At 50.8% G+C, this 57,671-nt stretch carries 38 protein-coding genes; 24 read left to right on the top strand and 14 right to left on the bottom strand.

Annotation, left to right across the window (positions count from 1 at the left end; all coding sequences use genetic code 11):
• Window positions 1-649: 649 nt before the first annotated feature.
• The gene (locus H6G21_RS21145) at window positions 650-2,062 is read right to left on the bottom strand and encodes an amidase (protein ID WP_190575664.1); all 1,413 of its coding nucleotides are present in this window, start codon (window positions 2,060-2,062) and stop codon (window positions 650-652) included.
• A gap of 124 nt (window positions 2,063-2,186) precedes the next feature.
• On the opposite strand from H6G21_RS21145, the gene moaA reads away from it, so the two are divergent.
• From moaA to H6G21_RS21075, 14 genes are all read left to right on the top strand, one after another.
• Window positions 2,187-3,173 (top strand): GTP 3',8-cyclase MoaA, encoded by a 987-nt coding sequence (gene moaA, locus H6G21_RS21140; RefSeq protein ID WP_190575661.1) that lies wholly within the window; start codon window positions 2,187-2,189, stop codon window positions 3,171-3,173.
• Between the two features lie 905 nt (window positions 3,174-4,078).
• Window positions 4,079-4,771, top strand: a complete 693-nt coding sequence (gene bchM, locus H6G21_RS21135; RefSeq protein WP_190575659.1) for a magnesium protoporphyrin IX methyltransferase — start codon at window positions 4,079-4,081, stop codon at window positions 4,769-4,771.
• Window positions 4,772-4,869: 98 nt separating this feature from the next.
• Entirely contained in the window at window positions 4,870-5,913 is a 1,044-nt protein-coding gene (locus tag H6G21_RS21130) for an ABC transporter substrate-binding protein (protein WP_242041986.1), read from the top strand.
• 28 nt (window positions 5,914-5,941) lie between these two features.
• Window positions 5,942-6,889: an ABC transporter permease gene (locus H6G21_RS21125; protein WP_190575657.1), complete on the top strand. Its 948-nt coding sequence runs from the start codon at window positions 5,942-5,944 to the stop codon at window positions 6,887-6,889.
• Between the two features lie 133 nt (window positions 6,890-7,022).
• Window positions 7,023-7,817 (top strand): ABC transporter ATP-binding protein, encoded by a 795-nt coding sequence (locus tag H6G21_RS21120; RefSeq protein ID WP_190575654.1) that lies wholly within the window; start codon window positions 7,023-7,025, stop codon window positions 7,815-7,817.
• A gap of 367 nt (window positions 7,818-8,184) precedes the next feature.
• Window positions 8,185-9,315, top strand: a complete 1,131-nt coding sequence (locus tag H6G21_RS26360; RefSeq protein WP_199307359.1) for an adenylate/guanylate cyclase domain-containing protein — start codon at window positions 8,185-8,187, stop codon at window positions 9,313-9,315.
• A gap of 219 nt (window positions 9,316-9,534) precedes the next feature.
• Entirely contained in the window at window positions 9,535-12,708 is a 3,174-nt protein-coding gene (locus tag H6G21_RS21110) for a PAS domain-containing protein (RefSeq protein WP_190575650.1), read from the top strand.
• A gap of 1,015 nt (window positions 12,709-13,723) precedes the next feature.
• Window positions 13,724-16,231 carry a hypothetical protein gene (locus H6G21_RS21105; protein WP_190575642.1) on the top strand — a complete coding sequence of 836 codons (2,508 nt, stop codon included), beginning with the start codon at window positions 13,724-13,726 and terminating at the stop codon, window positions 16,229-16,231.
• A gap of 197 nt (window positions 16,232-16,428) precedes the next feature.
• Complete coding sequence (locus tag H6G21_RS21100) at window positions 16,429-16,989, top strand: DUF11 domain-containing protein (RefSeq protein WP_190575640.1); 561 nt, start codon at window positions 16,429-16,431, stop codon at window positions 16,987-16,989.
• Between the two features lie 295 nt (window positions 16,990-17,284).
• Complete coding sequence (locus H6G21_RS21095) at window positions 17,285-18,859, top strand: DUF11 domain-containing protein (protein ID WP_190575638.1); 1,575 nt, start codon at window positions 17,285-17,287, stop codon at window positions 18,857-18,859.
• On the top strand, window positions 18,856-22,530 hold the full coding sequence (locus H6G21_RS21090) for a TonB-dependent receptor (protein ID WP_190575636.1): 3,675 nt from the start codon (window positions 18,856-18,858) through the stop codon (window positions 22,528-22,530). The genes H6G21_RS21095 and H6G21_RS21090 overlap by 4 nt, the downstream gene beginning before the upstream one ends.
• Window positions 22,531-22,630: 100 nt before the next feature.
• Window positions 22,631-24,190, top strand: coding sequence for a right-handed parallel beta-helix repeat-containing protein (locus H6G21_RS21085; RefSeq protein WP_190575634.1), 1,560 nt, complete (start codon window positions 22,631-22,633; stop codon window positions 24,188-24,190).
• A 102-nt stretch (window positions 24,191-24,292) separates the two neighbouring features.
• Window positions 24,293-27,670 carry a DUF11 domain-containing protein gene (locus H6G21_RS21080; protein WP_190575632.1) on the top strand — a complete coding sequence of 1,126 codons (3,378 nt, stop codon included), beginning with the start codon at window positions 24,293-24,295 and terminating at the stop codon, window positions 27,668-27,670.
• 570 nt (window positions 27,671-28,240) lie between these two features.
• Window positions 28,241-32,026: a hypothetical protein gene (locus H6G21_RS21075; protein WP_190575630.1), complete on the top strand. Its 3,786-nt coding sequence runs from the start codon at window positions 28,241-28,243 to the stop codon at window positions 32,024-32,026.
• A 23-nt stretch (window positions 32,027-32,049) separates the two neighbouring features.
• On the opposite strand, the gene H6G21_RS21070 is transcribed toward H6G21_RS21075, so the two are convergent.
• Window positions 32,050-32,685 carry a Uma2 family endonuclease gene (locus H6G21_RS21070; protein WP_190575675.1) on the bottom strand — a complete coding sequence of 212 codons (636 nt, stop codon included), beginning with the start codon at window positions 32,683-32,685 and terminating at the stop codon, window positions 32,050-32,052.
• A gap of 61 nt (window positions 32,686-32,746) precedes the next feature.
• A protein-coding gene (gene prfB / locus H6G21_RS21065; protein ID WP_190575628.1) for a peptide chain release factor 2 occupies window positions 32,747-33,860 on the bottom strand; the annotation gives its coding sequence in 2 pieces (ribosomal slippage) (window positions 32,747-33,787 and window positions 33,789-33,860; 1,113 coding nt in all).
• 616 nt (window positions 33,861-34,476) lie between these two features.
• Between prfB and H6G21_RS21060 the strand changes: the two genes are divergently transcribed.
• The gene (locus H6G21_RS21060; RefSeq protein ID WP_190575673.1) at window positions 34,477-35,259 is read left to right on the top strand and encodes an RNA polymerase sigma factor SigF; all 783 of its coding nucleotides are present in this window, start codon (window positions 34,477-34,479) and stop codon (window positions 35,257-35,259) included.
• Between the two features lie 378 nt (window positions 35,260-35,637).
• Here the strand turns inward: H6G21_RS21060 and H6G21_RS21055 are convergent, their stop codons facing one another.
• The gene (locus H6G21_RS21055) at window positions 35,638-36,939 is read right to left on the bottom strand and encodes a glycosyltransferase (protein ID WP_190575626.1); all 1,302 of its coding nucleotides are present in this window, start codon (window positions 36,937-36,939) and stop codon (window positions 35,638-35,640) included.
• Window positions 36,940-37,083: 144 nt separating this feature from the next.
• Window positions 37,084-37,785, bottom strand: a complete 702-nt coding sequence (locus H6G21_RS21050; RefSeq protein WP_190575624.1) for a beta-carotene isomerase domain-containing protein — start codon at window positions 37,783-37,785, stop codon at window positions 37,084-37,086.
• Window positions 37,786-37,985: 200 nt separating this feature from the next.
• Between H6G21_RS21050 and H6G21_RS21045 the strand changes: the two genes are divergently transcribed.
• Both H6G21_RS21045 and H6G21_RS21040 read left to right on the top strand, forming a co-directional pair.
• A complete protein-coding gene (locus H6G21_RS21045) occupies window positions 37,986-38,186 on the top strand; it encodes a hypothetical protein (RefSeq protein ID WP_190575622.1) in 201 nt (66 codons plus the stop codon).
• 108 nt (window positions 38,187-38,294) lie between these two features.
• Window positions 38,295-39,161 carry a GNAT family N-acetyltransferase gene (locus H6G21_RS21040; protein WP_190575620.1) on the top strand — a complete coding sequence of 289 codons (867 nt, stop codon included), beginning with the start codon at window positions 38,295-38,297 and terminating at the stop codon, window positions 39,159-39,161.
• A 192-nt stretch (window positions 39,162-39,353) separates the two neighbouring features.
• Here the strand turns inward: H6G21_RS21040 and bchD are convergent, their stop codons facing one another.
• The 3 genes from bchD to dnaB form a co-directional block, all read right to left on the bottom strand.
• The gene (gene bchD / locus H6G21_RS21035) at window positions 39,354-41,402 is read right to left on the bottom strand and encodes a magnesium chelatase ATPase subunit D (RefSeq protein WP_190575618.1); all 2,049 of its coding nucleotides are present in this window, start codon (window positions 41,400-41,402) and stop codon (window positions 39,354-39,356) included.
• A gap of 125 nt (window positions 41,403-41,527) precedes the next feature.
• A complete protein-coding gene (locus H6G21_RS21030; RefSeq protein WP_190575616.1) occupies window positions 41,528-42,262 on the bottom strand; it encodes a SprT family zinc-dependent metalloprotease in 735 nt (244 codons plus the stop codon).
• An 87-nt stretch (window positions 42,263-42,349) separates the two neighbouring features.
• Window positions 42,350-43,720 (bottom strand): replicative DNA helicase, encoded by a 1,371-nt coding sequence (gene dnaB, locus H6G21_RS21025; protein ID WP_190575614.1) that lies wholly within the window; start codon window positions 43,718-43,720, stop codon window positions 42,350-42,352.
• 619 nt (window positions 43,721-44,339) lie between these two features.
• Here dnaB and lepB point away from each other — a divergent pair.
• A complete protein-coding gene (lepB, locus tag H6G21_RS21020) occupies window positions 44,340-44,912 on the top strand; it encodes a signal peptidase I (protein ID WP_190575612.1) in 573 nt (190 codons plus the stop codon).
• 148 nt (window positions 44,913-45,060) lie between these two features.
• Here the strand turns inward: lepB and H6G21_RS21015 are convergent, their stop codons facing one another.
• From H6G21_RS21015 to H6G21_RS21000, 4 genes are all read right to left on the bottom strand, one after another.
• The gene (locus H6G21_RS21015; RefSeq protein ID WP_190575610.1) at window positions 45,061-46,332 is read right to left on the bottom strand and encodes a dihydroorotase; all 1,272 of its coding nucleotides are present in this window, start codon (window positions 46,330-46,332) and stop codon (window positions 45,061-45,063) included.
• Window positions 46,333-46,445: 113 nt separating this feature from the next.
• Window positions 46,446-47,765 (bottom strand): histidine phosphatase family protein, encoded by a 1,320-nt coding sequence (locus H6G21_RS21010; RefSeq protein ID WP_190575608.1) that lies wholly within the window; start codon window positions 47,763-47,765, stop codon window positions 46,446-46,448.
• Between the two features lie 113 nt (window positions 47,766-47,878).
• Window positions 47,879-48,847, bottom strand: a complete 969-nt coding sequence (locus tag H6G21_RS21005; RefSeq protein ID WP_190575605.1) for a class I SAM-dependent methyltransferase — start codon at window positions 48,845-48,847, stop codon at window positions 47,879-47,881.
• A gap of 82 nt (window positions 48,848-48,929) precedes the next feature.
• Complete coding sequence (locus tag H6G21_RS21000; protein WP_190575603.1) at window positions 48,930-49,364, bottom strand: hypothetical protein; 435 nt, start codon at window positions 49,362-49,364, stop codon at window positions 48,930-48,932.
• Between the two features lie 459 nt (window positions 49,365-49,823).
• Between H6G21_RS21000 and H6G21_RS20995 the strand changes: the two genes are divergently transcribed.
• The 5 genes from H6G21_RS20995 (at window position 49,824) to H6G21_RS20975 (ending at window position 54,303) form a co-directional block, all read left to right on the top strand.
• Entirely contained in the window at window positions 49,824-49,982 is a 159-nt protein-coding gene (locus tag H6G21_RS20995) for a hypothetical protein (RefSeq protein ID WP_190575601.1), read from the top strand.
• A gap of 97 nt (window positions 49,983-50,079) precedes the next feature.
• Window positions 50,080-50,442 (top strand): Hpt domain-containing protein, encoded by a 363-nt coding sequence (locus H6G21_RS20990; protein WP_190575599.1) that lies wholly within the window; start codon window positions 50,080-50,082, stop codon window positions 50,440-50,442.
• A 305-nt stretch (window positions 50,443-50,747) separates the two neighbouring features.
• The gene (mrdA, locus tag H6G21_RS20985) at window positions 50,748-52,562 is read left to right on the top strand and encodes a penicillin-binding protein 2 (protein ID WP_190575597.1); all 1,815 of its coding nucleotides are present in this window, start codon (window positions 50,748-50,750) and stop codon (window positions 52,560-52,562) included.
• A 167-nt stretch (window positions 52,563-52,729) separates the two neighbouring features.
• A complete protein-coding gene (locus tag H6G21_RS20980) occupies window positions 52,730-53,521 on the top strand; it encodes a glycosyltransferase family 2 protein (RefSeq protein ID WP_190575595.1) in 792 nt (263 codons plus the stop codon).
• A 5-nt stretch (window positions 53,522-53,526) separates the two neighbouring features.
• Window positions 53,527-54,303, top strand: a complete 777-nt coding sequence (locus H6G21_RS20975) for a WecB/TagA/CpsF family glycosyltransferase (RefSeq protein WP_190575671.1) — start codon at window positions 53,527-53,529, stop codon at window positions 54,301-54,303.
• A 51-nt stretch (window positions 54,304-54,354) separates the two neighbouring features.
• On the opposite strand, the gene H6G21_RS20970 is transcribed toward H6G21_RS20975, so the two are convergent.
• On the bottom strand, window positions 54,355-55,848 hold the full coding sequence (locus tag H6G21_RS20970) for a DEAD/DEAH box helicase family protein (RefSeq protein WP_190575593.1): 1,494 nt from the start codon (window positions 55,846-55,848) through the stop codon (window positions 54,355-54,357).
• Between H6G21_RS20970 and H6G21_RS20965 the strand changes: the two genes are divergently transcribed.
• Window positions 55,847-56,527, top strand: a complete 681-nt coding sequence (locus tag H6G21_RS20965; RefSeq protein WP_190575591.1) for a DUF4870 domain-containing protein — start codon at window positions 55,847-55,849, stop codon at window positions 56,525-56,527. The genes H6G21_RS20970 and H6G21_RS20965 overlap by 2 nt on opposite strands.
• 91 nt (window positions 56,528-56,618) lie before the next feature.
• Here the strand turns inward: H6G21_RS20965 and H6G21_RS20960 are convergent, their stop codons facing one another.
• A complete protein-coding gene (locus H6G21_RS20960; protein WP_190575589.1) occupies window positions 56,619-57,422 on the bottom strand; it encodes an Rpn family recombination-promoting nuclease/putative transposase in 804 nt (267 codons plus the stop codon).
• Window positions 57,423-57,671 lie beyond the last annotated feature (249 nt).

The following is a 57,671-nucleotide window of genomic DNA, read 5'->3' as shown; positions in this document are numbered from 1 at the left end:
TCAATACCCTAGCCTATCACGAAGCAACTGATCACCAGTTGATTGCTGGTTAATCTGTTTGCCTAGTATAAAAGCCCCTATCGCTTCTACACTATAACCCTAGGCAAATTCATCACTAACGACTGCTAATTGGTGGAATTCTTTCTGTCTTCGGAGAGATGTTTGGGGCTTCTGTGGATTGAATTTTGGGTGTATTGAAGCTTTTGATACGGACAGTTTTATCGATCGTTAATTACCATTTAGTTCTTTAATTCCTCCTTCATTCAGGTGGTGTTGAATTCAAGTTTTCTTATCTATGGTTCATTCGTGAATCTTTGGGGTCAGTGTGGCAATCCATGCTTTATGTTGCTGGATTCCTCATTGGCCGTTTCCACTGGATGAATTGAGACACGCTTGGAGTTGAGTCTGATGATCAAGTCCCTGTGCTTCTACAGAATTAATTGCTCTCATGCGATCGTAGATGCGTCCTTCAAAAGGAAGTAGATGCGTTTTTAAAAATATAACGGACATCCTTGAATCGACTTCAGTTCTAAAAATAAGCAATCTTAAGATTCTGAGTCATCCACTGTTGCGATCTCGTATTCATAGAACCTTTTTCAAATGGGTCTAGGTCCTATTGACTGGAACCTTTAGAGTTTGACTGGAACCTTTAGAGTGCGATCGTTGGACGCTGTTGTTGCCAATCTACGATCGCTTCTAGTTGTCTTGCTACGGCAATTAAGCTAGATTCAGCCGCTGGGCGACCGACGAGTTGTACACTCACCGGAATTCCCGCTGGAGTAAATCCCATGGGTAGCGCGATCGCGGGTTGCCCACTGACATTAAAGGCTGGACAAGGGGCAATCCAATGGATCACCTTTTGCAGGATTTGCTGGGCACTCAGTCGTTTCCAAGCCCCTACCTGTAAGTCGGGATACATCAATGTTGGTAACACCACCAGATCATAGGGTTGACAGACCTGGACGACTCGCCGTGCAAACGCATACAACCGTTGCCGCACTTGAATATACTTGCCTGCCCGGAAGAATTGAGCTTTGAACCAAAGATCTCGGTTCACCTTTTCCAGAAAAATGCCTGGAATGCCCACATCGCTATGGATTTGCCACACCAAACGAAAGGGCTCAATCATCTCACCAAATTCAAACGCTCCGAACTCCATCGGTTCGACAGTATGGCCGATCGACTCCAACAGATGGGCAGTTTTTAACACCGCCTCTCGGCAATCCGCTGAGGCGTCTCCCAGGGGGGGGATCTGGGTGGCAAAGCCAATGCGCAGTTTTCCGGGGTCGTGCTGGGTCGCTTCCAGAAAACTGGTGTTGGGATTGGGCAACCAATAGGGATCGCCGACTTCATAGCCTGCCAACACGTCTAGTAATGCGGCTGCATCCGCCACCGATCGGGCCAGGGTGCCACTGACCACGCAACCACTAAAATACTCATCCACCGGCGCACAGGAGACGCGCCCCCGCGACGGCTTGAGGCCCACTAATCCGCAACAGGCCGCTGGAATTCGCACTGATCCCCCGCCATCGGTTCCCGGTGCCACGGCACAGAGCCCCGCTGCTACGGCTGCCCCCGCGCCCCCACTCGATCCCCCGGCGGAGTAAGCCAAATTCCAGGGGGTACGGGTGGGTGCGAAACCCGGCGGTTCCACGTAGGGCAGTGCACCCAGTTGGGATGTGGAGGTTTTCCCCAGAATCACAAACCCGGCTTGCTTCATCTTGGTCGTCACCAAATCATCCTGGGCGGCGATGCGGTTGCGCAACAGTCTGACGCCGTAGCAACAGGGCATATCTTTCACGGAATTGAGATCCTTAATGCCGGTGGGGACGCCGAAAAAGGGCGGTAAATCGGCGCTGCACTGGGTGATCTGTTCGGTTTTGGCCTGGGCATCCTGCAAGGCTTGTTCCGCCGCTACATGGAAAAAAGCCCCCAGTTGGGGATCTAACCGTTCAATGCGATCGAGATAGAGTTGGGTCAGTTCCAGGGGGGAGATGACCTTTTCTCGAATTAACCGAGCTTGTTCCAGCGCAGAAGTGAAGGCTAAGTCAGTAGGATTCATAGACGCGATCGAGCAGCCAAGGGAGAACGAGGTTGATGTTTAATCTAAGCAAGATGCCACAGCTTAGCGTTAAGGTGAGATCAAGTTTAACAATTGGCACAGAGTCGCTTGGCCTGGGATGGTTATGAATCGGATCGATTATCTGCGGATTAGTCTTGTCGATCGGTGCAACTTTCGCTGTACCTACTGTATGCCAGAGGACGCAGATATTCAGTACGCGCCCTCACCTCAGCTCCTCACTCCAGCGGAATTGCTCATCCTGTTGCGCGGGGTTTTTCTCCCCCTAGGGTTTACGCGGTTTCGCTTGACGGGGGGTGAGCCGCTGATTCATCCACAGGTCGTGGAGCTAGTCCGATCGATCGCCCAATGGCCGGAAACCCAGGACTTGTCCATGACCACCAATGGGTTTCTCCTGGCGGCAAAAGCCCAGGATTTATATGATGCTGGATTGCGACGGCTCAATATCAGTCTGGATTCCTTGGAGCCGGACATTTTCGATCGCATTATTGGCAACCGGGGGCCATCGCGCTGGTCTGCGGTCTGGGATGGCATCCAAGCCGCCTATCGTGTGGGCTTTAATCCCCTCAAGCTCAATGTGGTGGTGATACCCGGTGTGAATGATCACGAAATTCTAGATTTGGCCGCCTTAACGATCGATCGGGACTGGCATGTGCGGTTTATTGAATTTATGCCGATCGGTAACCATGATTTGTTCCACGATCGGGGCTGGATCAACTCTGAGGACTTGCGGCAACGGATTCGCGATCGTTGGGGATTAGCCACGGGCCAGGTGCGCGGTAATGGCCCCGCCGACATCTTCCAAATTCCCGGAGCCAAGGGAACTGTAGGTTTTATCAGTCAGATGTCCGAATGCTTTTGCGATCGGTGTAACCGGATGCGCCTCTCGGCGGATGGGTGGCTGCGTCCTTGCTTGCTGAATGAAATGGGGCAGATTGATTTGCGGAGTCAACTGCGCCAAGGGATTGAAATCGAGCACCTGCGAGAACAGGTTAAAGCCTTGCTTGATCTCAAGCCAGAAATTAACTACAAGCTACGGGAATCGGGAACGACAGGACTGTATACCCGAACCATGTCCCAAATTGGAGGGTGATTTTCTACAGAAAATATAAAATTGTATCACTGGACTCTACAGCATGGGGGAAAGAGAGGCAAAATAAAAAGGGCACCCACTCAGTGCCCCACAGATACTCAGATCAGTTTGTCACAGCAAAAAAACACCATAAATGACTTATGGCAACACTAAACATTTATGTTGCCTCAAGTTTTACCTGGGGAAATTCTTGCTTATTCTTCAAGATAGATGAAAAAACGGGATCAATACAATCTCTATATGAAAACTTAACCTGTTTAAAGGAGTATTTATACCGATCGTGTTACCAATTTCCACTGAATAATTGGTATTTTCAGAACATATAAGGCTCTTTCCACCAAATTGCGGGGATTTTTCTAGGAAATAGCAGTTTTTTCACCTTTGGATTTTTTTCTGACTTTTCCTAATCCCTTTGATGACTGGGTTTTCAGTGGATGGAAGAGGATGAAAATTATTCGAATAGTTTGAGTCCGTAGTCTATTTGTTTTTAAAGTTTGTATGAGAGGGGTGTGATAGTCTTGACATTGAGTAATGTCTATGGGTATCCATCGCTGGGCATTCATGGGTATACAGTACTCTGCCTGAAATTAGCTGTGACGATCGGGCGACCAGTTTGCTCAAAAGCTAGGGCATCAGTGTGCTCAAAAAAATTTCTCAAAAAAATTTCTCAAAAAATGGGTCTGGTAATGGGGCGGTACCCTTACGTCTGGGATGTGGGGCGGCGTAAGTTGTGGTGTAAGTTTATGTGCGGCTGTATAAGTTGCGGATCAATTTAAGGTTGGTCAGCGATGGCCAGAAGAGAGCGGCGGAGAAGAGAGCGGTGGAGAAGAGATTTATGGCGGTTGGGCTGGTCGGTTCCTGATAGGATTTATCTGATTGAGAGGATCAGACCACAAGCAGGATATATGAACGTAGCTGACGATAAAACCGTTGTTCGAGACTATTTCAACTCTAAAGGGTTCGATCGCTGGCGACGAATCTATGGCGAAACCGACGAAGTCAACAAAGTCCAACGGGACATTCGCGAAGGTCACCAGCAAACGATCGACCATGTACTGCGTTGGATTGAAGAAGATGGCAATGTGAGCGATCTCACCATTTGTGATGCAGGATGTGGCGTGGGAAGCCTCAGCATTCCCCTGGCCAAGGCCGGCGCAAAGGTGTTTGCTAGCGACATTTCCGAAAAAATGGTCGGTGAGGCCCAGGAACGGGCTGCCCAAGAACTGGGGGAAGCCCAATCCAATGTCAGCTTCCATGCCCAGGATTTGGAAACCCTAGACGGCAAATACCACACGGTGATTTGTCTAGATGTGCTGATCCACTATCCACCGGACAAGGCGGGGGAAATGATTGCCCACCTCAGTTCCTTAGCAGAATCGCGCTTAATTCTCAGCTTTGCGCCCAAGACGCTCTGTTATTCGCTGCTAAAACGGATTGGTGACTTTTTCCCAGGGCCCAGCAAAGCCACCCGCGCTTACCTCCATCCGGAATCCTATGTGGTTAAGATTTTGGAAGAGCAGGGCTGGAAGATTGATCGCAATGAGATGACCAAAACTCGGTTCTACTTCTCCCGTTTGTTGGAAGCTGTGCGAGCCTAGGAACCGAATCTTCAGGTGATCTGTGAATACCTAGATCTGTGAACACCTAGTTGCCAAACCCGCCTCCCCGATCGACCCCTACGCCATTGAGAGGAAGGATGATGAAACCATTGGGATTGATCCAGCCGCAGTCCGATCGCCCCGTTAGATGGCCCTTATTCCTGGGGCGATCGACGATCGCAGCAACAACGCTCACCGGACTGTTCACCTACGGCTGTGGCCAAACTGCGACAACGCCGGGACAAGCGAAGGCCCCTGCGATCGCCGTCACCCAAATTGTGGAACATCCCTCCCTCAATGCCGTGCGCGATGGCCTCAAGGCAGAACTGATCCAGGCGGGTTATCAGCCCGATCAAACCCTGAAATGGCAGTGGGAAAGCGCCCAGGGCAACCCGAGTTTGGCGGCCCAGATTGCCAAGAAGTTTGCCGGGGATAATCCCAATGTCGTGGTGGCCATTTCCACCCCCTCGGCTCAGGCCGTGGCTGCGGCTGCCCCCAAGTTGCCGCTGGTATTCTCAACGGTGACCGATCCCCTAGGCGCTAAGTTGGTGAGTAACTTGCAAAAACCCGGTGGATTAATTACCGGTGTGAGTGACCTGACTCCGGTGGACAAGCACCTGCAACTAATCACGCAAATTACGCCCAAGGTAAAGCGGATTGGTGTGCTTTACAACGCGGGCGAATCTAATTCGGTTTCCCTCGTTAAATTGCTGAAGGCGGCGGCGGCCAATCAAAAGCTGGAAGTGGTAGAAGCTACGGTGGCCAACACCAGCGAAGTGGCCAATGCGGCGAAGAGTTTAATTGGTCGCACCGATGCCATTTACATTCCCACAGACAACACCGCTGTGTCAGCACTGGAGTCGGTGATCCAGGTGGGGGTGCAGAACAAATTGCCCGTGTATGCCGGAGATAATGACTCCGTGGAGCGGGGGGCGATCGCCAGCCTGGGCTTTGACTATTACGATGTGGGGCGGCAGACGGGCAAACTGGTGGTACGGGTGCTGCGGGGCGAAAAACCGGGCGAGATTGCCGTGGAAACTCCGACAAAGTTGAATTTGACGATTAATGCCAAATCCGCCCAGCAAATGGGGGTGACGGTGCCAGAAAAAGTACTCTCCCAAGCGGCGAAGGTGATTAAATAAAACGCAAGACCGCCCTGGTAGGCTTGCTATGACGACTCTGGTATTGTCCAGTTTGATTGCTCCCGATGCCCTCGATCGCTTGATTGTGCCGCTCTCCGGTGCGCTGGAGTTGGGCTTACTCTATGGCCTGGTGGCGATCGGGGTGTATGTATCCTTTCGGGTGCTGAATTTTCCCGACCTCACCGTAGATGGTAGTTTTCCCCTAGGGGCAGCGGTGGCGGCGACGTTGATTGTCAAAGGGGTGAACCCGATCGCCGCAACGGTTGTTGCAATGCTGGCGGGGGCGATCGCGGGGCTCTGTACGGCTTGGCTCAATGTCCAACTCAAAATTTTAAATCTGCTGGCCAGCATCCTGACCATGATTGCCTTGTATTCCATTAACCTACGCATCATGGGTCAGCCCAATGTGCCCCTGTTGGGACAAACAACGGTTATGACGTTGCTGGAGGGTGGGCTTAAACAATTGCCCTCGGTGTTATCTCCCTTTGGCACCAGTTTGGTCTTGCTGGCGATCGTCGTGCTGGTCAAGCTGGGGGGCGATCGCTTTTTCCGATCGGAACTGGGGCTGGCGATGCGGGCTACTGGGGAAAATTCTGATATGGCGCGGGCCCAGGGCATTGCGACCCATCACATAGTGCTGCTGGGGATGGCGCTGAGTAACGGTTTGGTGGCGTTGGCAGGGGCACTATTTGCCCAGGTCAATGGTTTTGCGGATGTGACCTTAGGGGTGGGGACGATCGTGTTTGGCCTTGCCGCTGTGATTATTGGAGAAACGGTAGTTTCCGGCACGACGATTTTCTGGGCGACCCTGGGCGCGATCGTGGGATCAATCCTCTATCGCATCGCTGTGACGATGGCCTTAAATACCGATTTTTTAGGTTTGGAAACGCAGGATCTCAACTTGGTGACGGCAATTCTCGTTGCATTGGCTTTAGTCTTACCGCAGTATAAACGAATCAAGTGGAGATTTCGCTAATCTTGCGATGGAAGATGTGATAGTGGTGATTTGTACTCTCGATGTGTTCCTTGTTTGATTTTTGCTTTCTTAAACGTATATTTTTGTCTAATTTTGTCGTTTGTTCGTTGCTATTGATTTCATATAAACTCCTATGATTCAGCTAGAAGCGATCGAGGTTACGTTTAGTCCCGGCACGCCCTTGGAGAATCCGGTGATGCGGGGATTGAGTTTAACGATTCCGACGGGACAATTTATTACGGTGATTGGCAGTAATGGTGCGGGTAAATCAACCCTACTGAATGTGATCAGCGGTGAAGTCAAGCCCGATCGGGGGCAAGTCATCATTGAAGGCCAAGCCGTAACCCGTTGGTCAACCCATCAGCGGGCTCAGCTCGTGGCGCGGGTTTTCCAAAATCCCCTAGCCGGTTCCTGCCCGCACCTCACCGTGGAAGAGAACATGGCCTTGGCCTATCGCCGGGGCAAATCTCGTCGCTTAGGGCTGGCCCTTTCACCCAAACTACGATCGGAATTTCGTGATCAACTAGCGCGACTAGGCTTAGGACTGGAAAAACGCTTGGGCGATCGCATGGGGTTACTGTCCGGCGGTCAGCGTCAGGCCATTAGCCTGTTGATGTCCACTCTTGCGCCGAACCAAATCCTGCTCTTGGATGAGCACACGGCGGCCTTAGATCCCAAAACCGCAGAATACGTCCTGGATTTGACTCGCACGATCGTCGCTGAACGCCAACTCACCACCCTCATGGTGACCCATAGCATGAAACAAGCTCTGTCCTTGGGCGATCGCACCATCATGCTCCATGGTGGCAAAATCATTTTCGATATTGCGGGGCCAGAACGATCGCGGCTAACAGTCACCGACTTACTTCAGCAGTTTGAGCAATTGCAAGGGGCCGACCTCGCGGATGATTCGCTGCTCTTGGGCTAAGTCAGACCTTGAGCGAGAATTGGGCGGGGAATTCTGCTGGATTCCGGTTCGCCTGTGACCTCAGGATAGTGCGATCGACCAATACTACAGTCAGAACTACAGTCAGAACTACAGTCAGAACTACAGTCAGAGAAGGCATTTCATGGAATCGGAGTCTCGTCAATTTCCTAAATTTCCTATTTTTCCCACGGCTCATACCGAAGATGAACTCTCAGAACAGGATTTATCAGCGTTATTGCCGTTAGCCTATCAGCTGAAATTTCCAAAGGAGCTAGAAAGACGTTTTCAAAGTTTTTATTATCAAAATTCTATATTTTTCATTCGAATTGTCTTAATCGCTTTTCTAATTGGCTACGGGGCATTTGGAGTGGCTGATTTTTTCAATTTGCCTATTACCCGTCATTTTGCGTGGCTAATTCGCTATGGTTTTATTTGTCCAGCCTTCACAGCAATTATTATTTTTAGCTTTTCTCGAAATTTTCAGCGGGTGATGCAAGTTGCAATCACCACGGTGCAATTGGTGGGTGGTTTAGGCATTGTGATGATTGCTGCAATTGCCCAGCCAGAGGAGCCCGGATACCGACTGTATTTTATGGGCTTTGTCTTTATTATCCTAGGCATTCATTTTTGTCGGATTCGGTTTATCTATGCCAGTACGATCGGCTGGATTATCTGGTTAACCTATGCATTTATTGCGTTGTTTAGTCAGCAAATGCTTCAGTCGGAATCGGGGCTAATCTTTGTTCTGGGGAATTTGTTCTACCTAGGAATGATTAATTTTGCAGGCATGTTGGTCGGTTATTTGTTAGAAGTTTCCGCCCGCATCGATTTCCTGCAACGCCGCGCCCTTGCCTACGAAAAGCGTAAATCGGAAAGCCTGCTGCTGAATATTCTGCCCCAATCGATCGCGGCGCGACTGAAGCAAGATCCCAGCACGATCGCCCAGGAATACGCGATCGCAAGTATCTTATTTGCGGATATTGTCAACTTTACGCCCTTGTCTTCCCAACTATCACCAACGGAATTGGTGAATTTATTAGATGAAATGTTTTCCCACTTTGACCAGCTTGTAGAACAGTATGGGTTGGAAAAAATTAAAACTATTGGGGATTGCTACATGGTGGCGTCTGGTGTGCCCACGCCACGGGAAGATCATGCGGAGGCCCTGGCCCACTTAGCCTTGGATATGTTGCACTATTTAAAAAGCTTTGCCCAGCAAACCGGCTATCCCGTCAATTTGCGCATCGGCATTCATACGGGCTCTGTGGTCGCCGGGGTGATTGGCCGCAAAAAATTTCTCTATGATCTTTGGGGTGACACGGTGAATACGGCTAGCCGCATGGAATCCCACGGTGAACCGGGTTGTGTGCAAATTAGTCAAACGACCTATGAATACCTTGCATCCCACTTTATCTGTCAATCCCAGGGGTCGATCGTAGTCAAAGGGAAAGGACCTATGGAAGTGTGGCATTTAGTTGGACGAAATCCAGAGGTTTGACCCAATTTAGGAATGAACCCTCCAAAATCCTAGGGAATAGATGTTAAGTTTTACTCAGGATCGGGCATGCTAAACAGGTGTGATCGGCGTTCTATTCGGTAGACTCCGTTGATTGCTGCTGCGCTGATCGGCGTTGATCGGCTACTATGTCCATCCTGTTTATCCAAATGGCTTCCTAAGATCCCAGCCCTCAGCCCTTTTCCAAACCAGTGAAGACTCATGGTCGATCCAGATGTAAAGCTTGGCTCTAACATTGTTCAAACTTCCCTAGAAGCCTCACTGCAAAAATCTCTACAGGACTCTTGGTTAGAGGTGTCTCGCCATCAATTGCAGTTTTTACAGAGTCTATGGGAAGGGGTGAGTTATGGGATTTACGTGTTGGATGTGTTGGAGGAGGGGCAGGACTTTCGTTTTAAAGCGTTTAATCCGTTTATTGCACGGACGTGCTTGGTGCCCGTTGATCAACTGTTGGGAAAGACTCTGACGGAAGCTTTTCCTTTGGAGACAGCTGCACGCTACCGTCAGCACTATCAGAGTTGTGTGCAGTCCCAGCAGTCCCAAGTCTTTGAAGAATGTTTAACCCGTGATGGCCAGGAAACTTGGTGGATGCTGACCGTGAGTCCCCTGCTCAACCACGATCGAGTAGAACAGCTTTTGGTCACGCTGGTTGATATTACCGAACGAGCTCAGTTAGAAGCGGAGCGTAAAGCGGCAGAGGTGGCTCTGGCTGAAAGTGAAGCTAAGTTCCGCCGCTTGGTGGAAAATGCTCACGATATCATCGGTATTTGGACTCTAGATGGAACGTTGACCTATCTTGCACCGGGTGTGCAGGCATTACTGGGTTATCGGCCAGAGGATTGGGTGGGCAAATCCTTCGTTCCCATGGTGCATCCGGAGGATTTACCACAGTGTTTAGAGGCCAATCAGAAGGTTATACACACTGGAGAAAGTATTTCGGGTCTAGAATTTCGTAATACCCATCAGGATGGCCGCTGGATTTGGTTATCGGTTAACATTGCGCCAGTCAAGGATGCTCAAGGTCAAGTCATCGCCCTGCAAGGGGTTTTGCGCGACATAAACGATCGCAAGCAACAGGAAACAGCGTTGCGATTCATTGTGGAAGGCACTCTCGCGAAGACGGGAGACGAATTTCTGCGGGCCTGTGTGCAGCATTTGGCGGAAATTGTCCAAGTTAAATATGCATTTATTACGGAATCAGTGGATGATAGCTATCAGACCACCAGAATGTTGACCCTTTGGAATGGGGAAAACTTTATTGAACCCTATGAGTTCGAGCTTGCTGGAACCCCATGCAATTGCGTGTTCCAAGAGAACTGGGGGATTTTTCCACACTCGCTCCAATCTCGCTTTCCTGAGGCTTCTAGCTTAGCTATACTGAATGCTGAAAGCTACCTGGGAACAGTCATTGTTGATTCTCAAGGTAAAAAAATTGGGAATATTGGCATTTTAGATATTAGGCCACTGACTGATAATCTTGAAACTGCCAAGTTTATCCTGCAAATTTTTGCAACTCGAGTGGGGGCAGAATTAGAACGTAAGATTGCTGAACGTAAATTACAAGAGCAAGAAAATTTTTTGCGGACGGTCTATGAAGGGGCCGTGCAGCCGATTTTTGTGGTGGATGTCCTGCCAGATGGTGATTTTCGGTATAGCGGGTGGAATACGGCGGCCGAAATCGCAGCGGGCCGATCGAGCCAAGAAATTGCTGGAAAAACACCCGAAGAAGTCTATGGAGAGGAGATCGGAGCATTAGAGCGCCAACGATTACGGGAATACTTGAAGTCAGGGACTTCGGGCAGCTATGAAGAATGCGTCAGCCTTGACGGAGAGTATTCCTGGTGGGTCACAACCCATAATCCAGTGCGAGATAGTCATGGGAACATTCATCGATTTATTGGGACGACGTTTGATATTACGGAAATAAAGTTAGCAGAAGCAGCGCTGCAAGACTATGCCGATCGACAAACGTTATTCAATCAACTGACGAATCAAGTCCGGAACTCCCTCGATCTAGATACCGTGATTGCGACCACGATTCAATCGATTCGAGAAGTCTTGGGGATCGATCACTGCGCCTTTGCATGGTATGAAGTGCATCAAGGGATTCCCTATTGGATTATGGTGCAAGAAGCCAAACTAGACGGAGTGTCTAGCGGTTTAGGGATGTATGCTGCATCGCTGGTTGGGCCTGTGGAATCCATTTTGGATCAACAGACAATTTTATGCATTGATGATGCCAGTCAGTATGAAGAGCCAATTCACCGCGCTTTCTTACAATCTATTCGGGCGCAGTCGGAAATATTGTTACCGCTTCGAACGAATAGCCAACGGACTGGGGTGATTATCTGTGTCAATCATGCATCTGTGCGACCTTGGGCAGAAAGTGAGGTAGAGCTTTTACTAGCAGTCCGAGATCAATTGGCGATCGCGATCGATCAAGCTGATCTCTATGCGGAGAGTCGAGCTAAAAGCCAAGAACTACAGCAAACTTTGCAAGAACTGCAACGCACTCAAACGCAGATGCTGCAAAGTGAAAAAATGTCCAGTTTAGGGCAACTTGTGGCTGGAATTGCCCATGAAATTAATAATCCAGTCAATTTTATCCATGGCAATGTGAGCTATGCTGAAGATTATATTCAAGATTTATTAGAGCTGATTCAGCTCTATCAAGATTATTATCCCCAGCCGACTCCAGCGATTTCAGAAAAAATTGAGGAAATTGATATCGACTTTCTCTGCCAAGACCTACCGAAGGTTATTGGATCAATGAAAGTAGGCACAGAACGAATTCGAGAAATTGTGAAATCCCTCCGACTCTTTTCTCGGCTTGACGAAGCAGAATACAAAGCGGTGAATATTCATGATGGAATTGATAGTACGTTAATGATTCTGCAAAATCGCCTGAAAGCAAAAACAAATCGCGGTGAAATTCAGGTGATCAAAGATTATGGTGATTTACCAGAAGTGGAGTGTTTTGCCGGTCAGCTTAACCAAGTGTTTATGAATATCTTGGTGAATGCGATCGATGCTTTGGAAGAACGAGATACTGGGCGATCGCTAGAGGAACAAGAGCAGTTCCCCAGTACGATTCGCATCAAAACTGAACGAGTCAATCCAAATTATGTCAACATTAGTTTTCTAGATAATGGTCTGGGTATTCCTGAGTCTATTCAAAAGCGCTTATTTGATCCATTCTTTACCACGAAACCGATCGGTAAAGGGACGGGTATGGGAATGTCCATTAGCTATCAAATTGTGACTGAAAAACATAGTGGGAAATTACTCTGTAATTCTATGCCTCATAAAGGAACTGAATTTATTATCCAAATTCCCATCCAACAAGCTGATGCAAAATCGAACAGCAGTCATTAATTACAGCTCTTTGCTTTGACTGATCGATACATCAGCCCAGAGTAGAACAGGCTTCAGGCGTTGTATCTGTTTTTATCGTTACGTAATCTGCTGTAATCGATGGCTTGATCGATCGGATTAATCTTGCCGTTGATTGGTGAGAATGAGATTTACAAAACAAGAATTTATAATCTGTAATTTCTGCTGAACCCGAACGACTTTAATCAGCGATCGTTCTCTCAGTACTCCACTTGTCCACTTTTCAATGATTCAATTAGCGTGGTAAAGGTTTGGCTCAAACTTTCATTGGAAAAATTAATTGGAAGATTTTTGGAGAACGATGTAAGATAGTTGATTGAAACCTTCCCTGGTTCTTCACTTTTTCCAATTAGCCAAGCAAGATGAGTGATTTGACTGGCTTGGCAAGGATTATCTAGTGTGAATGACAGATAACCTGAATATGCAACTAGAATAGGTTCATGCGATCACTTATCAACCTTCTGTTTCTAACTGTTGTATTGATTCAGTACCGTCTAAAAGCGTATTAGATAGCTATAGTAATCAATGTGTAGAATCAGTTCTAGCTCTACATGAAATTAGGATTTTTAGCTTCAGTGAAATCCCTAATTTCATAGCTTTTGACTAAGCTATTTTTTGTGAAACCCTAGTGGTTACAACTAACTTTTGGGAATGTTGCGTTTCATTCCTGTTACTAAGGGTAGATTAGGAATAAATCAATAGCGGATGACAAAAGCTAACCATTCAGAAGGCAAAATGTTCTTTGAAAATGTAGTTTTAATGAGTCAACGTGGTTGATTCTTGTGTGTTTCCAGCAATAGAATAAGCGAGCATTTTTGATTCATCAACGCTTCTTAAAGGTTGGTAATCTTGTCAATGCTTTGGATTGCTTACCGTGTTGGATCGCTGAAGTGTCAGCATCTCCCTGGGTCTCAGCATCAGTGGCTAGCAACACTAGTCTTGATCTGCCCGAAGTCTTCTGCACCTGAGACATATCTGTATCTTTCTGACGAAATCTATGCAAGTTAAAAATCGTGCGGCTTATCGCCGTTTGCTAGCTGCTACTTTAATGGTGGGTAGCACACTTCCTTTGGCCTTACCTCTGCTTGCTGAAACTCCAGTGGGGACGCCCATTAGCAACACTGCAACAGCGACCTATGAAGATCCTAATGGAACCACGTTTAACGCGACTTCTAATACCGTAACAGTCACGATCGCGGAAGTGGCGGGTGTCTTTGTTACACCTTTGGCAACGATCGACCAGAACGGCGGCAGTGTCTTACCCAACGATGTCATCAACTACGAATTTAAGGTTGAGAACGCGGGGAATGATACCACTCAATTATTTATTCCGCCCACACCGTCAGTCACCGGGCCTGGAAGCGCAACCCAAACCTTCATTACGGGCTACATCGATGCTAATGGCAATCGGACGAACTTCGCACCCGTAGCCGTGACTGCGAATCCTACTGGTAGTATTGCAGGTCTCCCCGCGATCGGTGCTAACCCCGCTGGTGTTCTCCCCGCTGGATTTTCCTATGTGGTCAGCGTTCCTGTCACGGTTAGTAACTTGGCTGCTTCCGGTGCAAACATTGTCGTGCGATTGGGGGACACTGGCCCGAACGATAACACCACCGCGACCCAGAACCAACCCGATGCTCCTGATAATGCCCTGAACACCGAAGTCAGAACGGTGGACTATGCTGGCGAAACGGGGCCTGCCTCTGCAGTATTACCGGCCTCGGCAGAACGGGAAGCCAGTGCAGTACAAACGGTAACCGTTGGTTCCCAAGCCCAAGCCTTGGCGACAATTCTGAAGAATCGCCTCGCGGTGAATGCGCAAGACCCAGCGAAGTTAGAGGATGACATCATCACCTATGGACTGGGTCTAGAGGTAGAATCTACGGCTCCTGCAGGTAGCGTCGGAATTACTCCTGGTAAGTTGGTAGGGATTACGGTAAATGGCGTTGGCGCAAACCGTGTTTTGGTTTCTGATGCCGTTCCCACTAGTACGGCACTGACCAGTGCTGCTGACGTAAAAGCACCCGCTAACTGGACTGCGGTCTACACCACTGATGCCCTGAGTGTTCCAGCAACCCAAGCGAACTGGTCTACCACGTTCAGTGCAGCGGCTACCCGGATTGGTTTCGTCTACGACACTGGCGTGAATGGCCCCATTAACGAAGGCACCACAGTCACAGGGTTTGAATTTAAGGTGATTACCAGTGGCATTCCTGTAGGTTCCACTACCCCTGTCAACATTGCCAACATTGCTCAAGTGATGGGGCAAACTCAAGGCAATACAGGCCCGACGGCTCCTCTGGTCTATGACGAATCCGGTGACCAAAATCCCTCGAACTTTAACGACAATGGTTCCCCCTTTGTTCCGCCTGGTGGTACAATCCTGACCCCAGGCTCTAACAACGTTCCCACGGGGCAAGCCAATCCAACCAACGATGGCGTAGACAACAATAACGACAACAGCGGCGTTGGCCCTGGTGGGGAAGATAACGTCTACACCGTAGCGCTGCCGGGAACGGTGCTGAATGGCCCCGCAGGTGTGCCTGGTGCCGTTGGCCCAACCAATAACAACGATGACTTCACTAACCGCAGCACGAATGTGCCTGCTAATATTGCACCGGGTCAAACGGTAGACTTCACGGCTACTACCATCGATGCCACCTTCCAAAACTCGATCAGCAACCCCGACACCATTAACCCACTGACCAATATCTTGCTGGTGCCGGATACTTTGGGTTTCACACCGAGTTCCCAAGAAATCCTGCCTCCCGATGGCACCAAAGTGACGATTACCTATGGTGGACAGAGTGCGGTGTATCGCTATGATGCAGGGGTTGGCAACTTTGTGTTTGAGTCAGGAACAGCGATTCTGATTCCCACACTGGCTCCGGGACAAACCATCAACTATGGCGTTTCAGTAGATTTACCTGGTGCAACGCCGCAGTCTACGGATACTGGCGTTGGTTACTCGATTCCCATCTATGCCTTCAAGGATGTTGATGGGGACTCTCGTCCTGATCCCGCTGAAACGACCCAAAACCGGACGATCGATCGGGTCTACGTCGGTTATCTGAAGCTACGTAAACAGGCGCAAATCCTGGATACTGATGGCACGACTGTGCTGCAAGCGTATACCGATAACAATGCTTTGTTGGCTTCTAAGGCTGCACCGGGTCGGACGATCGAGTATCGGATTACCTACGAAAACATCTCCATTGCACCAGTTGGCACTGGCAACATCATTCTGGATGCTCAAAACATCACGATTACTGAGAATGGTGACAACGGTACTAACACTTGGGCACAGGAACTCAACGGGGAAATTATTACCAGCCATGTCACTGGCTCAGTAGTAGTGACCTACGGAACGACGACCTACAATCCTTCAGGTGAGCAAACGGGCACAACGAAGGCCGCTGACGTTGTGGAGTATGTTCACAGGCCGGGTGTGGTGATTCAACCGGGCGCGAGTGGTTCCTTCACCTTCAAGCGCAAAATCAACTAGTGAACTAGTGTCTCATTACACACCATGGTTTAGCGAATACTCCACGGTGTAGCGAAGATTGGTGCGGTCTAGGCGCTCAAGGACTGAAGTCACGATCGATAGACCGCTTCAATCCCACCGACTCAATCTCACTGGTTTTGAACTCACTGGTTTTGAACTTTCCAGTCATTTTGTCACCCCCAGATTTTCTCATTCCTATGAAACGTTCATTGATTCTCGGTTTTTCTACCTTAGCGCTGGTGTTAGCAGCGCCGATCGGCCATGCTGCCTTCTTTTCCCAGGGCTTTTTCGGTGGGTCTGCGATCGCGCAAAATGCCCAACGACCGGATGTGCGCCTGCAATTAGTCGCTGAAAAACGTCTTGTCGCTCGCAACTCCCAGGGACAAGAACAAGTCACCTGGCAAGCGATCGGGGGCCAAAATTCTGCCCGTCCTGGGGATATTTTGCGATACTCCTTAACGGGCAAGAATCAAGGGAATCGGGCTGCTCGAAAATTCGCCCTCACTCAGCCGGTTCCCAAAGGCACCACCTATGTGATGAATTCCGCTGCTAAGGGCAAAGGTGCGGATGTGATTTATAGCATTGATGGCGGTAAGAGCTTTGTAGCCAATCCGACCGTTCCTGTCCGGACGGCTAATGGCAAGGTGGAAAATCGCCCTGCCCCCGCAGAAAGCTATACCCACATTCGTTGGCAGTGGGGCGGAGAACTGGCTCCTGGTGGAAATGTCAACATTGCTTACCAAGTTAGAGTGCGCTAAGGGTGAGTGGGGAAGTGCATGGCGATTAAACAGCACCATGAATTTCCCCTTGAGAATATCTGTCGGCGGGAAAGTGTTTGCAGTCAAGTGTTTGCAGTCTAGAGCAAATCCCACGATCGCTGGTTCACTCACCCCCATTAATCAACTAATCCCTGTAATCATCTACCTCCCTCAAATTTCTGCTCACAGCATAACTAGATTGATTCACCTGGTTGACTAACTGATTGAATCAGCCTGTTAACAAACAAACCTGTTAACGAACTTGCGAATTGCTAGACTTTACTCTGCTCTCACCATGCCGCCACGATTTTGTTCTTCCCGTCGCGTTTTTCAGAAAATCGCTCCTCAAAAATCAACCTTTTGGTTAGCACTTCTGGTTGTGGCCAATGGCGTTGCGAATCCCTGGGCATCGGCTGCGCAAGCCCAGCAAGTATCCCAACCCACAGAAACCTATCCACTTGTGAACCAAGCTGCCTATGGTTACAGCACCGTATCGCAGGCTAAATATCCCCAAGTCCAGCAGTTTCAAGGCGTGACCGGGCAGATCCAAAGTCAAGTAACCGCTCAATTGATTGACCCCTTAGGCCGTATTGTGGGTTGTGCCGGTGAAGTATTGCCCAACTATGCTGGATTTAGTACGGCTTTGTATGAGGCGAATCCCAACGATCCGACGGGAACGAGTTTAGGGCAGCTTGTCTCCCTAACGCGAACGGAACTCCCGGATGTTCCTAATAATGGGGTATTGCAAGGACTTGCGCCGAATACTGAAAATAGTAATCCTTACTTTTTGCCCCCCAGTAGTGACGGAACCTATAACTTTCTCTTAGATCCCAATCGTGGCCAGTTGGATATTGGGCGAACCTATATTTTGGTCATTAATACTCCACCGAATTCAATCTATAGTCAACGGCGGATTCAAATTCGGATTGATTCTAGAAATGGGGATGTCGTGGCCTACACTGCCACATCCTTGGACGGGAGACCCGTTACGTCTAATGGTAACCAAAGTTCCATGACTGGCAGTATACAGGTGTCTAACGCTGCAACAACTTCCCTAATTTTGGCAGCGTTGGATCTGAATGCAAGTGTGTGCCAAGCCCAGGAAGTGCAAATTGTGAAAACGGCGGATCGGGCAGCGGCGCAACCGGGGGACACGGTGGTCTACCGACTGACCCTCCGTAACCTCTCTAGCTCCGTAGTGAACAACTTGCAGGTAACGGATGAATTACCCTTTGGCTTCCGATACCGTGAAGGTTCAGCTAAGGCAGAGTACCAAAAACAATCCCTACCTATTCAAGCAACGGCCAACGGTAGAAGCTTAGTGTTCAACCTGAATGGGGTCAATTTACCCGGCATTCAAACGATCGACCAAGTTCAAATTATCAACATCGCCTACGCCGCGACCCTCACCCCCGACGCCATTCGAGGCAATGGTAAAAATCTAGCCTCCGTTCAAGGTCGCCGTGCGGATAACCAGCAAACCGTCAAAGACGGCCCCGCCTCCCACCAGCTTCGGATTCGCCCTGGATTACTCTCGGATTGCGGTACCCTGATAGGCCGCGTGTTTGAGGATAAAAACTTTGATGGTGAACAACAGCCCGGTGAACCTGGAATTCCCAATGCCGTTGTGATTTTAGATGATGGTAATCGCATTACAACTGATGCCAATGGCCTGTTCTCCGTAGCGAATGTGATCTCGGGGTATCGCACGGGGGTTTTGGATCTCAGCAGCATTCCAGGTTACACCTTCGCACCCAATCGCAAGTTTAAAGAACGGAATAGTCAATCTCGATTGGTGCATTTATCCCCCGGTGGTTTGGTTCGTATGAATTTCGCTGTGACGCCCGCAGCCCAGGAGGTTGCTAAATGAAATCCCAAAAGTGTTCCAAAAATGTTTACCTCCTGGGGATCCTTTTAGCCAGTGATGTGGCTGCGATCGCCTTAGTGCCTAACTTGGCCACTGCCAACCCCTCCAATGAATCTACGGCGAAGTCTGCGAATCCAGCGACAACCGCCCAAAAGACAACGAAAGCGACAAGCCTGCCGAAGGCAGAAATTCAGGGCATCAGCAAACCTAGTTTGATGACCCAAGCCCCAGAGAGCGCCAAGTCAGTTGCAGCTACGGTAGATCAGGTGAAAATCCTGGCACCTACGCCGAATACGGTGCTGGATACGTCTGCGGCAACGATCGTGGTGCAGTATCCGATCGGAAGTCAACTGGATCTGCGGGTGGGCGATGTTCCGGTGGATGACAAGTTGATTGGTCGGACGGAGCAGAACGATCGGGCGGGATTAATCACACAAACTTGGTATGGGGTTGCCCTGAAAGAAGGGACGAACATCATTAAAGCGAACGTGATTAGCAACGGTAAGACGATGGCGACCGCTAGCACCACGGTTCAAACCCGAGGAGCGATCGTGCGGATTCAAATCGAACCCAGTGCAACCCGTGTGCCTGCCGATGGCAAAACCTTAGTAACGATTCAGGGGCAACTGCTGGATGCCCAGAACAATCGCTCTAACCGCGATGGCATGATTACGCTGGCTAGTAATGGTGGAGAGTGGGTCACCAAAGATGCCAGCCCCGACCAACCGGGATTTCAAGTGAAGGCGGAAAATGGTCGGTTTAGTGCTGAGTTGAAAGCGGGGTTAGAGGCGAAAACCGTTAACGTCAAAGCCCAGACCCTGGAACTGGAAGCCTTTACCCAGGTGCTCTTTGAAACCAACCTGCGGCCCTCGATCGCCACGGGGGTGATCAACGTGCGCCTAGGGCGACGGGGCACGGATTTCTTCGGCAGTTTGAAGGACTTTGTGCCGCCGGATGGCAACAATGGCTGGCAACTGGATGCCAATGCTGCGGTGTTCGCGACGGGAAAAATTGGGGATTGGTTATTCACAGGGGCTTACAACAGCGATCGACCTTTGAATAAAACCTGTGATGGAACAGTGCGCCTCTTCCGGCAGGATCAGTTTTGTGAAAACCAATACCCCGTTTATGGGGACAGTTCTAAGTCGGATATCCTGACGCCTTCCATTGATAACGTTTACCTGCGGTTGGAAAGAACCTCCAAGACTCCCGGTGCGGGCATTGACTACGCCATGTGGGGGGATTACAACACGGAGGAATTTGCCACTAAGTCCCAGGAGTTTACGAGCTTTACGCGCCAACTGCACGGCTTCAAGGCGAATTATAATTTCGGCGATCTACAAATTTCGGGTCTCTATGCCAACAATGTGGAGGGCTTCCAGCGAGATACGATCGCGCCCGATGGAACGAGCGGCTATTACTTCCTGTCTCGACGCTTGGTGACGGAAGGTAGTGAAGATATCTTCCTTGAGATGGAGGAACTGAACCGCCCTGGAACGGTGCTGGAACGTAAAAAACTGACGCGCGGCCCCGATTACGAAATTGACTACGATCGCGGGACGGTTTTGTTCCGGGAACCCGTTCTGCGCACGGATGTGGCGTCTGATGGTACGCCTTTGGTGCGTCGGATTGTGGCCACCTATCAGTATGATGAGCCCGGTTCGGATAATAAGGTCTACGGCGCGCGGGCGCGCTATCACTTCTCCCGAGAACAAAATCGGGAAAGCTGGCTTGGTGCGACCTACTGGAAGGAAGATCGGGGGGCACGGGACTTTGAACTCTATGGTGCGGATGCCTTTATCAGCCTAGGTTCCAAGGGTTCGCTGATTGCAGAATACGCCCATTCTAAGAACACATCCAATGAACTTGGGCAAGTCAGTGGTAACGCATACCGCATCGAAGCCCAGGGTGAATTAGCCAAGGGTATCCAGGGGCGGGCCTACTATCGATCGGCGGATTCGGGATTTGCCAATAATGCTACGGTGAGCTTTGTGCCGGGACAAACCCGTTACGGGGCTCAGGTGACCGCCAAGGTGTCAGAGACGACCAATCTCAAAGTTCAGTACGATCGCGAGACAAATAAGGGAATTGCGGCACAGCCCTTAATTACGGAATTTGATCTGTTTACGCCCCGCGAAGCTCCGGTTCCCGGCAGTCGGGTGGATAACTCCCTCACGAGCATTACCGCAGGCATTCAACAGCGCTTTGGTTCAGCGGATCTGACGGTGGATTGGATTCATCGCGATCGCAGCGATCGGATTAATCCCAGTGCCAATACGGTTTCCGATCAACTTCGCTCTCGGTTCACAATGCCGATCGCGAAGAATCTGACCTTCCTGGCACAGAATGAAATGACGCTGTCGTCGCAAAATGATGCCTATTACCCTGATCGGACGTTGTTGGGGTTGAACTGGCAGGTGATGCAGGGCGTCAATATGCAGTTAGCCCAGCAGTTTTTCACCAGTGGCCAGTATGCCGGAAAATCCATCACGAGTCTGTCTCTAGCCGGGGATTACAAGCTCTTTCCGGAAACGACGATTAGCGGGCGGGCGGGAATCTATAGCGATGCGGGCAGTTGGACAACCAGTGGCGCGATCGGGATTAAGCAGGGCATCCGGTTCTCGCCAGGGCTGCGGATGGACTTGGCCTACGAGCACGTGTTTGGTAGCTTCATTGGCCAAAGTGCAACGGGTACCCAGTTTATTCAACCCTTTGCGCCGGGGCAGAGTGCGGCCTCCTTGGGCGTGCAGGGGGGAGACAGCTTCAGCGTGGGGCTGGAGTACAACGATAGTCCTAACTTCCAAGCCAGTGCGCGGGTTGATCACCGCAGTTCCAGCACTGGTACGAATACGGTGATTTCTGCGGGGGCAACGGGTAAGCTGAGTCCTTCTCTCACAGCGTTGGTGCGCTATCAACAGGCTAGCTCGGCCAACCAGGGGATTTCCGGTCTGGGTACCACGTCCAACTTAAAAATGGGCTTGGCCTATCGTGATTTGGCTAGCGATAAGTTTAATGCGCTGTTCCGCTATGAGTATCGCCGTAATCCCTCGACGATTCCTGATAGTTTATTATTCAGTTCGGGGACGGGCTCAGAGGACCATCTGTTTGGCCTGGAGGCGATCTATGCCCCGGCTTGGAACTGGGAGTTCTACGGCAAGTTTGCCCTACGCAATAGCAAGACGTTCCTGGCGGATGATTTTACAGCTAGGACGACGACCAGTTTGGCGCAACTGCGGGCAACCTATCGGCTGAACTATAGCTGGGATCTTTCAGGAGAAGCGCGCTGGATTAGCCAACCTACGACGGGCTATAGCGAAACGGGCTTTGCGCTGGAGGCAGGCTATTACCTCACGCCGAATCTGCGATTGTCTGCGGGCTATGCCTTTGGAAGTGCCAACGATCGCGACTTTGATGGGTATCGATCGGCGGGTGGGCCTTACGTGGGGCTGACGGTAAAGGTGAATGAACTATTCAACGGATTTGGGCTACAAAAGGCACCGAAGCCGAAGAATACAGGGGAAGCGGTGGCAGAAAACCCATCTACTCCAGCTGCCACCTCAACCACGACGGCTTCAGTCAAGCAAAATGCAGACAAGCCGACGGAAGCCAAAAAGGCTGTCACCCATTCTGCGATTAAGTCTCGTTCGATCGCTCGTCCTGAAGTTCTGAAATAGTCTGCTTAGTAGTTTGCTCAGTAGTTCGCTCAATTGTCCAAAACCTTGTCCAAAACCTTGATCTTTTGCACACCCTAGTCCCCCTACTGCACAGGTTATTATGAATCGCAATGATCGTTGGCTCCGTTCTGCTTTCTTGACGGCGGGAATGTTAGGAATTGCTGGGAGCTTAAGTTCACCTGCTTTTGCGGGAAGTGCGCTTCGGGTGGTTGTGAATAGCAATCAAGATACCGTTCAGCCGGATGATGTTATCACGTTGCGGGAAGCGATCGCGTTGGTCAATGGAACATTGTCCATGGCCCAGTTGACTCCCGCTGAAAAGAAGCAGGTGAGCCGTCCGGTGATGGTGAATCCGGGGGAGACCTATGGTGGGCAAAACCGATCGATCATCCAGTTTGCTTTACCCGAGAATCAGACCCAAATTTTACTGACCCAACCTTTACCGTCGTTGATGGCTGTAGGGATGACGATCGATGGTACGAGTCAACCGGAGTATCAACCAGGAACGCCCATTGTTGCCATTCAACCCGCGTCAGGGGTGAATATTCCCCGTGGATTGTCGATTTTGGCGGATGGGGTGACGGTGCGCGGTTTGCAGATGGCTGGGTTTCGGCAGCACGATCGTCAGGATTACCTTGAGCCATCGGGCAATATCACGATCGGGAATCGGGAGCAGGTGCCGGAGGTGACGATCGATCGAGATGCGGCTCCCAAGGATGTGGTGATTGAGCAGAATGTGTTGGGGACGGTTGCGAAGGACGATCGGGCATTGCCGTCCAGTTTTGGGGTTTACGTTTGGAATAGTGTAGGAACAACCGTTAAGAATAATCGAATTTTCCAGAATCAGGGAAGCGGGATTATCACGGGTGTGATGGCGATTAATCTCGTTATTGAGAACAATGAGATTAATCAAAATGGATTGCAGGGGATGCCAGATGGAATTCGGCTGGAGGGGAAAATTGCTAATAGCCAGGTGATTGGTAATCAAGTTTTGGACAATGGCGGCAGTGGGATTTATTTGTTTAAGTCTGAAGGCGCGATCGAGGTTCGTGAGAATACCCTGAAGGGCAACGGGAGGAAGGTTCGTCAAGCTGCGATCTATTTGATGGGGAACGATCACCGGATTGTGGGGAATCGCATCCTAGAGCAGGTGGGCGCAGGGGTGGTGATGGCGGCCTATCCGGAAACGGTGCGCAATCAGGTGGTGAATAACCAGTTTGGCAGTTTGCAGGGGCTGAGTCTGGATTTGGTGACACGCTATGGGACGGGCACATCGGATTATCAGAATGGTGATGGCCGGAATTTGCCCATGAGTGCTTACCCCAGTCGATCGCACAGTGCGAACCGAGGAATGGATGCACCGCAGTTGATCAGTCCAGAATTTTTGATCAGTTTGCTGGATGGGTCTGTAGAATTAGTGGGCAGTGCAGTTCCCAATGCAGAGATTGAAATTTATCGTGTGCAGTTGCTAGAGGATGGCCGGGAGTTCATCACGGACGTTGTGGCGACAGCTAAAGCGGATGGTAGTGGCAAGTTTGTCACCCGTTTGGAGCAGTTGCAAAATGGCGATCGGTTGAGTGCAGTGGCAACCCATTCGGATTATGGTACCTCGGAGGCATCTCGGAGTGCAGTGGTGCGATCGATGGGTAGTGATAACTAAGAGTAGTTTCTAGCTATGTGTTGGGTTCCGAGATACCACGGAACTTTACCTTGTTAGTTCGTTAGCCCTCAGGACTTTCTTCTTTACTTCAGGACTTTAGCTATGAAATTTTCGTTGCCTTCTTTGCAATCTGTACAAGTAAAACCGCAATCAATGATTGGATTATCTCCATCATTGAGGTCATTTAGTACTTTCACATGTAGAGCGATAGGTGTATTGAGTGTAGTTGCAGCAAACTATATCATTGCAACTCCAAAAGTTCATGCAGAACCTGCCTATTGCTCTACGGTTTACGCATTAGATAGCAATACCACTAGTAGGATTCATACTTTAAATCAAACCACGGGTGCTTATACTCAAGTAGGGACGGTTACTAGCGGAATTCTTAGTGCGGCTAATGCTGTTCAGCCCAGTACTGGGAAGATGTTTTATGTGTCAAGGAGCGGCACTATTAAAACCTATGTGTGGGATCCAAGCACAAATACCAACACCACCCTATCTGGAAGTTTTACAATTCCGGCAGGAGAAGTAACAATCCGTGCAGCATTTGCACCAAATGGGAAACTTTATGTGGCCACTAATGCAGGAGGGATTTATGAAGTTAATCCCATTGATGGCTCACAACTTGGTTCAATGATCACGCTGAAGGACAGTGCTAATCAACCGTTATCGCTTGCAGGTAATGGTGATATGGCGTTTGATGGGAATGGAGTTCTTTACTTATTTAATGATGCTAACTTATATACTGTTGATATAAATACCCGAACAGCATATTTACTATCAACCACGACAGGAGCTACCTTTAATAGCGTTGCTTTTGGCTCTGGTGGTAAGCTGTTTGCATATAGTAGTTCGACCAATACTGTTTTTTCGATTAATACTAATACAGGTACTGCAACTTCGGTTGGTAGTTCATCTTTAGGGTCTGGTATTGTAGGGAGTGATTTTGGGAGTTGTGCTCAACCTACACCAAACCTAACAGTTTTAAAGAGCTATGCTAAAGTTGGGGGTAGTGCAGGAAGTACAATTCTGCCTGGTGATGTAGTTGAGTACACGGTTACAATTACCAATACAGGAACCGTGCCTGCTACGAATGCAACCTTTTCTGATGCCATTCCAGCAGGTGCAACCTATGTGACTGGTAGCACTCAAATGAATAGTACTGCTGTGACTGACGGTAGTGGTGGTACTTTCCCCTTCCAAACTGCGAGAAATATTAATTCTCCTGGTTTGATAAATGGTGTTGTTGGCATAGGTGTTGGCTATCAAGTAACACTCAAATATCGGGTGAGCTTAAATGCAGTTAATCCCCCTGCAAGTATTGTGAACCAAGGGACAGTATTTTATTTGGGAAACTTAGTTCCTGGAGTTGTCTCTGATGATCCTAATACAGTTGCTGTAAATGATGCTACAACAATTACTTATCCCGTCGTCACGCTGTCTGGAAATGTATTTGATGACTCAGATGGTAGTAAGGTTCTAAATGGTGCTGAAGCTGGGACAAATGCTGGTGGCCTGAATGCAGTCTTAGTTAACAGTAACAACCAAGTTGTAGCAACGACAGCTGTTGCTACTAATGGAACATATAGTTTTAGTAATGTTGCTGTCAATGCGAATTACACAGTTCAAATTACGACTGCCAATGCAACCATTGGATCTGCTCCCCCCGTTGTTACTTTACCGAGTAACTGGGTGAGTACGGGTGAAAACATGAATGGCACAGTTGACGGTACGGTAGATAGTAAACTTGCAGTTGCAGTGACAACAAATGATGTAACTGGTGTCAACTTCGGGATTGAGCAACTGCCGACCGCAGTAGGTGCTACAGCGACTAGCCAAACCAATCCGGGTGGAACCACAAGTGTCTCTGTTCCCAGTACCCTCTTCACAGGCTCAACAGATCCCGATGGCACCGTTGCGTCCTATAAGATCACAGCATTCCCCACCAATGCTACTAGCATCACGATTAACGGTACCAACTACACCTCTGCCTCTTTCCCTGCTGGGGGGGTGACGGTCACGACTGCGCAGTTAGCCGGGATGGTTGTTGATCCGATCGATGGTGCAGTGAGTGTCGGGATTTCCTTTAAAGCGATCGACAATGCGGGTCAAGAATCCAGTAATACTGCGATTTCGACGTTACCCTTTACCGCAGGCAATGTCACGGTGTCTGGTACGGTATTCGATGATGCGGATGGTAGCAAGCTACTCAATGGGGCTGAGATTGGTACGAATGGCGGTGGTTTGAATGCAGTGTTGGTTAATGGTAGCAATCAAGTTGTTGCAACAACGGCTGTGGCGGCTAATGGTACCTATACCTTCAACAGTGTCCCTGCAAATGCAAGTTATACGGTTCAAATTACGACTGCAACAGCTACGGTTGGTTCTGCACCCCCTGCTATCACTTTACCTAGTAACTGGGTGAGTACTGGTGAGAATTTGAGTGGAACGATTGATGGAACGGTAGATAGTAAGCTCAGTATTACTGTTGCAACGAGTAATCTAACCGGTGTGAACTTTGGGATTGAGCAACTACCAACCGCCGTGGGTGGTACTGCTGCTAGCCAAACCAATCCGGGGGGGACAACCAATGTGTCTGTTCCTAGTACAGTGTTCACCGGCTCAACGGATCCTGATGGTACTGTTGCGTCCTATAAGATCACAGCATTCCCCACCAACACCACCAGTATTACGATCGACGGTGTAACTTACACTTCAGGGACTTTCCCCGCTGGTGGAGTAACAGTCCCAGTTGCGAAGTTAAATACAATTCAAGTTGATCCGATCGACGGTGCAGTGAGTGTCGGGATTTCCTTTAAAGCGATCGACAACGCAGGTCAAGAATCCAGCAATACTGCCACTGCAACGTTACCCTTCACGGCAGCTGTGGTTAATAACCCTAACCTCCTACTCGTGAAACGGATTACCGCAATTAACGGAACATCCATCAACTTCTTTGATGATGACACCACCTCCGCCAAGAAAGATGACGACAATCATCCCTACTGGCCGACTCCGTTAAATGCCAATGGTAGCTTAGGGAGTACCAGCATCAGCAGCTTCCTATCCGGAAAAATTGATGCAGGTATGGTGAAATCTGGGGACGACTTGGAATACACGATTTACTTCCTCTCAGCAGGCAATGTCCCCCTGAAAAACGTGAACTTCTGCGACCTAGTCCCCACCAATACCACCTTCCAACCCAATAGCTTTGGCCCAGGGCAAGGCATCCAACTGTCCTTAGGTGGTAGTTTCTTGAATCTAACCAACGTTCCAGACAGCGATCGGGCACAGTTTCTCAATCCTGGGGCTAAACTCCCCACCTACTGCCCCTCCGCCAGCAACCCCACCGGAGCCGTCCTAGTCAACATTGTCAATTCCAGCTTTGCTGCGCCAGACAACGAATTGCCCAACGCAACAGCTCCCGGCACCCCCAGCTATTCCTACGGGTTTGTACGCTTCAAGGCCAAAGTCAACTAAACCGATTCCTAGAGAGAGCTTGCGCTGAGTCTCATAAATTTTTGCGGGATGCCTGATTGCTCCCGCTTTTTTTGTACGTAATTTCCACAAAAGAGTGTATTCCCAATCCAAAAAGACATTGGATTATTGAAAATTTAGAAAAAATCAAAAAGACAGTCCGGTTTCACTGCACAGATTTAGAAAAGATTAAATAACTGTCCTTCCGGCTTTCTTTCAATTCCTTTTTCTTAGATCTTTCGTCATCTGTCGTCGCAACATTGGATCACCTCCGATGACGCTATGTTGTCATTTCTGAATAACAGGTAATTTACGCCAACTATCAAGGTAAATTCCAAAATAACTGTCAATATTACCAAAAAAATGCCCTGAGCTATTTATGGCAGTACTTGCGATCGCAGAGTACTCATTGGGCATGTTCATCAGTTTTTATGGAAGACTAATGTTCCTTAATTATTAGTTTCTCTTACAAAATCATTCCTGATATTTTTCACTCTTGAAGTTCTAAAACTAGGTCTGAATTAGCGTGTCGATCTATCTATCTGTCTGTCTTGTTTTCTCAGGGTACCTGTGATGCGACCTTTTCTGCGCAATCTCAAAACAATTAATCAATTACCTTATCATCAAGCAAATCTTACCCATGCTACGGTGGCGCAGAACCCCATTGCTTCTCCCAAATGGCCTCAAAGCTCAGTTCGATGGATAGGAGCGATCGTAGCGAGTACGTTGCTCTTACCTCAAAGCGTCATCATTTTACCGCCCGTTCAAGCGAATCAAACAGGAATTTGTGCGGTGCCTGGGAAAGATGGTACGGCTACAGTTAGTGGAATTGTCAATAGCTATTATCCAGGCAGCGGAACAGTTGCCGTGGGTTCTACTTCAGTCACAGTAGGCAGCATTAACCCTAATGGTAATACTACCCCGATCGCAAAGGGAGACTTGCTGTTAATTATTCAAATGCAGGATGCAGATATTGACTCCAGTAATACTGATGCCTACGGTAACGGCATTGCTGGAGATGTTAACGCTAATACTGCGATCGTGCCGCCTCCATTAGGTGCCAGTGGCTATACCAATCTCAATAATGCAGGTAGATACGAATACGCAGTGGCGGCAGGGCCAATGTCTGGAGGAACCATTCCCTTAACCAAAGGAACCATTTATTCCTACCGCACCGCCGCAGCGGCTGGATCGGCAGGAAGACGGTCTTTCCAGGTCGTTCGAGTCCCGCAATATAGCAGTGCAACCATTACCGGAAACTTGACCACCGCTGCCCAATGGAACGGGGGCTCCGGGGGGATTGTCGCGATCGATGTTAAAAGTACCTTGAACTTTACCGCAGGCAGCACGATCGATGTCAATGGTTTAGGCTTCCGAGGGGGCGGTTCCAACCCCAACCCCGCAACCAGTGGCGCAACCTCCACTTTCCGCACCACCAGCCAAGGGTCTCTCGTCGGAATTGATGCCCCCAAAGGGGAAGGCATTGCGGGAACCCCCCGGTTTGTGGCACGACAACCCTTCGGGAGTTTCAACGTTCGCAGCACCACTGCTACCGATGATTTGCTGACTTCCGGCTATCCCAACGGCGATGAAGGACGTGGCGCACCCGCCAACGCAGGGGGCGGCGGTAACGAACATAACGCAGGGGGCGGGGGCGGTGCTAACGGAGGCGCAGGCGGTTTAGGAGGGCGTTCCTACGCCAATGCCCAAACCGGAAATGGGACTCCCCCTCGCCATGATGCCGCTGTGGGAGGCTTCGGCGGGACAGCCATGCCCGTTGACCCAACTCGCTTAGTATTTGGCGGTGGCGGCGGCGCAGGGGATACTAATAACCAAACTCGACCCGCAGGGGCCGGTGGCGGCGGCGGGGGTATGGTCTTGGTTCGCGCAGGCAGCATTACAGGCGCAGGCACCATTACCGCTCGGGGAGCCGATGGGATTGACAGCCCCCAAGGTTCGTTACCCGATGCTGGTGGGGGTGGTGGCGCTGGAGGAACTGTATTAGTCACGACCCAGACGGGGACAGCATCTGGCCTGACGATCGTGGCAACTGGCGGGATCGGTGGCGATTTGAACGAGAATGGCACAACTGAAACCGATGGCCCTGGGGCCGGGGGCGGGGGTGGTTCAGTCTATACCACGGGCGGTGCTGCTGTAAATGTTGCAGGTGGTGCAGCGGGCTTGATTGTTAATGGTTTGGTTCGGAATAACACATCCAATGACGCCACGGCGGGGATGACGGGGATTAATCAAACGATTACCTCTAGCAGCCTGACCACCAGTATTTCGGGCAGTGATCCTAGTTGCTCGGTAACAGTGTCTGGAAAGGTATTTAATGATGGTGATGGCAATAAGCTCTTAAACGGAAGTGAAATTGGATTAAATGCAGGTGGATTAAATGCCGTTTTAATAGATAGTAGTAATAAGGTTATCGCAACAACGATAGTGGCAACTGATGGAACCTATAGTTTCAGCAATGTCTCTGCCAATAGCGACTATTCTGTTCTGATTACTACGACAACAGCCACGATCGGGGCTGCACCACCCGCCATTACCTTGCCGAATAACTGGCTGAGCACTGGCGAAAATCTGAACGGGACAGTTGATGCGATCGTCGATAGTAAGTTGAGTATTGCTGTCGCAACCAGTAATGTTACGGGGGGCAACTTTGGGATTGAACAACGCCCCACTGCTGTAGGAACTATTGCTGCTAACCTCTTTAACCCTGGTGGTACTAATACGACCATCGTTCCTGCTGCGTTATTCACGAATTCTACGGATCCCGATGGTACGATCGCAGCCTATCGTCTGACCGCTTTTCCAACGAATTTGACCAGTTTGGTAATAGATGGAATAGCCTACACCGCCCTAAATTTTCCGGTAGGTGGGGTTACAGTGTCCTCCGATAAACTCAATACAGTTCAGGTTGATCCGATCGACGGTGCTGTCAATGTAGAATTTTCTTTTACCGCGATCGATAATGCAGGCCAAGAATCGAGTAATACCGCTCTATCCACGCTGCCCTTTCTACCGACGCCGGTCACGTTGTCTGGTACGGTGTTTAATGATGCTAACGGTAGTAAACTTCAGGATGGAACCGAAACGGGAACCAACGCAGGGGGGTTGAATGCTGTCTTGCTGGATAGTGCAAATACGGTGGTTGCAACGACAATAGTTGCTGCGGATGGAACCTATACGTTTAATAATGTCATCACGAATTCTATTTATACAATTCAATTGACGACGGAATCTATTAGTCCTGGATCTGCTGCTCCTGCGGTGACACTGCCAAGTAACTGGGTGGTGATGGGTGAAAACTTCAGCGGCACCGTTGATTTTGTTTCTGATGGAAAACTAACGGTTAATGTCAATACTAGTGATGTCAATCAAATCAACTTTGGCATTGAGCAACTCCCTATGGCTGTTGGCAAAGTAGCGCCGATTCAGATTAATCCCGGTGATACCAATAGCGTTGCTATTCCGCCTACTCTGTTTACAGATTCTACCGACTCCGATGGAAGTATTGCCGCGTATAAAATTACAGCATTTCCAACCAATACGACCAGTCTCACGATCGACAATACTGCCTACACCGCTGCAACCTTTCCCAGTGGTGGTATTACCGTCCCCGTTGCCCAACTGAATACGCTCCAAATTGATCCGATCGAGGGTGTAGTCAATGTCTCACTTTCCTTTCAGGCGATCGATAACGTGGGGCAAACATCGAATAATACCGCCGTTTCTACAATGCCATTTAACCTCACGGGAACCAGTACAGCAAATCTTTTACTGGTTAAACGCATTACCGCAATTAATGGAGTTCCCATCACATTTTTTGATGATGATATTGTTTCCATAGGCCAAACTGAAGATAATCATCCCAATTGGCCGACTCCATTGAATTCCGATCCGGCTTATGGCAGCACCAGTATCAGCACATTCCTCTCTGGCAAAATTGATGCGGGCTTAGTGAAGTCAGGGGATGATGTGGAATATACCATCTACTTCTTGTCTGCCGGGGATGTTCCAATTCGCAATGTCTATTTCTGCGATTTGGTTCCTACCCACATGACGTTCCAACCGAATAGCTTTGGCCCAGGGCAAGGAATTCAACTATCTTTGGGCGGCAATCTCTTGAACCTGACTAACGTTCCAGATAGCGATCGGGCGGAGTTTTTAAATCCGGGAGCCCAACTTCCGAACTACTGCCCCTCCAGTGGTAATCCGACGGGCGCTGTTCTCGTTAACATTGTCAATTCCAGCTTTGCTGCACCTGATAATGAATTGCCCAATGCAACTGCACCGGGAACTCCCGCCAATTCCCATGGCTTTGTGCGTTTCAGAGCCAAGGTCAATTGATGGGGAGTCGTACACGATCGCCTTTACTTCCCCTGCAACCGCTGACGGAGATTGCGGATAGCAGTGCTGGTGTTGCGATCGTAACTGTCCTGTAAACAGGTTTGAATCAAGTTTGGCAGATCAAACTCTGGCAAAAATTGACTCTGCGCTGCCAGGACATATTGCTGATTTTGTAGGTGGTAAATTTGTAGCGTTTGCCGTTTCCAGAGCCACACCTCCGGCACGCGGTAGGGCAAATAATCATTGACATCAGAATAACTCGTGACATCTACCTCAATCACCAAATCCGGAGGCGGATCCTGTTGCCAATTAATCCGATGTTTGCCCGAAATCGCAGGCCAATGGTCGATGTAAAAGCAAAAGTCAGGTTCAATGCCGCTCTCCTCCGGCAGATCCATCGTAATCGGCGTGAAGGCGTCGTACTCCCGATCGCAATGGTCGAGTAAGACTTTTACAACATCTGAGAGTATATTTGCATCACGACCATGGATGGGGAGAGGGGACATCAGTAAAATTTCTCCACGCCGAAATTTGATTCGAGGATTCGATCGATCGCCTCGCTGCTGCGCTAATTGCTGATACTCCTGCCAGGTTCCCGGCAAGCGAACCACTGCTCCCTGGGGTAATTGCAACGTTTCCGTCGAAATGATGGTGGTAATCATAGGTCGATCGTTGGCCTCACTGACCAGGGGCAGGGAATAAGCAAAGTTGACCAGAGAATTAGGCTTCCACGAGCTGATTTTCCTGACGTAAACAGGACTCGATGAAAGAATCCAACTCCCCATTCATCACATCTTGAATCGCAGTCGTTTCCGACCCGGTGCGGAGATCCTTCACCAGTTGGTAGGGATGGAACACATAGTTACGGATCTGGTTGCCCCAGGCCGCTTCCACGATGTCGCCTCGGATTTCTGCAATTTCCTTGGCCTTTTGCTCCTGCGCTACGACCAGCAGCTTGGCCTTCAGAATTGCCAACGCCTTCTCTTTGTTTTGGAGTTGGCTGCGTTCCTCCGTACAGCGCACTGCAATCCCTGTGGGTAAGTGCACAATTCGTACCGCTGTCTCCACTTTGTTAACGTTTTGGCCGCCCTTGCCGCCCGCTCGGGACGTGGTGACCTCCAAATCCTTTTCGGGAATCTCCAAATTCACGTCATAGTCAATCATCGGCATGACTTCCACCCCAGCAAAACTGGTTTGGCGTTTACCGTTGGCGTTAAACGGCGAAATCCGCACTAACCGATGGGTGCCCTTCTCCACCTTGAGGTAGCCGTAGGCATAGCGCCCCTCCACTTCCAGGGTGGCGGACTTAATGCCAGCCTCATCTCCCTCCGAGAGTTCCATCATGCTGACCTTATAGCCGTGGGACTCCGCCCAGCGCGTATACATCCGCAGCAGCATTTCCGCCCAGTCCTGAGCATCAGTGCCGCCCGCCCCCGCATTAATTGTTAGACGCGCGCCTTTCGCATCGTAGGGGCCAGCCAGCATCTGCTGAAGTTCCCACTGATCCAACTCCCGCTGCAAAAAGCTCAGTTTCTCTTGGGCTTCGGTCAGGAGGCTTTCATCGGACTCCAGTTCCAACAGCTCCAAGACCGTTTGCGCATCAGAGAGGCTCGACTTCCAGCGATCGAAGCTTTCCAGGTGCGACTTGTACTCGTTTAATTCCTGCAAAGTTGCCTGGGCCTTGGCTTGGTCATCCCAAAAATCCTGCTGGGAGGCCAATTGCTCTAGGTCATGAATTTTGGCGTTTAAGGCAGGAACGTCAAAGATAGTCCTGGGTTTTACCCAGGCGGTCAGTGAGCAATTCGATGCTGCGTTTCAGTTCAACCGTATCCATCCAAACCTCTCAATCAAAACGTTTTTGAGAAGATCCCGTCGGTATAACCTCGCAATCTTTGGGAATCTCGACTTTCCCTCAAGGTTATCCCCCGCCTTCCTGTGATGATTTTAGCGCGGGTTGATGGAGGCAGACTGTCCCCATAGATGGCCTGGGTAGAGGGGATTTGGATCCTCTCTATGGTTTCCACTAGCTAAAGGTCGTTCGGCAAGTCTGACTGAGGCCCTCTGTCAGTCATCGTCCCAGGAGGAAACCCACTCTAGGGGTGTCTCCCTTCTCAGTAATACGGAGAGGTGGCCTAGCCCAATGAGTATTAATACCTCTTTGATACCTCTACCAAAACAGTACCGGGAACCTGGGTACCCAAATTGGGGTCGATCGCTGCAACAATCCGTCACACTAGGCCGAATGTCGGAGAAATTTTCTGCAATGGCTGAAGTGCCTATGGGCTAAAGATTTCAGCCATTTTATGCAGGTAAAACCGCCAAATTTTCTACGTAAATGTGCTGAGGATCCGAATTGAGCTACCTAGAGACTCCCGTAGATCGACGATGGTTTGACCCCGGTCGGATATCGAAAATGATGACAACGGTGATTGAGAGATGACTTACAGATGATGGCAACTCAAACGACGGTTCGCTCTCGCGGAATGGAACTCTTGGCTGCATACCATGCAAAACCTTCTGTGCGGTTACGCAACCAGTTGGTGCAAATGAACGCAGGTCTGGTGCGCAAAATTGCTCATCGTATCAGCCATCAATGCGCAGAACCCTACGAGGATCTCGAACAGATTGGCTACCTGGGTCTGATTCGGGCGATCGAGCGCTTTAATCCTAACCAAGGTTGCGCCTTCAGCTCCTTCGCAGTGCCCTACATCCGAGGTGAAATGCTGCACTTCCTGCGCGATCGCTCCGGTACTGTTAAGATTCCCCGTCGTTGGCAACAACTCAACAAAGAAGGTCAAAAAGTTCGGGAAGCGTTGGCTGCTGAACTCAACCGTCAACCCACGGATGATGAAATCGCCCAAGAGTTGGGGGTGACGGTGGTGGAATGGCGGGACAGCAAATTGGCTGCCAAGAACCGTCTGCCCCTCAGCCTGGATGCTACGGTTTGCCAGCAGTTGGATTCTCCCATGACCCTAGGCGATACGATTCCCGATGCCCACTACCAAGACCTGCAAATCTTGGAAGAAGATCGGCAACAGTTGCAAAAAGCACTAAACCAACTGGAAGACAAAACCCGCCAAGCGATCGAGTATGTCTTTCTGCATGACCTTTCCCGTAAGGAAGTGGCTGAAAAGATTGGAGTTAGCCCGATGACGGTGACCCGTCGGATTCACCGGGGGGTGCAGCAAATGGTGACCATGCTGAAGCCCCAAATGCTGCAAACCGATCCCTAAGGATTTCCCAGCAAGATGTTGCCGAAGATTGTTAGTCTCTACCTGGAAATGCGGCTAATGGTCTTCAGTCATCCTCTAGCTTTTTGACTCTAGGACACTGTTTTGCTTCCCTTCGTCTTTGCTTTCCCTCGCCATTTTGAGGTTTTGACTCGCGGATTTGATTGATAGGTTTGATTCAGGTTTGATTCAAGTTTGACTCAAGTTTCGACTCTAGGACACCTTTCGCTTCAATGGCTCGTAGCGTTAACTCATTCGCAAGTTTGAGTTCCCTGTAAGTTTGAACAATACTCATGCTCCTTGTCTGGACTGCCTCATCAGCAGTCCTTTTTTATGTTTCTAGCTTTACTGCTTACAGTTTTTGCTAGGTTCTCGCAGTTGCTATTGCGTAGAAACAGAGTGACGTAGATTTTTCTGCTGTCCCACAGCATTTTCAATTAAATCTGCGGCTTGTACCACTCCGCCCGATCGCGCGATCGCCTGTTGCAGTCGCTGGGCATTGTGCCGATAGGAGGGCTGTTGCAGAACTTGGATGATGGCCTGCTTGAGTTTGGTGACGGTGAGGCGATGGGGCGGAATCATCACCCCTGCCCCCGACCAGACAATGCGGGCTGCCACGCCGGGTTGATCGCTGGTGATGGGAATGGCTACCAGGGGCACCCCTTGGGTCAGGGCTTCCAGAGTGGTGTTTAATCCCGCATGGGTAATGACTAAACTCGCTTGCTGGAGTAGTTCCAATTGCGGTGCGTAGGGGACGACGATCGGATGACCGGGTAGGGTAGGAATTGCGCGATCGCGGTTGCCTAGGGAAATGACCAACTGCACGGGCAAATCTTGGTCGGCTTGTAAATCTTGGCAGGCTTGGGCGATCGCTTCAAACATCCATTGCTGCCGATTTTGTAAGGTACCTAGGGATGCGTAAATTAATGGCTGTTGTGGATTGATCTGATCCCAGGGAAAGGGGATGGGGGGACGGGCTAGGGTGTAATGGTGTGGGCCAGTAAAGTGAAAATTCGCAGGCAATTGCGATCGGGGAAATTCGAACTCCACGGGCTGTTGAGTGATTTGCAGACGGGAAGAATAGGCATCGTCGCTATGTTGATAGATCGATAACCCAAACCGTTGGCGATGGTAATTAATGGTTGTCGTTAGTGGCTTAAAAATTTTTTGACTAATACGATTACCTAGCTGATTTCGGATACGCCCGTAGAAACTAGGGTTGTATAACCAATCAAAGATAATCGGAGGAACTAGCGGATCAGTATTTAACATGATCGCACTACAAAAGGAAATATAAGGAATTTGCAGGATATCCGCGATCGTGCCCCCTTCCAAGGACACTTGATCGACAATCAGTGCATCGACTCCGGCCTGTTGAATCGCAGCGGGGGCATGGCGTAGGGAGACATCGTAGGTCTGTGCAAGGTACTGCATCCCAAATTTGAGGGCTTTCAGTTGGCTGAGTTCACCGAGGCGATCGTCAAACTGAGCAATACTGCCCTTGGGAAATTCGGCTTCTGCGACAATCGTACAATCGCATCCAGCCGCAGTGACGCGTTCAAAGGCATCGGCAAAAACGAAAAAGGTTACTCGATGGCCGCGCCGTTTGAGTTCGTGGGCTACCGGAACCAGAGGGTTAATATGGCCCGTGGCGGTGGGACAGAGAATACCAAAGTGGGGCATCGTGATTGCTGTACTAGGAGTTACTAAGGGAATACGCAGCTCCAATCTCAGCAGATTCCTGATCCACCAAAGTTATTGTCTGAGCGGCGGTTATAGGAGGCAATTTCGCTATTCTATGCGGATTCCTCAGGGGTTCGAGGAAATTTATCCGTGAACTTTTGGACAAACGATCGAGGAAGAAGCGGTCACACATTGGTTCAAGCAGGGCTGTTGGGATGCCTGTTCCGTTTCCAGCGGGGGAGGAATCTGTCCAAAGACCATCTCGCAACTGAAGTCTTCAAAGTTGGGCGTCAGGGTCACGGGAATCCCAAAGTCCTTAGTGAAAAATTCTTGGGTGGGTACTTTACACATATTGACGCACATGCCCACGCAGCGACTTTGCTCTAGGTAGCGACATTTCTGGATATGCACCCCACTGCGCTGCATTCGGGTTTCCCCCGTGGGGGATGTCACTTCCACCGATCGCACTTCGCAGGGGCCAACCAACCATTCAAACAGTTGCGTCGCGAACCAGGCATTTAATTCACAGACGAGGGGCGTCGGTCGGGAAAAGGTGCGGATGGCCCAGAGCACTGGGGCCGGCATGAGCGATCGCAGCACAATACCCACAAGGGCTTGCTGTTCCTCCGCACTCCGTCCTTGCATAATTTTTTGTGAGAGATGCACAAATCCATCGTAGCCAGGGTAGGGACTGGGCTGCCCCACGGCCTTGGCAATTTTGTTGGAAAAGAGCCAGATGAATAGCCGATCGAACCAATTATCGTGATAGACCGTTGGAGCTTCCTCCCCCGGAGCACCGAAGGGCTGAGAAGTCGGTTGGGCTTTGGTTTCCGGGGGGATTGACATCACTCACATCTCGTAAAAGGGCACTCAACTCTAGAATGGGATCAGGCGATGGGTTGAAACTCAACTCCGCCTGCGTTTCCAGAGGCCCTTTCTATTTTAAAGGGTGTTTTCGGGCTTGGGATGGCGGTTCCCAGAAGCTGCTGGGGCTGCATGACTCCCGTTATTGCGTGTGACCTCGTCAATCATTCATCATTCTCCCCATGAACCAAAATTCCTCCCCCTTTTGGCCCGATGATTTAGAGCAATGGCGGAAAACGCTGGCCGTGGCGAATTACAACAACATTTTATGTCACTGCCGTGAATGCGATCGGGAATGGGTTGCTTCCACGACGGAGGAAACCTGCGAATGTGGCAGTCAACGGATTCAATATCTCCCCTGCTGGCAATTTCCCGATGATTAATGGCTTGAACTGGCGATCGTCGCTGTCCTTAAATCTTTTGCCGCAAAATCCTTGGTGATCCAATTTGCGTCATAAATTTTGAGTCATCGATTTTTAAGTGTAATTCCTATGACTGTAGCGACCTATGAAATTCGTACCATGACGCGGCGGGATTTGGAGGGTGCGATCGCTTGGGCGGCGGCAGAAGGCTGGAACCCCGGTTTGCAGGATGCTGCCAGTTTCTATGCGGCGGATCCCCAAGGCTTTTGGATGGGATGGTTGAGAGATGAACCGATCGCGGCGATTTCTGCGGTGAAATATGGGGCGTCCTTTGGCTTTCTGGGGTTTTACATTGTTAAGCCGGAATATCGGGGACAGGGCTATGGGATAAAAATCTGGAATGCGGCGCTGGATGCCCTCCAGGGTCGTACCATTGGCCTAGATGGGGTGGTGGCGCAACAGGCCAATTATCAAAAATCTGGATTCACTTTGGCCTACCGCAATATTCGCTACCAGGGCACGGCTTCCCATGGATCGATCGAGCATTCTGGGAATGTTCCGGCGGAGATTGTGCCGTTGTCTACGATCGAATTTGAGCAGGTCTACCAATACGATCGACCCTTTTTTCCCGACGATCGCCGTACTTTTCTGCAAAGCTGGATCAATCAGCCGGATAGTTGTGCGATTGGGATTGTGCAAGGGGGCCAGTTAGCTGGATATGGTGTGGTGCGGCCTTGCCAGTCGGGGTATAAGATTGGGCCACTGTTTGCCGATCGGCCAGAATTCGCCGAGCAATTGTTTACTGCGCTGCAAATTCAGGTGCCGGAAGGATCGACTATTTTTTTAGATGTGCCGGAACCCAATGGGGCAGGCGTAGAGCTGGCGCAGCGGCACAACCTAACGATCTCTTTTGAGACTGCGCGAATGTACTTAGGCGAAACGCCAAACCTACCGATCGAACGGCTGTTTGGCGTCACCACCTTTGAACTGGGATAAGTTCGATGAACAAATGTCCTTCACAGATTCCCTGTCCTTGGACGCAGAATTCACTTTCGGGGGGTGTCGGGGGAGTAGAGTCCCCTGACATTGCAGGGGGGCGGGGAGAAGTTCCCCGATCTTCGCTGCGGAGCAGCCCCGACGATCGTGCAACATCACGAATTTGTCGCGACGTTAATTGATTGGGTTAACCTACCGCGATCGCATATCGCTGATGGCATTGCGAGCCACTCCCGCGATCGCCTGATCCGTTGCCTTGGGCAGATGGTAATATTTCCCACCCGCTTTAGCTGCCAACTCCTTCGCTAGTCCCGTTGAAACGAATTTATTTTCCGTATCAATCACCAGGAACTGCATCCGGGTTGCGCCGATCTTCGTGGCAATCTCCAGCAATTCGGCTTTAATATCCGGCTTTTCACCTTCAGGAATCGGCTCACCCAGCGATCGGGCCAAGGGCACATTGCCCCGTCCATCGGTAATCGCCACAATTACCACTTGCCCAATATCACCTGATTGCAGGGAATTCATTCCCACCCGTACCGCTTGGGTTAACCCGTGGGCCAAGGGTGATCCGCCCCCACACGGTAGACGATCGAGGCGACGTTTGGCCGCTTCGATCGATCGGGTCGGCGGCAACAATACCTCTGCCGATTCCCCTCGGAAGGGAATCAGCGCCACCTGGTCACGATTTTGGTAGGCTTCGGTCAGCAGGCGCAACACAGCCCCCTTCGCGGAATTCATCCGGTTCAGCGCCATGGAACCCGATGCATCCACCACAAAGACAATCAACGCCCCCGCCTTCCGCGCCATCCGTTTGGCCCGCACGTCTGACTGCTCCACAAAGACCCGCTTGCGGCTAGTGGGATTCGCTTCCAAGGCACGGCTGCGTCGGGATTTCTGGTAGGGAGCTGCCGATCGCAAAGTGGCATCCACCGCAATCCGGCGCACCTTGCCGCGCGGCAAAATCGGCTTAACATAGCGACCCCGATCTTCCGTAAAGATCACCGATCGGCTACCGGATTTCCCTTGCTTGGCGGCCTTTTGGGCAAAGTACAGTACCGAGTCATCCATGATCACCCCTTCCGGATCAAAGATGAATTCCTCAGGAATGTCCGGCATTTCTTGCTCGTCCTGAGTCTCGTTTTCGTTATCCTTTTCTTCCTCGTCCTGCTCTTGGTCAGAGGAATCCTCAGGATCATCCTGGGCTTGGGGGGGGGGTGGCGGTGGGGGCGGCGGTTGATCGGGCGGTGGCGCTTGAATGACCGTTGCGCGGGGCACAATCACCAACTCCACAGCCTTGCGCAGATCCTCCGCATTCACCGCATTGCGTCCATCCAGTGCCGCATGGGCCTTGGCGACCCGAATGGCAAACAATTCTGCCCGGTGGCCCTGAACCACGCCCCGAATCGCTTCACTGACGAGATATTCAATCTGCTGCTGCGTGATTGTGACTTCCTTCAGCCATTCCCGCGCCAGGAGAATTTGGGTTTTCAGCCCGTCAATGTCTTCAGCGTACTGGTCGAGGAAGGCTCGGGGATTGTTGGCGTATTCCGTGGCTTGCAGGACCGCATCCACCCGCTGATCGAGTCCCAACACCATATCGGCGGACAGGGAAATGGCGATGCGATCGAGTAAATGTTCCCGCAGGTCGCCTTCTTCGGGGTTGTAGGTGGCGATCAGTAAGGGTTTGCAGGGGTGTTGGACGCTGATACCTTCCCGTTCGATGATGTTGCGGCCATCGGTCAGGGCACTCAGCAGCAGGTTGGCGGTTTGGTCATCCAGCAGGTTGATTTCGTCGATGTAAAGCACGCCGCGATTGGCTTCCGCCAACAAGCCCGGTTGAAAAACCGTTTCCCCTTGCTTGATCGACTGGCTCACGTCCACGGAACCCAGTAAGCGATCTTCCGTCACGCCAAGGGGAATTTGCACAAAGGGCGCTGGAATAATTTTCGTGGGAACTTCTGCAACCTGGGCGTACTGTTCGCGGGTCAGGTCGTCCCATTCCTCGGGATGGTTGGGATCGCAATTGGCGATCGACTCTTCCACCACTTCGATCGGGGGCAGTAGCGCATGGATCGCCCGTGCCATCACGGATTTGGCCGTACCCCGTCGCCCAGAAATTACGACGCCTCCGAGGCCGGGATCGACGGCAGCTAACAGGAGCGCAAGTTTGATGGCTTCCTGTCCGACGACGGCGGCTAGGGGAAACGTTGTCACAGGGGTTTCTAACGTGGCAGGCATAGGTTCTGGACTGCTTGCGGCAAAGTTTATTATCAAAGCTCAAGCATATCAAGGGATGGGGACGGGTAGCGCATTTACCCGAAGCTTTCTGGGAGGGATGGCTGGGAGGGAGGTTGTCTGGGCGGTTAATCCCGATCGACCCAGTGGGGAACGTACTTGAGTGCTGCTTTCAACGCTTGGTCGGATTTTTTATAGTGGGGATCTTTTTCGGCGACGAGTTGCCAATAGGAGGGGGAGTGGTTGAAATGGATGGTGTGGCAAAGTTCGTGGATGAGGACGTAACGGACTAACTGCGGTGGAAGAAACAGAAGTTTGTAGTTCAAACTGATGTTTCCGTCATTGGAACAACTGCCCCAGCGGGTTTTCTGGCCGCGCACGGTGATGCGGTTGCAGGGCAGCTCCAAGTCCTGACTGAGGGCCTGAATCCAGGGGATCAAAAAGGCTTCGGCACGGCGGGTGAGCCAGCTTTTTAGGGCTTTGCGGCAAAGGCGATCGTTCTGCGTATTCCCCCAAAGAATGACGTAGGGTTCCATTTCCGAGATCCGAATGCTTTTCAGATTGGCGGGGGTGTATTCCACTTGCCAGGATTCGGTGGTGGCTTGTAGGTCGATCGCTTTGGGTAAGAGTTCCCGTTGGGCTTTTTTGGAGGGCGGATTTTGGGTGGCGAGTTTGGTTTGAGTTTTGTCAATCCAGGTTTGATGTTTGGCGACGATCGCGGGGACAGTGGAACGGTCGAAGCCGATGGGGATCACGACTTCTAAATTGCCATCAAGGGACATTCGTAAGCTGACACGTTTGGCTTTTTTGCTTTCTCTGACGGAGTAGGAGAGGGTTGGTGAAAGATCGCGATCGTCCCACATACATCAACGTCCTGTGAAATTCATCAACGTCCTGCAAAGATTTTCGACCATTGCTGTGATCATTCTCAGCAAATCAAGTCTTTGTAACTATTCTCGGTTAGGGGCTGCCAAGTTTCTGAACTGAGTATATTGCGGTTCAAACAACAGTTTAACGGTTCCCGTGGGGCCATTACGATGTTTACTGATAATGACTTCAGCTACCCCCCGATCGACGGTATCTTTGTTGTAGTACTCATCGCGGTACAACATCATAATCAAATCTGCATCCTGCTCGATCGCACCGGATTCTCTCAGGTCAGACATCATAGGCCGCTTGTCGGTTCTGGATTCCACACTCCGGCTCAGCTGTGATAGTGCAATTACAGGGACTGTTAACTCCCGCGCTAGGGCTTTGAGCGATCGGGTAATATTCGACAATGCCTGCACCCGGTTGTCATTGCCCCCGCTGCCCATTAGCTGCAAATAGTCGATCAGAATCAGCCCTAACGCCCCACCATTTTCCGCCTGGAGCCGTCTCGCCCGCGATCGCATCTCCGTCACGCTTAGGTTGGGGCTATCGTCAATGAAAATCGGCATTTGCGATAGGGTACTAATCGCATGACCCAATGGCTCCCACTCCTGATTACTAATGCGACCCGCCCGCAAGCGACTGCTTTCAATGCGAACTTCACTGGATAGTAAACGCTGAACTAATTGCTCTCGTGACATTTCCAAACTGAAAACGGCAACGGGCAGCTTATGGTAAGAGGCAATATTACGAGCAACATTCAACACAAAGCTCGTTTTGCCCATGGATGGACGACCTGCAACGATAATTAAATCGCTACGTTGAAAGCCTTGGGTCATGGCATCGAGATCGTAAAAACCACAGGCTAAACCGGGTAATGCCATCCCTACCGCGCGACTTTCGATCTCCGCAAACGTCTGCGTCAGAACATCCGCCGTAGACATTAACCCTTCCTGGGGCCGGGTTTGCGTTACGTTGAAGACTTTTTGTTCCGCATTGTCCAACACATCCACCAGATCCTGGGTGGTGTCGTGGCCGAGGGCCGAAATTTCGTTGCCGACTCGAATTAAGCGACGGCGCAGATACTTATCCATTACCAGTTGGGCGTACTGGTCGATATTCACCGCGCTAACGGTCCGATCGCACAGTTCCACCAATCGACTTTGCCCCCCCACTTTGTCCAGTTGGCCGTGATCCTGGAGCCAAGTGGCCACATTCATCAAATCCGTCGGCTTGCCCTGTTGGTGCAAGACCAATGCTGCTTCATAAATCCTGCGATGGGCTGATAGGTAGAACGCCTCTACGGTCAAAATATCGGTGATGCGCCCGATCGCCTCTGGATCCATTAGAATCCCACCTAGAATTGCCTCCTCCGCTTCCAAATTCTGGGGGGGCAGACGATCGCTAATGGCCTGAAAATTCAGTTCTTCTTTGGGAGCTTCCTGAGCCATGGGGAGAGAAATCTAGTAGGGAGGCAACTATACAGGTTACAAGGGACAGCGTACAAGGGAAAGGCTGGAAAAACTAGGCAGGAAAGGTTAACGTCTTCCTCAGCTCACCCCCATGCCGTACATTTGTATTAATTGTACCGCGATCGGGGATGACCTACCCGCCTCCGATCGTGACGATCACCCTTGAATTCTGAAGGCACAAGCAGGCGCAAATTGTCTTGACTGGGGAACTCTAGGGGGAATCATCACGGTCAATGGTACGGTAATTTCCCCCTATGTCGGGCGTAAACTCTTGTGCATAACTCGATCGAGGATGTGTATAACTAGATATGAATCTTTATAGAGTCCGTATCTTAATCAGGTCACTATTAAAATTAGGGTCTGATCAGGGGGATCCTTGTCTGGATCTGGTTTGTTGATCCATTGGTGGCATTCGTTGGGAGAATATCTGTATTGTTTGGTAGGGGTGCGTAAAGGTTGTTGCCTGAATATGTCGTTGCCTGAACATTAAGGGGTGTTTTGTGCCCATTCATGTCTTTTAACGAGTGATATCTTTCGCCCAGAATGCTTTGCGCCCATCGTCTGAATCTTGATAATTTTTGAGCCAAATTGGGAGCCTATGTCCGGTAATAACGAAAATCATTGGTTGGAAGGTTTAAAAACCATTGGTCTGAGCGCCTTTCTCGCGATCGGGATTCGACAGTTTGTGGCTGAAGCTCGCTACATCCCTTCCGGCTCCATGCTGCCGACCCTTCAGATCAACGATCGATTGATTGTGGATAAGGTGAGCTACAAGTTCAATTCGCCGCAACGGGGCGATATTGTGGTGTTTAATCCCACCCCGGCGTTGGAACAGCAGAATTTCCACGATGCATTTATCAAACGGGTGATTGGATTGCCCGGTGATAAGGTGGAAGTCAAAGGCGGACGGGTTTACATCAACGACCAGGCTCTGCGGGAAAACTATATCCAAGAGGATCCCCAGTACGAATTGCCCCCCACGATCGTGCCGGAAGGTCAGTACCTTGTCCTAGGCGATAACCGCAATAACAGCTACGACAGCCATTATTGGGGGTTTGTGCCGAAGGAAAAAATCATCGGTCGGGCGGTGGTGCGTTTTTGGCCCCCCGATCGGGTCGGTGGCATTTCTCCGGAACCAGACTACCAACCCGCACAAAAGGAATCGAACTAACTCAGCTTACGATTGTGCGCTAGTGTTACTGACCTGTGCTGGATGGCGGTTGACGGGTTACCCGATAGAGAGGGATCCCCGCCTTGTCACCCAGCACTTTTTTGTTGCTGACTTGACATTACCCTACTGGATATTAACCCACTAGATATTAACCCACTTGAACAATTTGTCCGTGAATCGTTTGACCTAGAGAGTGGGTGTTGCTCGATCGAGACTTCAACGTTTGTCCATTGACGGCCCAAGTGTGATCCGGCTGGAACAAAATCCAACGGCTGGTTTCCGTTCCCAGAGCCGAATTCGCTTTGCCCAAGCAGGCTAGGGGTTGGCAACTAAGGGCACGCCACAGTTCCACCGCAGTGAGTTGTCCAGCTTCCACCAGATGATGCCACAGGGTCGGGAATGCCAACTCTAACCCGATCGCGCCTGTCGGAGCTTCCCCAAAGGCCACAGTTTTTTCCTCGTAGGTGTAGGCTTGGTGATCCACGGCAATGGCATCAATGACCCCGGATTTGACCGCTTGTATCAGCGCATGGCGATCGCTGGGATTGCCCAGGGGCGGCGATAGGCGTAGGTTGGGATTGTAGGTGCCTAGGTCGTTGGTATCTAGCAATAGGTGTAACCAAGTCGTACTGGCGGTGACTGGTAAACCCTGGGCCTTGGCGGTTTGCAGCAGTTCCACGCCCCGCGCTGTGGAAATTCGCATGAAATGAACGGGTACGGGAATCTCTTGCAACAGTTCTAAAATGGCCGCGAGGGGCGCACTTTCCGCCATGACGGCAATCCCTGGCAAGCCAAACTTCAGGGCATTTACCCCTTCCCGCGCGATGCCATGACCCGCCAAACTGGGATCGGAGGCCCATAGCATCAACGGTTTTTGCAACGGCTGGAGATATTCCAACATCCGTCGCAGCATGGCGAGGTTCGTGATGGCCTTACCATCGGCAAATCCAACGACGTGGGGAGCCAGATCACCCAACTCCACCATTTGCTGCCCTGCGGTTTCCAGGGTCAATGCGCCCCAAAACTGCAACCGAGGCAAGGTGGGCATGGCAGACAGGCTGGAGAGTAGACGGGATTGCACCTGTTCCCGAATCCAACTAATAGTGGCGGGATTGTCGATCGCTGGGGTGGTGTTGGGCAGGACGTTCACCTGGGTGAAGCCGCCCGCGATCGCCGCTGCCATAAAGGAATCTAAGGTTTCCCGTTCTTCGTGGCCCGGTTCCCCCGATCGACTGTAGAGATCCACCAGTCCCGGCCCCAGAATCAGGCCCTGTCCCGATCGGGTTTGGGAGCCCTCCGGTGGCGTGATTTGTGACTCAATGGCTTGAATCATGCCGTCGTCTAGGAGGACATCAGCGGTACGATCGGTGCCTGCCACTGCATCGATCACTCGCACCTGTTGCAAAACTTCAATCGCCATAACCTTGTCAAACTCAGTAATTTTCTCTGGATTGGTTCGATCGAGCCAACCCAGAAAATCTAAACAAGAGCACTGGGCTTGTCTTGCCGATAGTACTCTGTGCCAAAACGGGCTTACAGCGCGCCTGCTGCCGTTTTATCCAGGACACCACCGAGGTGAACGGTGATATTACCCGCCCGCAGAATCGGATCGGCCTTGGCCCCTTGGGGATAGTCGATGACGCTGACGGCTCCGTTGCCTTGCTTAAAGTTCCAGAAGGACTCCGGCCCTAAGCCTGCAACGTGGCACAAAATCGCTTTGTTGATGGCATCGTGGGCCACGACGAGCGTGGTCGTTCCAGGCTGGGCCTGTTCGACGATCGCTTGCCAACCGGCGATCGCCCGCGTCCACACGTCATTCAAGTTTTCGCCTTCCGGCATTTGCACCGTTTCCGGGTGGGATTGCCACTGATCTAATAAGCCTGGATAGTCTGCCCGGATTTCCGCTTCCAGTTTGCCTTCCCAGGTGCCGTGGCTGATTTCCCGCAGGTCGTCCCGCAGTTGCAGGCTGATGCCAGCGTGGTGCTGCAAAATCCGTTCGGCGGTTTCCTTGGGGCGAGCCATGGAGCTACTGACAGCGGCGTCAATTTTGACGGATTTGAGGAATTCTCCGGCTTGATCGCCTTGGCGTTGACCGTTTTCGTTCAAGGGTACATCGATTTGGCCTTGGAAACGACCTTCCCGGTTCCATTGGGTTTCGCCATGGCGGACAAGGAGCAACCGCACGACATCATCACTTTTCGGTTTGGGAATGGGGGTGCCCAGGTGCGCGGTGAGGTTGAGGGATTCGATTTGGACTTGATCGCCCAGACCGCCGGAGAAGTTGAGCACAGTAATGCCGCAGTTGGACTGATCCAGCCGTTGGTAGTCTTCCGGCTTCAGCCCGATCGCAGTGTTGATCAGTGCTCGGTTAATGCCACTGTGGGCCACGACGAGCAGGGTTTGGTTGGCATGTTGCGGGAGGGTCTGGTTCCAGAAGCGTTTGGCCTGCTCGTAGAGGTCGGCCACCGGGAAAAAGTCGCGATCGTCGATCGTCATTTTCAACTGGTGGGGAGCATCACGCCACTGGCGGTACTCTTCGGGGAATTTGCTGATCACATCATCAAACAGCAGTTCTTCCCACCAGGGGAGGTTAATTTCTTTGAGTTGCTCGGTGGTGGTGATGGTGGGAGCGTTGGGCAGTTGTTCGGCAATGAGTGCAGCGGTTTGGCTGGCCCGTTGCAGGGGACTGGCATAGATGGCATCAAAGGTCAGTTCCTTCAGCGCAGCCCCTACTTGAACGGCCATCGATCGACCTTTTTCGGTGAGGGTTGATTTGTCGCAGTGGCCTTGGACGCGCCGCTCGACGTTGTAGGTACTCTCGCCATGCCGCACAATGATGACGCGGGTTGTCACGCTGAAATCCTCCTGAGAACGGTAATTACCGCAAAGTAAATCAGCATGATCCTACCGCATGGGGCGATCGGTCGTGGCAATCTCTTCGACCTCAACCCCGATCACCTAGGAGACTACTTCACTTGAGCGATGATGGTCCGGTGGCGAGGCGAATTTTCGATCATCGTTGGGCGGGTAAACCCAGCTGCTTCGATTTCCGCTGCAATGTCCATCGAGAAATACTCATCCAAATAAGGCTCAGTACTCTTAAGCAGCGTCATCACGTAGGGTGGCATTTTGACAAACACCGCCGATCGGGGATTCATATCCATAATCGTGAGATAGCCACCGGGTTTCAGAAGCCGCCGCGCCTCGTGGAAAATTTCGATCGATGCCGACTGGGGTAATTCATGGAACATCAAACAAGCCGACACCAGATCATAGGATCCAGCAGGTAGCCCCGTTTGTTCCGAAGCGGCATGAACCCAGGTCGGTGCCGCTTCAGCACTGGGGTGCTCCCCCTTTAATTGCAGTCCGTTGCCCTTGCCGGCCTGCCGCAGTTCCGTGCGATAGCGAGCCACGGCCAAAAAATGCGGCGAGAGGTCAACCCCTGTAATCTTGGATCCGGGGAACGTTTCCTGAAGCGCAAACGTACTCATGCCCACACTACAGCCCAGATCCACAATGTCGCGGGGGGCGATCGGTAATTCCTGCTGCAAGACCTTGTGATAGCTCTGCCGCAGGTGGGGGTCTCCACTGGATCCGGACTCCTGCCAAATCCGCGCATGGACGGAATAGGCCGCCACCTCCACCTCCGTCGCAGGCAACCAACCCAAGTTCCCTTCTTCGTAGGCGTGGAACGGTTTGAGGTAATAGGTGGGATATTGCAAATCGGGATTATTCACTGCTGCGAAATCCGCCGTCCAATCCCGCGCTTGTAACTGCTGGGACTCCGCCATCCACGGCACCCCGATCGTCTCCGCCCGTTGGATCATCATCTTCCTCGCCCGCTGCTTGGCAAATTTAAACAGCGGTTTAATCCCCAGCACCCAGTTGGCCAGCCGCACGGAAAAAGCAGGCTTTGCATCGATCGCAGCAGTCATAGTTGGAATTCAAGAACGTTTGATTAACGCCCCCATTATCGCAAAGATCGCAAGGGTTACTGCCCTCGGTCATGTTCCTCAGCTATTTCCCTTGTACCGAAAGGCGATAATTACTGCGCATTCCCGGTTCCATCGAACCCACCCAAATTTGATAGGTTCCTGCGGCCCAATCACTATCGGTAATGCTGGCATCCTTTTTATTGCCAGTATCATCCCCACAACGGGTGACTCCCCCCGGCCCCACGATAATTAAGGTGGTGTCCTGACCACTCTCCACCTTGAGGGTGAGTTGGGAAAACCCCTGCTTCAACGTCATCACATGATCCGGTTTCGGATCGCCAAACCCTAAACACTTGTTGCGATCGCGATCGACATCACTGGTAATGGCCGGGAGGGAGGTGGTGCCGCCGGTGCTACCCGTGACAGAGACAGATTGACTGCCACTGGTTAATTCAAAACTGCCAAAATTGGATGATTGCGCCAGACTTGGCCCGCTACTCAAGAGCAATAGGCCCATTAATCCAATCCCTGAACCAATGACTGGGCTAATCAGACTAACAACTGAATTCAAAAGAACTCTAAGAGCGCCTGCCATGGTAAACCTCGTGCCTTGATGTTTCGAAAAAGTAAAGTGACAGAATGGAATGCTTGAAAAAATCTTGACCGTTTTGCCCTGACTGATTGTGTGTCCTAGCTCAGTTTGTGTGTCCTAGCTCAGTTTGTGTGTCCTAGCTCAGTTGCCCTGATTGAGAGAGTGGAATGAGTTGGAAGGGTAACGACGCAAACGTTGGGGATCTCTAGACTGGGTTATTTCTAGACTGGGTTATCTCTAGACTGAGTGATTTCTAGACTGGGTTATTTCTACAATAGAATCACTTATGCATCGGCACTCGTCTTCCTGACAATTCTTCTACGATCGATTCTAAACAACCGATAACTCCGAACATCCGGAGGATATCTACACCGAGTCCCCACCATGCCCCTGATAGTTTTAATTGTCCTGGCCCTCCTGTTTGGCAAGTTGGTTGAACTAGTCTGTCTCCAATCGCTCCAAGGCGTTACCCATCTCCTCAATCTGGGTGGATTCGGTTGGTTGCCCATTCTTCTCCTGGGCCTTTGGTGTTTTGGACGATAGCCTGGGCACACTGAAGAGGACGCCTTGGCCATCGTTAGTTCAGGCTGCGAGCTGATCCCGTCTCTCCAATCTGTTTTGGCCTTTGTTTTTGCATTCTATGAAATCTTCCCTGTCATCTCGAGTCTCTACTGTGGACATTGATTGGAAACAGTTGCATAAGCTGTCTGATGGTAATGCTGAATTTGAATTAGAACTCCTGAAGATCTTTTTTGTTGAAACCAAAACCCGTATCCAGTTGGCTGAATCTGCGCTAGCCGATCGGGACTGCCATACCTTGCAGTACCTGGCCCACCAAATCAAAGGGGCAAGTGGCAATGTTGGGCTGCGGGCAATGTGGCAGGCGGCGACAGAACTGGAACGGCAGGCGCGGCAGCAGGATCTCTCCCATGGTTCCCTTCTTTTAACTCAATTGAGCAATTCGTTGCTTGTAGTACAGGAAGTTTTAGAAGCAACGACGTAAAATTAAAACCTGGGGTTCCCAGTCAGCAAAAATCTAGCCGTCCTACAACCAGATCCCATTTTTTGGATCACCCTTTGAGTCACGCTGGAACCGCAGAGACTTCATGACGCCAGAGTGATTATCTCTTCCCTTTCCCAACTGTCCGGATGTCCAAATTCGTCGGGTGAACAGTGCATTAAGGATCAGCTTCCTACAGAAAAAAACGATCGGTAGACAGCCCTGTCTAGCCGACGTTTAGCCTGTGAACTTTCTTGGCGACACAATCCCGTTCAGTTTTCTAGGATTTGAGCATCATCGGGGGAAAGATGAGCATTGGGCTGCGATCGACTCAGAAAAAAATCTACCAGAGCTTCTCCAATTATCGACTGCAAATCAAAAGCCGTTTGCCCCGCACAGAGAGAGTGGGCTTTCTCTTTCTGGCGGTCACAGTTTTGTTTAGTATTCCAGCATTTCGGTTGGCCCAAATCCAACTGGTGCAGGGGCAATATAATCGTGCCTTGGCAGACCATAACCGGGTGCGGCCCATTCCCCTGGTTTCCGATCGCGGCAATATCTTCGATCGCAATGGCAAACCGTTAGCGGCGAACCAACTGGCGCGGGCAGTGTACCTCTATCCTCGGGAGCAGTCCCCGGAGGGGTGGAAAGCATCGGTTGAACGGCTGGGCAAGATTCTCAAGCTACCCCCGCAACAAATCTTAAACCAATTAGAGAAAGCAGGATTTCAATCAGCGATTCCTGTGCGTATTACACGGGACTTAACACCACAGGCATTTATCGCGTTAGCAGAAGGCGATCCCATTCGGGGATTGGAAATTCAACCGGAATCCAATCGGCAATATCCCAACGGATCCCTGGCGGCTCACATCCTGGGATATATCGGAGAAGCCACCGCTGAAGATCTGAAACGGCATCCCGATCTACCCATGGGAATGATTGTGGGACAGATGGGGCTGGAACGAATTGCCGATGAACAGTTGCGGGGTCGCTGGGGCAGTCGCTTAATTGAAGTTGATGCAACAGGTAAAGAATTGCAAATGTTGGGCATCCAGAAACCGATCGGTGGACAGCCCTTACAACTCACTTTAGATATCCGACTGCAACAAGCGGCGGAAAAAACCTTGGCAAATCGTCGGGGGGCGGCGGTGGTGCTCAACGTGAAAACCGGGGAAGTGTTGGCCATGGCCAGCGGCCCGACCTTTGATCCCAACCTGTTCACCCGCAAAATGACCGATCGGGAATGGAATCAACTGCAATCCCAGGACAATCCCTTTTTAAATCGTGCCTTACAGGGCTATCCGCCTGCCAGTACGTTCAAAATTGTGTCTACGGCGGCAGCTTTACAATCGGGTAAGTTTGCCCCAGATTCGACGGTGATGACTTCGGGAGCCATCAGTGTTGGCGGCGTTCTGTTCCATGAGCATGGTGGTGGTGGGTATGGCGCGATCGGGTTCCGGGATGCCCTGGCCTTTAGCAGTAACACCTTCTTCTACCAAATTGGTCTAGCGGTTGGCCCCCAGGAAATTAGCAAATGGGGCCATCGCATGGGCATTGGGGAAACCCAAATTAATTTAGACGGTGGATCTCAGGGACTCATTCCCACGCCAGAAACCAAGGAAAAGCTATACAAGGAACCCTGGTACGCCGGTGATACCGTGACCATGGCGATCGGGCAAGGGCTGGTGCAGGTGACGCCGTTGGAAATGGCGGTGATGATCAGCAGTATTGCCAATGGGGGCAAGCAGGTTAAACCCCACTTACTCATGGGCCAAACGGGAACGCCGGAGATGCAACCGGAGGAAACGGGGCTGACGAAAAGTACGATCGACACAATTCGGGAAGGCTTAGTCGCAGTGGTGAAAGAAGGAACAGCCCGTCGCCTCAGTGACGGCTCGATTCCGCCCACTGCTGGGAAGACGGGGACTGCTGAAGTTCCCGGTGGTGCGGACAATGCGTTGTATGTCGGCTATGGGCCGCTGAATGATCCCCAAATTGCCGTAGCGGTGGTGGTGGAAAATGGCGGCTTTGGTGCGGAATCGGCAGTTCCGATCGCCCATGAAGTCTATAAAGCGTACTTTGGTCCGCCTGCGAAACCCAAACCTCAGCCGAAACCGCAATCCTAGGGGGACATGCAATCTGGGCGTTATAATTTGCGCTTGTAATTTGCGCGTTGCAATCTGAGTGTTGTATTTGCGCGTTGCAATCTCAGCATCTGCACGTCGGGATCGAGCGATTTGGACGATCGTGGGTAGCATAAGGGAGTCCCCGTTCCTTCGAGGCGCGTTTTGCCATGAAGTTTACGATCGTGACTCCTTCTTACAACAAAGGAGCTTATCTTGAACGCACGATTCAAAGTGTGTTGGCTCAACAACATCCAGCGATCGAGGTGGAGTATCTGGTGCTGGATAACTTTTCCGACGATGGAACGGCGGAGATCCTCGATCGCTATGCCCAGCATCCTCACGTCCAAGTCCAGCGCTACCACGATCGGGGACAGGCCGATGCCATCAACCAAGGCTGGCAAAAGGGAAGGGGTGAAATTTACGCTTGGCTCAATGCGGATGATGTTTATTTAGATCAGGTCTTAGCGCAGGTGGCCGAATACTTCCAGCAGCATCCCCAGGTTATGGCAATCTATGGGGAAGCGGTTTACATTGACGCGAACGATCGCGTGCTAAAACCTGTTACCAACATTCGTAACTATTCTCGGAAACAGTTACTATCCCACGACTTTATTACCCAACCTGCCACCTTTTTGCGGCGGGAAGTGGTGGAAAGCACCGGACTGTTAGCCACCCAGTATCGCTACGTGTTTGACTGGGATTATTGGATTCGGATTTCCAAACGCTACGATTTTGTGCGAGTTCCGATCGTCCTTGCGGGGTATCGGATTACCGGCGATAATCTGACCACAACGGGCAATAAACGCCGACTCCAGGAAATGATTCAGGTGGTTTGGCAGCATGGTGGCCTGTTCCATCTCCTGCGTTTTGGGTGGCGTTTGGTGCGTAAGTATGCGGCTCGTAAAATTGAAATTCCATCCGTGGCACCCACTCACGCTTCCCGATCGCCCCAATCCTAATGTCCATGAACAAAGCCTCCCATCCCATTCTAGGTAGCCGCATTGATTGCACCAGTTATCCCGATGCCTGCGATCGCATCCTGGATTGGGCGCGCGATCGGCGATCGTGCTATGTGATTGCGGCGAATGTCCATGTGGTGATGACGGCCTATTGGCAAAAGTCCTATCAAAGGATTGTCAATCATGCAGCCTTAGTGACACCGGATGGAATGCCGCTAGTATTGGCCTTAAGGTTGCTGGGGCAGCGTTGCCAAACCCGTGTCTATGGCCCCGACTTGATGTTGGCTTTGTGCGATCGGGCGGCGCAACAGCAGATTCCGATCTACTTCTACGGTGGTTCGGAAGCGACTCTACAGAAGTTAACCACGAACTTGCAGGCACAATTTCCAACGCTACCGATCGCGGGAACCTATGCACCGCCTTTTCGCCCGTTGACCGCAGCGGAAGAACAGGCCGATTGCGATCGCATTCAAGCTTCGGGAGCCGCGATCGTGTTTGTGGGGCTGGGGTGTCCGAAGCAGGAACGATGGATGGCTTGTCAGGTCGATCGTCTACCTGCGGTGATGATTGGAGTGGGGGCGGCCTTTCGTTTCCATAGCGGAGAAGTGTCGCAAGCGCCCCGCTGGATGATGGCGTTGAGTTTGGAATGGCTCTATCGCCTAGGGGCAGAGCCGCAGCGCCTGTGGAAGCGTTATTTAATTAATAATCCTGCGTTTCTCTTCCTGTTTGCTTTACAGTTGCTCCGGACTTATCTGGCTTTTCCGAAAAGGAGTAAGGCTTAATACCTCATTGATTTGTAATTGCGTCGGCTCTGTAGGATTGATCCATCTTACCTATTCCCAATCTCCCAAGGATTCAGCGGCTTTGGGCACGCGGGGACGGGCATTGGGATATTTGGATTTACCCGGTAGGGGTTGGTCGGGGACGGCTTTTAACTGGGTGGGTTTCTTCACCGTTTCCTGATTCCCATAGCGGCGTTTGGAAACCCCTTCTTCACTGGTATCTTCGGCAATCACTTCGTACAGCGTGGCCATTTTGCTGGGATCGTTGCCCTTGCGCAAAATCCGGCCCAAGCGCTGAATATGTTCCCGCGTTGATCCGGTTCCAGACAGCACGATCGCCACACTGGCTTCCGGTACGTCTACCCCTTCATTCAACACCCGCGATGCGACTAAGGTGCGGTAGTCCCCCGCTTTGAATTTCTGCAAAATATCATGGCGTTCTTTGACGGGGGTTTGGTGGGTGATGGCGGGAATTAAAAAGTCCTGGGAAATGCGATACACCGTTGCATTGTCGTCGGTGAAAATTAAGGTGCGATCGGGGGAATGATTGGCTAGGAGATCCCCCAAGACCCGTAGTTTTCCTTCAGTGCCAAAGGCGATCGATCTCGCTTCCCGGTGGGCGAGCATGGCGCGGCGTCCGGCCTTCGATCGGGCACTGGCTTGGACAAAACGCTGCCAACCCTGCAAACTGCCTAGAATAATTTTGGATTGCTGAAGAAATTCGTTGCGGATTTGGATGAGTTCATCGTAGCGATCGCGTTCTTTTTGGGAGAGGGTGACTCGGATTTGCACCAGTTCGTAGTTCGCCAGCGTTGTGCCGGACAGTTCCTCGGCGGTTTTGCGATAGACTTCTTCTCCCACGAGAATTTTTAAATCTTCGTGTTTGCCGTCGCTGCGTTCCGGCGTTGCAGAAAGTCCCAACCGAAAGGGCGCGATCGAATATTCGGCCACAACTCGGCTGAAATCCGTCGGTAAGTGGTGGCATTCATCAAAAATCAGCAGGGCGTACTGATTGCCCAAGGTTTCTGCGTGGATGGCGGCGCTGTCGTAGGTAGAGACGAGGATGGGGGTGCGATCGCGGGAACCCCCTCCCAATAGACCAATTTCTACGTCGGGAAAGGCGGCTAGCAAATGGGCATACCATTGGTGCATCAAATCCAGCGTCGGTACCATGATCAGCGTACTGCGTTGGGTGGCTTCCATGGCCATTTGCGCCAAATAGGTTTTGCCGGCTGCGGTGGGCAGAACAACAACTCCGGCTTTGCCCTGGGCTTTCCAAGCTTCGAGGGCTTCGGTTTGGTGGGGATAGGGCGATCGCTGGAAGCTGGGCAGGAGGTCGAGTTCTTGGTAGGCGCGGGCGTGGTCGTTGACTTCGGTGCCTTCGCGGCGCAGGGCGAGGATGAGGTCGCGGTACTGCATGGCCGGAATGCGAAATTTTTCAATGCGATCGTCCCAGGTGGCAAATTCTACCCAGGCTTTGCCCCGAGGGGGGGGATGGAGAATCAAAGTTCCGCGATCGTAGGTTAAATTAGGAATCCGAGGCATGTCGCAGCCAGAGAGCATCCTTTGGCATTATAGCGGCTTGGCCTATTCTCTCAAACCTGCCTGGGTCTGGATTCCTGGCGCGGGTTTTGGGGAGGAGATTATTGGGGCTGGGAATTGTTGCGAGGAGTTTGGTGTTGAAATGCTGCGTGAAATGCCCGATCGATCGATTCGCTTCCGTGCCCTGTTGTGCCATGGGGTGACGCTGCTGTGGATGCCGTTGGCGATCGGGTTGGCGGGGATGGGGATGCAATGGCAATTAACGCAGATTATGTTTATGGCGAGTTTGTCATTGGCGACGGATGGAGGATATTCCCCCAGTTTTGCGGTGACGGTGTGGCTGGTGGTGTTGGTGGTATTATCCCAGGGATTCTGTTTGTCAATGCCGCTGGTGATTTGCTCAGGTTGTCGGAAGGCCCATGGATTGCTGCATAAAAGTAGTCAATCAGCGTTTAATTTTCAGTTGTCAAGTTTGCTCTATCTAGTGTTCGCGCTAGTGCTGGTGGCAAGCTACGATCGTGCGGGGGGTGGGGCGGTCGATCGGGATTGGGTAAGTTGGTTGATTCCTTTAGTGGTTGGAGTTTTGGTAATTTGGAATGGGATGTTTAGTGTGATTGGGATGGTGCGGGCTTGGCGAGGGGAACCAACGCGCTATCCGTTGGCGATTCCATTTATTCGATAGCAATCGGATATTGATAGGAGAGTGGTGTGCAGCACTGACCATCTTGCTGTGTCGAATCACCGGGGGCTTGCACTTGCGAGGGAATCGTGCCCTAATTTTGTTTAATCTGAGATTGTAGGGATTGGACTTGCTCGATCGTCAATCCAGTAAGACGTGCGACTTGCTCCAAGGGGAAATTATCCTTCAGCATGTTGAGGGCAATCTCTTGGGCTTTTTCTTCCTTGGCTTCCCGAAATACTCTGATGTCTTCCATCTTAATTCCTAGCATCTCATCTATCTCCTGTCTGGATAACGTTGTAAACATATAAGCAATAATCGTGCTTACCATCTCCATTATGCCTTGCTTTACAGGCAAGTTCGTAAGCTCCTGATCTACCCGCTGGAGTAACAGCCTCGCTTTGTCTGGTGCAGTTGCTTTATCTTCGATCGTCAGCACCATTGCGGCTACCCCCAACGGTAACTCCTCAATCGCTCCCAACTCATTCAAATAAATCCGATGGACTTGATCACTCTTCAACAAGGCTCGATAGGGATAGGATTCGGACTGCTCCATCGATCGAGACGGATAAATTGCTACTGCTTGCCAATCTGAGAAATGATCCCGATTTCGATAAAAGTAGGCCAAGGACTCTGTAAACATTCGTTCGTAGAGCCGTTCATCCTTCTGCATCTGCACTTCTGCAAAATAGATAACACCCGCTGTTTCATCCTCCGGTGGTAAAAATACTCCATCAATTGTAAAGGTCGTTTCCTTAACTGCCACTGACTCAAATCGATAGCGATCGCCCATAGTCGGTCGAAGACCATCGGTATTTGCTGGTGTAGCTTCCAATAGCTCGAAGATCAAGCTGGGAGCTTGCTGAAACAACTTATAAAAAATGGCATCACGACGCATATATTTCGACGGTTATTCAGTGATGTGAAAAATAATTGATGATGTGATTGTAAGTTGGTTGATACACTCTATATATTAAATTGATTATAAATATTGTATATTCGAAAAGAAAATCAATGCTAATTTGAAGCTAATACCAAATTGATTTATCAATGCTACAGATCCGATCCCCCCTAGCCCCCCTTAAAAAGGGGGGGATTTAGTCAAATTCTTTCAAAGCCCCCCTTTTTAAGGGGGATTTAGGGGGAT

Source organism: Alkalinema sp. FACHB-956, assembly GCF_014697025.1.
In the GTDB taxonomy this organism is placed as follows: Bacteria; Cyanobacteriota; Cyanobacteriia; order Leptolyngbyales; family Leptolyngbyaceae; genus Alkalinema.
The sequence above is the reverse complement of the archived record's forward strand: the minus strand, read 5'-3'. Positions and strand labels throughout refer to the sequence as shown.

What these genes read in the sequence shown, in the direction of transcription:
- H6G21_RS21145 (WP_190575664.1), bottom strand. Translation starts at nt 2,062, where the DNA reads ATGAATCCTACTGACTTAGCCTTCACTTCTGCGCTGGAACAAGCTCGG.
- moaA (WP_190575661.1), top strand. Translation starts at nt 2,187, where the DNA reads ATGAATCGGATCGATTATCTGCGGATTAGTCTTGTCGATCGGTGCAAC.
- bchM (WP_190575659.1), top strand. Translation starts at nt 4,079, where the DNA reads ATGAACGTAGCTGACGATAAAACCGTTGTTCGAGACTATTTCAACTCT.
- H6G21_RS21130 (WP_242041986.1), top strand. Translation starts at nt 4,870, where the DNA reads ATGATGAAACCATTGGGATTGATCCAGCCGCAGTCCGATCGCCCCGTT.
- H6G21_RS21125 (WP_190575657.1), top strand. Translation starts at nt 5,942, where the DNA reads ATGACGACTCTGGTATTGTCCAGTTTGATTGCTCCCGATGCCCTCGAT.
- H6G21_RS21120 (WP_190575654.1), top strand. Translation starts at nt 7,023, where the DNA reads ATGATTCAGCTAGAAGCGATCGAGGTTACGTTTAGTCCCGGCACGCCC.
- H6G21_RS21110 (WP_190575650.1), top strand. Translation starts at nt 9,535, where the DNA reads ATGGTCGATCCAGATGTAAAGCTTGGCTCTAACATTGTTCAAACTTCC.
- H6G21_RS21105 (WP_190575642.1), top strand. Translation starts at nt 13,724, where the DNA reads ATGCAAGTTAAAAATCGTGCGGCTTATCGCCGTTTGCTAGCTGCTACT.
- H6G21_RS21100 (WP_190575640.1), top strand. Translation starts at nt 16,429, where the DNA reads ATGAAACGTTCATTGATTCTCGGTTTTTCTACCTTAGCGCTGGTGTTA.
- H6G21_RS21095 (WP_190575638.1), top strand. Translation starts at nt 17,285, where the DNA reads ATGCCGCCACGATTTTGTTCTTCCCGTCGCGTTTTTCAGAAAATCGCT.
- H6G21_RS21090 (WP_190575636.1), top strand. Translation starts at nt 18,856, where the DNA reads ATGAAATCCCAAAAGTGTTCCAAAAATGTTTACCTCCTGGGGATCCTT.
- H6G21_RS21085 (WP_190575634.1), top strand. Translation starts at nt 22,631, where the DNA reads ATGAATCGCAATGATCGTTGGCTCCGTTCTGCTTTCTTGACGGCGGGA.
- H6G21_RS21080 (WP_190575632.1), top strand. Translation starts at nt 24,293, where the DNA reads ATGAAATTTTCGTTGCCTTCTTTGCAATCTGTACAAGTAAAACCGCAA.
- H6G21_RS21075 (WP_190575630.1), top strand. Translation starts at nt 28,241, where the DNA reads ATGCGACCTTTTCTGCGCAATCTCAAAACAATTAATCAATTACCTTAT.
- H6G21_RS21060 (WP_190575673.1), top strand. Translation starts at nt 34,477, where the DNA reads ATGGCAACTCAAACGACGGTTCGCTCTCGCGGAATGGAACTCTTGGCT.
- H6G21_RS21055 (WP_190575626.1), bottom strand. Translation starts at nt 36,939, where the DNA reads ATGCCCCACTTTGGTATTCTCTGTCCCACCGCCACGGGCCATATTAAC.
- H6G21_RS21050 (WP_190575624.1), bottom strand. Translation starts at nt 37,785, where the DNA reads ATGTCAATCCCCCCGGAAACCAAAGCCCAACCGACTTCTCAGCCCTTC.
- H6G21_RS21045 (WP_190575622.1), top strand. Translation starts at nt 37,986, where the DNA reads ATGAACCAAAATTCCTCCCCCTTTTGGCCCGATGATTTAGAGCAATGG.
- H6G21_RS21040 (WP_190575620.1), top strand. Translation starts at nt 38,295, where the DNA reads ATGACTGTAGCGACCTATGAAATTCGTACCATGACGCGGCGGGATTTG.
- bchD (WP_190575618.1), bottom strand. Translation starts at nt 41,402, where the DNA reads ATGCCTGCCACGTTAGAAACCCCTGTGACAACGTTTCCCCTAGCCGCC.
- H6G21_RS21030 (WP_190575616.1), bottom strand. Translation starts at nt 42,262, where the DNA reads ATGTGGGACGATCGCGATCTTTCACCAACCCTCTCCTACTCCGTCAGA.
- dnaB (WP_190575614.1), bottom strand. Translation starts at nt 43,720, where the DNA reads ATGGCTCAGGAAGCTCCCAAAGAAGAACTGAATTTTCAGGCCATTAGC.
- lepB (WP_190575612.1), top strand. Translation starts at nt 44,340, where the DNA reads ATGTCCGGTAATAACGAAAATCATTGGTTGGAAGGTTTAAAAACCATT.
- H6G21_RS21015 (WP_190575610.1), bottom strand. Translation starts at nt 46,332, where the DNA reads ATGGCGATTGAAGTTTTGCAACAGGTGCGAGTGATCGATGCAGTGGCA.
- H6G21_RS21005 (WP_190575605.1), bottom strand. Translation starts at nt 48,847, where the DNA reads ATGACTGCTGCGATCGATGCAAAGCCTGCTTTTTCCGTGCGGCTGGCC.
- H6G21_RS21000 (WP_190575603.1), bottom strand. Translation starts at nt 49,364, where the DNA reads ATGGGCCTATTGCTCTTGAGTAGCGGGCCAAGTCTGGCGCAATCATCC.
- H6G21_RS20995 (WP_190575601.1), top strand. Translation starts at nt 49,824, where the DNA reads ATGCCCCTGATAGTTTTAATTGTCCTGGCCCTCCTGTTTGGCAAGTTG.
- H6G21_RS20990 (WP_190575599.1), top strand. Translation starts at nt 50,080, where the DNA reads ATGAAATCTTCCCTGTCATCTCGAGTCTCTACTGTGGACATTGATTGG.
- mrdA (WP_190575597.1), top strand. Translation starts at nt 50,748, where the DNA reads ATGAGCATTGGGCTGCGATCGACTCAGAAAAAAATCTACCAGAGCTTC.
- H6G21_RS20980 (WP_190575595.1), top strand. Translation starts at nt 52,730, where the DNA reads ATGAAGTTTACGATCGTGACTCCTTCTTACAACAAAGGAGCTTATCTT.
- H6G21_RS20975 (WP_190575671.1), top strand. Translation starts at nt 53,527, where the DNA reads ATGAACAAAGCCTCCCATCCCATTCTAGGTAGCCGCATTGATTGCACC.
- H6G21_RS20965 (WP_190575591.1), top strand. Translation starts at nt 55,847, where the DNA reads ATGTCGCAGCCAGAGAGCATCCTTTGGCATTATAGCGGCTTGGCCTAT.
- H6G21_RS20970 (WP_190575593.1), bottom strand. Translation starts at nt 55,848, where the DNA reads ATGCCTCGGATTCCTAATTTAACCTACGATCGCGGAACTTTGATTCTC.
- H6G21_RS20960 (WP_190575589.1), bottom strand. Translation starts at nt 57,422, where the DNA reads ATGCGTCGTGATGCCATTTTTTATAAGTTGTTTCAGCAAGCTCCCAGC.